Genomic DNA, 56,108 nt, shown 5'->3' on the forward strand with positions numbered 1-56,108 from the left:
GACTGCGGCCCATGCCGCGCGCGGCACCGGTGATCAGCACGCGTTTACCGGCGACCCGGCCGGGTGCACTGGGGTTTTCTGTCATCTCATCCTCACAACAGGGGTGCCGCGGGTGTTCGCGGCGCGGGAATGCCGCGCGTATTCGCGGCGGCGGCCGATCGGGCCGGTGACCGCGACAGGTCAGAGGACGGTGAAGCCCGCGTCCAGCGGCCAGGCGATGCCGGTGATGAATTTCGCCTCGTCGGAGACCAGGAAGGCGACCGCGTTGGCGATGTCCTCCGGTTGCAGGATCGGCAGCGGCAGCGCGTTCTGCATACCGGAGATCGAGTTCTGCCCGCCGGCGGCGGCCTGCTCCATCAGCGCGTTCATGGCCGGGTTCGTGGTCATCCCGCTGGCCACCCCGGTCGGGTGGATGGTGTTCACCCGAATCCATTCCGGCGCAAGATATCCCGCGAGACCCTGCATCAGGCCGACCAGGCCGCGCTTGGCCGAGGTATAGGCGCTGCCGCTGGCGTTCATCGACGGTGTCGCCTTGAGTCCGGCGGTCGAACTGGTGATCACGATCGAGCCGCCACGCCCGCCCGCCCGCAGTTCCGGCAGCGCCGCGCGCACGGTGTGGAAGACGCCGGTGAGGTTGGTGTCGATCACGTCCTGCCATTCGGACAGGAAGTCCACCTCCTCCCCGAGCCGGATGATGCCCGCGTTCGCGATGACGATGTCGACCCGGCCGAACTCCCGGTAGCCGTCCTCGAACGCCGCCCGAAGTCCGTGGTAGTCACGGACATCGGCCTTGCGCGCCACCATCCGCCGGCCCTCCTTCGCGACCAGGCGCTCGGTCTCGGCCAGATCCTCCTCGGTGGCGTTCGGGTAGGTCATCGACGCGATGTCCGCGCAGATGTCCACGCCGATGATGTCCGCGCCTTCGCGTGCCAGCCGTACCGCGTGGGCACGACCCTGGCCCCGTGCGGCGCCGGTGATGAACGCGACGCGTCCTTGCAGTCCCGTCATGACCAGTCCTCTTTCTCGATGCTGCGATCCGGAATCGGGAGATCCTCCGGAGGCCGTTCACCTGGCTTCCGAAAATTAATGTGATCTACCGAACTGTAAGTCACGGGACTTACGGTTGTCCAGAGTGGTTTGATGAGGGCATGACCGCGTCCGTGGCCCCCGCCAACCGCTCGGCCAAGCAGCAGCTGATCCTGACCGCCGAACGACTGTTCGCGGTGCACGGACTCGACGGCGTGCCGCTGCGCCGGATCGGCAGCGAGGCCGGCATGGCCAACAAGTCGGCGGTGCACTACCACTTCGGATCCAAGGAAGGGCTGATCGAGGCCATCCTGACCAGCCGCCTCGACGACCTCACCCGCCGCCGCGCGCTGCTCGTCGCCCGAACCCCGCCCGCCGACCTGCGGCGTGTCGTCGAGGCGCACCAGTTACCGCTCATCGAGCTCGCCGAGGACCGGGACTGCTACTACCTGCCGTTCCTCGAACAGCTGCTGCACGACGTGCGCCTGCTCGGCCGCTTCCCCGAGGCCCACCAGCAGATGGAACGCGACTACTACGCCCGCGCCGGCGCCCTGCTCCCCGATATCCCGCAACCCCTGCGCGACCTGCGCATCCAGCAGGCCTCCTCCGTCTGCGTGTACCTGTCCGCCTCCCGCCACCGCATGCGCACCCTCGACCTGAGCGTCCCCCCGTACGCCTTCCATGTCAGCCAGCTGCTCGACGCCCTCGTCGCCCAGCTCTGCGCCCCACCGTCCTCCGAAACCCTCGACACCCTCGACACCGTCCACCCCTCATCCACCGACCGCCCCACCCTGCGCGCCCTCCCGTGAACCACCCCGGCCGCAGGACGACCGAGGCGCTGCACCGCCTCCTGACCCGCCTCGGTCGGCGGACCCGCACCGCGGCACCGGATTTCGCGGTGGCGACACCCCGGGTGGCCTCCGGCGTACTGATCCTGCGCGGCCGATCCGTCCTGATGGTTCGCCCTTCCTACAAGGACCACTGGGAGATCCCCGGCGGATATGCCGAGCCCGGCGAATCGCCGGGAGCGGCCTGCCGGCGCGAGATCCGGGAGGAGATCGGGCTCGACGCGCATGGGCTGCGATTCGCCGCGGTGGATTGGGCCCCCGACGACAGCGAGGGCGACAAACTGTTGTTCCTGTTCGCCGATCCGGCCCTGCACGGGCTCGACGCCGACGCGCTCCGCTTTCCCGACGGCGAACTGCTGGCGGCCCGCTACGTCGAACTGACGGACCTGGAGAATGTCACGGTCGCACGGTTGGCGCGGCGAGTACGGGAGACCGCCGAGAGCCTCCTCGCCGGCGGCTCCCCGCTCTACCTCGAACACGGGAGTCACCCGTGAAGGCGCGCCGCGCCGACGCCCCCTGGCCGACCTCCTCGGCGATGAGATGCCGAACCGGCTCTCACTCGGGTTCCGGCCAGGTCCATTTCGGGACCTGCCGCAGCGGGTGGAGCCGGTCGTCGGTTTCGGCGTTCGAATTCTGCATGCGGCGCGCGGCCGCTGTGATCGGTACGGCGACAGCGTCTCAGGCCCACTCGAGGCTGCACGACATGCCGTGTGCGGCGAAGAAGGTCTGGAGGTCGGCGGCGCGGGCCGGGTCCAGGACACCGTGGAAGACGGTGTCGTCGCCCGTGCGGAAGAAGTCGAGTTCTGCCCAGGCGCAACGGACTTCGTATTCGGTCCAGGAGGATTTGCGTACCGCCCAGCCGGACCGGGCGAACTCCTGGGCCAATTGCGGGAGGCCGGGGGCGTCGAACACTCTTCCGTAGACGTTCGTGTCCTGAACCGCCAGGGTGGGATCGAGTTCGGGGCCGGGGGTGTAGCCGGTGGTGATCTCGATGTCCACGGTGGCATTGTGGCCCGTCAACCCGCCTGTGGTCCAGGGGATTTCGAGGCCGTGTGCAGGACGCGGCGGGCGCGGTCGATCAGGGCCTCCAGACCGGCTTCGAAGGTGCGGTCCTGGAGGATGCTGAGGGAGTAGCCGTGGCGGGCCAATTCGGCCAGCAGCGGCATGGTTTCGGGGTTGATGGGGTTGGTCTTCGGGAGGGGGTGGGCGGCGGTGTCGAGGCTTTCCTTGCGTTCCAGCATGGCGATGCCGCGGCTGTGGGCGGCCAGGGAGAAATAGGTGTCGAGGGCGGCCTCGGGGGTGAATCCCGCGGTCACCAGGGTTTCGATGACGGCTTCCAGCCGCTCGAAGGCGATGCTGCTGGGGTGGTCGCCGTAGCCGGTGCGCACGATCAGCAGATCGCACAGGACCGGGTTCTTGCGGAACAGGTCGCGCATCTCGCGGAAGTGGCTGCGCAGGCGTTCGTCCCAGGCGCCGTCGCCGGTGAAGGGCAGCGCTATCTCGTACTGTTCCAGCGCGAGGTCGGTCATGGCCTCCAGCAACTGGTCCTTGCTGCGGAAATACCAGTAGAGGCTGGTGATTCCGACGTCGAGGCGTTTGGCGAGGGCGGGCATGCTGAGCTTCTCCACCGAAATCTCCGCGGCCAGTTCGTAAGCGCCGCTGACGATCTGGTCGGCGGAGATCGAGCCGCGCTCGCGGCGCTGCCGCCGGGGCGTGCGGGTGGGACCCGTCGTCTGCTTCACGGTCGTCCTTCCCGTCACCGCTGCCACCGGTCCGCGGCGGAGCTGCCGGACCGATGGCGTGTCCACCTTACGGTAATTTGTTACGGTAAGGATCAACTACGATGATTCCGCAGGTGGGAACCTGTCCTGCGGTGGGTTACGCGGTGGATCGGCCGCGGTCCGGACGGAGTGCCACGAACAGCCCCCGGCCCTCGGCGCAGATCCGGTTGCCGCGCCGGAGAACGCCTGCCACCTCGCGTTTGCGGTCGGCCTCGTGCACGATCTCGGCGTGCAGGGTGACCGGTTCGTCGATGGGGGTCACGCTGCGGTAGTCCAGGTGCAGGTAGGCAGTCCGCGACGGCGGGCGGTCGCCGGCGTCGACCAGGCGGCCGAAGACCTCGTCGAAGAACAGCGCGATCGCACCGCCGTGCGCGGCGGCGTGGCCGGAATGGAAGGGGCCGAAGGTCGTCTCGCAGGTGAGGTGGTGCGCACCGGCGTCGACGATGTACAGCGGCGGCGCGAGAGTCTGTCCGCGCCCGGGGATTTCGAAGAAGCGGCCGAAGAGCTGGTCGGCGCTGTCGACGCGGTGCGCGGACAACAGGGCGCGGGCCTGATCCATCAGGGCGCCGACGGCATCCACCACCGCCGGCGGCGGGCTGGTGGCGGCCACCTCGTCCTGGAGTGCGCGCAGGCCGTCGATCATCTCGGGCCATCCGGCGGCCGCCCGGGTGCGGGCGCGGTCGCTCCAGGACTGCCAGTACGGGCTCAGGGGTGGGCTGGACATGATCACCTCTCTGGGGTCGTCGGTCAGCGGCCGCGGAATTCGGGGGTGCGTTTCTCCCGGAACGCGGCGAACGCCTCGGCCATGTCGGCGGTGCCGACGTTCACCGCGTTGGCCGCGGTCTCGGCGTCGAGTGCGTCGTCGAAACCGGTGGTGAAGGCGGCGTTGAGCAGCTGTTTGGTGAGGGCCAGGGCGATCGGCGGGCCGGCGGCCAGGCGGCGGGCGTAGTCGGCGGCGGTGTCGAGCAGAGTGTCGGCGGGCACGATCTCGGTGACCAGGCCCAGGTCACGGGCCTGCTCGGCGGTGATCAGATCGCCGAGCAGGGCCAGGCGTTTGGCGGTGTGCAGCCCGACCAGCCGGGGCAGCAGCCACGAACTGCCGGTGTCGGGGGACAGGGCGCGCTTGACGAAGATCTGCGCGAAACTCGCGGTGTCGGCGGCGATCACCAGATCACAGCCCAGCGCCAGGCTCATCCCCGCGCCGACGGCGGGCCCGTTGACGGCCGCGATACACGGTTGCGGCAGCCGGTGCAGGGCCCGGACGGCCTCGTTGATCGGGCGCATGATCGCGGCGGTGGCGGCGTCGGGGACGACGTCGCTGAGGTCGGCGCCCGCGCAGAACGCGCGGCCGGAACCGGTGAGGATCACCGCCCGGTCCTCGGCGGAGGCGGCGATCTCGGCCAGCGCGCGGTGCAGATCCGCGAAATCGCCGACACCGAGCGCGTTGCGGCGGTCGGGGCGGGCGAGGGTGATCCGCGCGATCCCGGCCTCGCGTTCGACGAGGACGGCGCTGTCTACGGTGGTCATCGATCAGGTCCTTCTGGGTTCCGGGTCAGGACTGGGGTGCGTACCGTTGGCGCAGTTCGCGTTTGATCAGCTTCCCGGTCTCGGTGCGGGGGAGTTCGTCGACGAAGTGGACCGCGCGCGGCATTTTGAAGCGGGCGATGCGCTCGCGGGCGAAATCGAGGATCTGCTCGGCCAGTTCCGGGCCGGGAGTCACGCCCGCGGCCGGTTGCACGAAGGCGGTGACGGCCTCACCGAGGTCGGCGTGCGGCAGGCCGATCACGGCGATGTCGTGGATGGCCGGATGCAGGGTCAGCGCGTTCTCGATCTCCTGCGGGTAGATGTTCACGCCGCCGGAGATGATGGTGAACGCCTTGCGGTCGGTGAGGTAGAGGAAGCCGTCCTCGTCGAGGTAGCCGACATCGCCCGCGGTGGTCCAGGTGGGATGGTCGGGATGCTGGGCGGCGGCGCTCTTACCGGGATCGTTGTGGTAGACGAAGGGCACGGTGTCGCGCTCGCCGTACAGGGCGCCGACCTGGCCGGGCGGCAGTTCCGCGCCGGTGTCGTCGCAGACGTGCAGGGTGCCGATGATCGAACGGCCCACCGTACCGGGGTGTTTCAGCCAATCGGCGCTGTCCACCATGGTCATGCAGGTGCCCTCGGTGTTCGAGTAGTACTCGGTGAGGATCGGGCCCCACCAGTCGATCATCCGCTGCTTCACCTCGACCGGGCAGGGCGCGGCGGCATGGATGGCGCAGCGCAGCGAGGACACGTCGGCGGCGGCGCGCACCTCGCCGGGCAACTGGAGCAGGCGGACCAGCATGGTCGGCACGAACTGACCGTGCGTGACCCGATACTTCGCGATCGCCGCGAGCACGGCCGCGGCGTCGAACCTGCGCAGCATGACGACCGTGCCGCCGTGGCCCTGCACGCACGCCGACCAGCGCAGCGGTGCGGCGTGGTAGATCGGCGCGGGCGACAGGTACACGGTGTTCTCGTCGATACCGAAGGAGGCGTTCACCATCCGGAGCATGGGCTCGCCGCGCACATCGCCGATCCGGTACGGCGGCAACGGCGGCTGCACCCCCTTCGGGAAGCCGGTGGTCCCGGAGGAATACAGCATCGGCATGCCGTGCGGCTGATCGTCCGGGCGGACCGGCGAGGCCGCCGCGAGGGTGTCCTCGTAGGAGTCGTAGCCGGCGACCGGGCCGTCGAAGGCCAGTCGCAGCCGGACCCCGGGGGTCATGGTGGCGAGGGTCTCGGCGGTGGCGGTGATCTCGGGGGTGGCGCCGGAGACGATCAGCGCGGCGGCGCCGGAATCGTCGACGATGTACGCGGTCTCCGGCGGGGTCAGCGACCGGTTGATCGCGGTGATGTAGAAACCGGAACGCAGTGCCGCCCAATAGACCTCGAACGCGCGCAGATTGTTCTCGGTGAGCAGGGCGACGCAGTCGCCGGGACGCAGGCCCGCGGCGCGCAGTGTGTTCGCCAGCCGGACCGAGCGGTCCTCGAGCTCGCCGTAGGTCAGGGTTTCGCCCGTGTCGGCCAGCACCGCCGCGATCCGTGCGGGGGTGCGGTCGGCATATGTGCCGGGGTAGAGCATCCGGCGTCCTTTCGCCTGGTCGCGATCGGCGCGACGGCCGGTCGACGAGAAGTGACGGTCAGTGCGCCCGTCGGAGCGGTCGGACAGCATCTTACCCAACCACTTGGTCGATTATAAGCATGATCGGGGGTCATTCCCGAGCGCCGCCGGAGCCGATTCGTGGTAGCGCTCGCCGGTGCGGGCTGATACCGTTCTTAACCAACCAAGTGGTGGGCTACCGCGAGGTGGTGTCACCGTGTCGACGAGGACCTGGATGAGGACAACATGCGAACCCGAGCCGCCCTGTTGCGAGATCCGGCTGCGCCCTACAGCCTCGAGGACATCGAACTGGGGGAACCCCGCGACGACGAATTATTGGTCCGGATCGTCGGCGCCGGGATGTGCCACACCGATCTCATCCCCCGGCTGATCCCGATCTTCCCGGTGCCGATGGTGCTCGGCCACGAGGGCGCGGGTGTCGTGGAGGCGGTCGGCCGCGGCATCACCGGGATCGCCCCCGGCGACCATGTCGTCCTCAGCTTCGAATCGTGCGGTCACTGCGCGCGCTGCCATACCGGCGAACCGGCCTACTGTCAGCATTTCGACCAGGCCAACACCTCCGGGCTGCGGCTGGACGGCAGCGCGGGGGCGACCTCGGCCGCCGGGGAATCGGTGGCGAACCGCTGGTTCGGCCAGGGCAGCTTCGCCGGGCACGCGGTGGCCACCGCGCGCAATGTGGTGCCCGTCGACAAGGAGCTGCCGCTGGAGATCCTCGCCCCGCTCGGGTGCGGGATCCAGACCGGCGCGGCCTCGGTGCTGCTGGCGATGAACGTGCGCGCCGGTGACAGCATCGCGGTCTTCGGCGCCGGCGCGGTCGGGCTGTCGGCGGTGATGGCCGCCGCGGTCGCGGGCGCGTCGGAGATCATCGCGGTCGACCTGAACCCCGGACGCCGGGAACTGGCCGCCGAACTCGGTGCGACCGTCACCTACGACGGCGCCGATCCGGAGATCGCCGAGAAGATCAAGGACCGCACCCGCGGCGGAGTGAACTACGCCTTCGACACCACCGGGGTGCCCGGGGTGGCCGTCACCGCGTTGAGCTCGCTGGCCATCCGGGGTTTCCTCGGGTTGGTCGGTATCGGTTTCGAGGAGCTGCGGATCAATCCGCTGCTGCTCGGTGGCGGCCGGTCGCTGTCGTATCTGCTGGAGGGCGGCGCGGTGCCACAGACCTTCGTGCCGCGCCTGATCGACCTGTGGCAGCGCGGGAAGTTCCCCTTCGAGAAGCTGATCAAGACCTATCCGCTGGCCGACATCGATCTCGCCGAGGCCGATGCGCGCAAGGGTGACACCGTGAAACCGGTGCTGCTGCCGCAGCAGAACTGAAGGGCAGGCTGTGACCGCCTCCGCGCACTCCATGTTCACCGAGGCCCTCGCGCCGGAACACGAGTACCGGCATGCTCCGGACGACGATCCGGCCTACAACGAGAGCACCTACTACAACTTCGCGGGCGAGTCGGGTGTGGTCGGTTTCCTGCGGGTGGCGATGCAGCAGAACCAGCCGTCCGGACAGGCCACCGCGCTGATCTTCGTCCCGGACGGGCCGGCACTGTTCTTCTTCGAGCGCACGACGGCGATCTCCGCGGACGAACTCGCCGTCGGCGGCGTGCGGATCGAGGTGCTGGAACCACATCGGCGGCAGCGGCTGAGCTTCGCCGGGCGGATGGCGGCGTTCGAGGATCCGCGGGTGCTCGCCGATCCGGGTACCGCGTTGCGGACCGCACCCCGCGAGGAGGTCGCGGTCGATCTGACGGTGACCGGCCACGGGGTGTCGTTCGGCACCAGCGGGACCGATCCTTCGCACGTGCTGGAGGATTCGCTCGCGGTCGGCCACTACGAGCAGTTCATCCGGCTCGACGGCGACGTGCGGGTGGGGGACCGGACCCTCGCCGTGCGCGGCGGCGGCCTGCGCGACCACTCCTGGGGGCCGCGCGACTGGTCCGGCCCGCTGTTCTACCGCTGGGTGACAGCGACTTTCGAGGACGGCTCGGCGGTGATGGCGCTGGAGGTCGCGCGCCGCGACGGCGTCACCACCCGGCGCGCGGCGGCGGTCACCGGCGGGGCCGCCGCCGAGGCCGAGCTGACCGCGGTCACCGTCGACCGCACCGAGGACGGTTTCGGCCACCGGGTCGCCTGCGAATTCACCACTGCCGCAGGGGGTCTGGTGGTGACCGGGGTGGCCCGGCAGCCCGCGCGGTTCGTACCGCTGCGGCATGTCACGACCGCGCCGGACGGTACCCGCTCGGTCACCCGGATCGGTTATTCCGCATACGAATTCACCGCTTCGGACGGGCGGCGGGGGCTCGGCATCGTCGAGATGCTCGACCAGCTCCCCGCCGGAGCGGCGGAACAGGAAGGCAAGTCATGAGAGACGCAGTGATCGTCGGTGCGGTCCGCACGCCGATCGGCAAGCGCAACGGCGCCTACGCGGCCGTGCACCCGGTGGACCTGTCGGCGCATGTGCTGCGCGCGCTGGCCGAGCGGACCGGGATCGATCCGGCCGTCGTCGACGACGTGATCTGGGGCTGCGTGCAGCCGGTGGGCCCGCAGTCGCTCAACATGGCCCGCAACGCGGTGCTCGCGGCGGGCTGGCCGGAGTCGGTGCCCGGCACCACCCTGGACCGGCAGTGCGGATCCTCGCAGCAGACAGCGCATTTCGCGGCCGCCGTGGTGATGTCCGGCCAGGCCGACGTGGTGGTGGCCGGTGGGGCCGAGGTGATGAGCGTGGTGCCGATGGGTTCGGTGACCGCCGGTGACCTCGGCGAGCCGTACGGCCCGCTGTTCACCGAGCGCTATCCCACCACGCCGCATCAGGGTCTCGGCGCGGAGGCGATCGCCGAAAAGTGGGGCCTGTCCCGGCAGCAACTCGACGAATTCTCGCTGCGCTCACACCAGTTGGCGGCCGCGGCCATCGACGGCGGCGCGTTCGCCGCGCAGTACGTGGAGATTCCGGGCACCGGCCTGACCGCCGATCAGGGCCTGCGCCGCACCACCACGCTGGAGGCGCTGGGCAAGCTGCCGCCGGCCTTCCAGGAGGGCGGCGTCATCCACGCCGGCAACTCCTCGCAGATTTCCGACGGCGCCGGCGCGCTGCTGATCACCACCAGCGAGAAGGCGACGCAGCTGGGCCTGAAACCGCTGGTACGCCTGCACAGTTTCGCCGTCGCCGGCAGCGATCCGGTGCTCATGCTCACCGGCCCGATCCCGGCCACCGCCGCCGCGTTGTCGCGCGCGAACCTGTCGATCGGCGATATCGGCGCCTTCGAGATCAACGAGGCATTCGCCTCGGTGCCCCTGGCCTGGCAGGCCGAAACCGGTGCGGCCGCAGACCGTCTGAACCCGCTCGGCGGCGCGATCGCGGTCGGCCATCCCCTCGGCGGCTCCGGCGCCATCCTGATGACCCGCCTGGTCCACCATATGGTCGACAACGGGATCCGCTACGGCTTGCAGAGCATGTGCGAGGGTGGTGGCATGGCGAATGCCACTGTGCTCGAACTGCTCTGACCTCGAGCCCCGCTGACCGGCTCAGCGCCGAGCCGACCGGCCGCCGATGATCTCACGATCATCGGCGGCCGCCGCATTCCCGGCTCAGCCCAGCTGTGCGCCGAGTTCGAGTACCTGGGCGGCGGAGCGGCGGACCATGGTGGTGAACATCCGGTCGCCGCGTTCGGTACGTTTGACCGCCATCGCGGCCAAGGCGCCGATGAAATAGCCCTGGAAGGCGTATTTGGTGTAGTCCCGCAGGCAGTCCGCGAGGCGGTAGCCGGTGACGCCGCGGCGGCACAGTTCGTCGTGGTAGTGGCGGACCAGGTCGTGTTCGGTGGATCGGCGCTGGTCGGCGGGCAGGGCCGTGCCCAGGAAGTACGATACGTCCAGCAGGCCCGGCCCGCGGGCGACCGTCTGCCAGTCCACCACCGCGACGATGCCGGGCTCGGGGGCGAACAGCAGGTTGTCGGGACGGAAGTCGCCGTGCTGCACGGTGTCCGGGCCCTCTGCCTGGCGGGCGAAGTATTCGGGCAGGTGGTCGAACAGCCGCCGGCCGACGGCGATCGTGTCCGGGTCCAGCAGATCGGCGTAGCGGCGGCAGAAGACCGGGAACGCCGCGCTCATGGCCGCCACCGCCGCGGCCGGGCGGGTGCCGCGGCCGCCGGGCAGCCACGCCAGGTCCCGCAGCGCCGGATCGGCCCAGCGCGGGGCGTGCAGCCCGGCCGCCTCCGACAGCACCACCGCGGCCTCCTCCGGTGTGCAGCCGGTCAGCTGGTCACCGGCGCGGTAGGCCGAGAGGTCCTCCATCAGCAGTGCGAAATCCGTGCCGTCCGAGGAGATCTCGGCGTGCCGGCAGATCGGGACCCGGACCCCGAGCGCCGGTGCGAGCTGCTGGTAGAAACGCACCTCGCGCAGATAGCTCTGCTCCGCCACGCCGGTGCGCAGACTGGTCTCGTCGGCCGAGGTGACCTTGAGGACCACCCGGCGCTCGCCCTCGCCGTCGACGGTGAACTCCACGCGATAGGTGTCGGCCACCTGACCGGTGCCCAGCGGGGCGTGGCGCACGTCGTGCACGGCGCCCGGGTCCAGTCCGAGGGCGCGGGCGAGCCACTTCTCGTCGAGATCGGCTATGCGCACGCCGAACTCCCGGTGACCGCGCGATAGGCCGCGACGACGGGTTCGAGTTCGTCGGGGGAGGCGCCGTGCAGGATCACCCGGTCGGCGCCGAGGTCGAATTCGGTGCGGATACGGTCGGCGCACTGGGCGGCCGTGCCGGTGGCGGCGTGGCGCAGCCATTCGCCGGGGATCAACTCCGCGATGTGCTCCAGTTGCGCGGTGGTGGCCGCGGCGTCGATCGCGCCCCGCACCGACCGGACCACCGGATCCTCCCGGAACCGTTGCAGCACGGCCGGATCCCAGCCGTTGGTGCGCACCAGCAGGTCGCCGTAGCCGGTGAGATAGGTGGCCAGCCGGCCGACGGTCTTCATCAGCCGGACCGGTTCCGGCAGGTGGTCGCCGACGGTGGCCAGGCAGGACCACACCCGGACCTCGTCGGGGTCACGCCCGGCCTGCTCGGCCGCGGTCTTGACGATCGAGACGCTGCGTTGCAGCGTCTCCGGGGTGAAATAGGTGTGCAGGACGACATCGTCGAAGGCGCGCCCGCCCAGGGCGAGGGTGTCGGGACCGAACGCCACCAGTCCGAGCGGGATCCGCTCGTCGAAGCTCGGATCCAGGACGAGGACCGGATACTTCCCCATCGGCCCGTCGTGCCCGAGGATCACCTCCCCGCGCCACAACCGGCGCATCACCCCCGCCCAGTCCTCCATCTGCGCGGTGGTGACCGCGGGAATGCCGTAGGCGGCGTACAGCGCGGCGATGCCGCGGCCGATGCCGAGGGTGAACCGGCCGCCGGACAACCGGTGCAGGGTGGTGGCCCAGGAGGCGGTGATCAGCGGATGGCGGGTGTTGTGGTTGGTGGCCGCGGTGGCGATCTGCGTCCGCTCGGTGACCGCGCAGGCGGCGCCGACCAGGGAGGACGCCTCCTTGACGTTCCAGCGCTCGGACAGGAACGCGGTACCGAAACCGAGCTCCTCGCCGCGGCGGGCCTGCGCGGGCAGTGCGGCGGGACCCTCGCTTCCGGCCCCGGCCAGCAGGTAGTAGCCCAGTTCGGTGAGTGGGCGCAGGGCGCCGGGCGCGGCGGCCCGATCAGCGTCGCCGGCCATGGGTCAGCCTCCAGTGTGTTGAATCATGAAGCCCGTTCCGGGGATTCGCGGCAAATGCCATGGCCAACCAATTGGTTGACTATTATGACGACGACAATAGTACGAGATTCCGGTTGCCCATACCGCAGATTGCACCGAAAAGCTGAACCATCGGTGAAAGTATTGGAGGACAGGATGATTCGAATCGACAGACTGGAGCTGCGGTGATACGAACGGTACCCCCGGACATCGTCTCCCGGTACGAGGCGGCGGGGTGGTGGACTCGCGACTCCCTCGGTGACCTGCTGGCGCGCGGCCTGGCCGCCGCCCCGGACACCACCTTCACGGTGCACTCGGCGGTGCGGCCGTGGGCGGGTACCTGGGCCGAGGTCGAGCTGTCGGCGCGGCGGCTGGCCGCCGGGCTGCGCGCCCGCGGGGTCGAGCCCGGTGACGTGGTCGCCTTCCAGCTGCCCAACTGGGCCGAGGCGGCCGTGGTGTTCTGGGCCTCGGCCTTCCTCGGCGCGGTGGTGGTGCCGATCGTGCACTTCTACCGGCACAGGGAACTCGAATACATCCTGCGGGTGGCCGCGCCGAAGGTGTTCGTCACCGCCGCGGAGTTCGGGCCGCTGCGGTACGAGCCCGAGCTGAGCGCCGGGGTCCCGATCGTCGGCGTCGTCGGCCACGACTTCGACGACCTGTTCGCCGCCGAGCCGATGACCGGTGTCGCCGCGGTGGATCCGGGGCAGCCGGCGGTGATCGCGTTCACCTCCGGCACCACGCGCAATCCCAAGGGCGTGCTGCACTCCCATCGGTCGCTGGGCTGTGAGACGCGGCAGCTGGCGGGCATGCACCCGCACGATCAGCTGCCCTCGGTGACCGCGGCCCCGGTCGGCCACTTCATCGGCATGCTGAGCGCCTTCCTGATCCCGGTGCTGCTCGGCACCCCGGTGACCCTGGTCGACACCTGGAATCCGGAGCAGATGCTGGGGCTGCTCGAACAGGGGCTGACCGTCGGCGGCGGCGTGCCCTACTACTTCACCAGCCTGATGGACCACCCGGACTTCACCGCCGAACACCAGAGCCGGCTGCGGTACGCGCCGATGGGCGGCTCCTCGATCCCGGCGGCGGTCAGCACGCGGCTGGCGGCGGCCGGGGTCACCGTGTACCGCTCGTACGGCAGCACCGAGCACCCCTCCATCACCGGATCGAGATATACCGCGCCGGAGGACAAACGGCTCTACACCGACGGCGTGCCCATGCCGGGGGTGGAGATCCGGCTGGCCGACGACGGCGAGATCCTCAGCCGCGGACCGGATCTGTGCCTGGGCTACGTCGACGACGAGCTGACCGCGACGATGTTCGACGACGAAGGCTGGTACCACACCGGCGATATCGGCATCCTGGACGCCGACGGCTACCTCGGCATCACCGACCGGAAATCGGATGTGATCATCCGCGGCGGCGAGAACATCAGCGCGCTGGAGGTGGAGGAGGCGCTGCTGGCCATGCCCGCCGTCGCCGAGGCCGCGGTGGTGGCCGCCCCGGACGCCCGGCTGGGCGAGCACGCGGCGGCCGTGGTGCGGCTGCGGCCGGGCCACGAGCCGCCGACGATGTCGCAACTGCGCGATCATTTCGCCGAAGCCGGTCTGGCCAAACAGAAATGGCCGGAGGAGCTGCACGCCGTGGACGAGTTCCCGCGCACGCCCAGCGGCAAGGTCCAGAAGTTCCGGTTGCGCGCGCAACTGGCCGCGGGCGAACTCTGATCGGGCCGGTGGCGCCGCGGTCAGGCCGGCTGCGGCGCCGCCGGGCCGCCCGGCGCCACCCAGGCGGCGTGATTGGCGGTGGCCGCGTCGATGATCGGCTGCCAGCGCTGCGGCGTCTGGTCGGCGATCTTCATGTCGAACGACGTCGAGTTGCGGAACTCCAGCACCTCGGCGCCCTCCGGGCCCGCCGAATACGCGTAGACGGCATCGGATTCGATGAAGAAGCCCTCACCGGCCTTCAGCACCCGGTTGCCCATGACGATCTCCCCGGACACCACGTAGTACAGGCAGTCCGCCGAATGACTGTGCCGCGGCAGCAGATAGCCCGGCCCGAACCAGGCGTGCACGAGGCTGAACGCGTCCGGGCCGCCGGAACCCTTGAACAGCACCGTGACCCGGCTGCCGTCGTTGATCGGGCCCAGGTCGTGGGCCTCGAAGACGGACGGGTCGATGGCAGGCGGCGACATCATGCCGTCGTCGTCGAGGCTCACCCGGTCCTCGGTGCGATAGAAGACCATCGCCTTGCCGTGCTGATTCGTCGACATCATTGCTCCTGCGCAATCTCGATGGGGCCGCGAGGTTTTCGCGGTGTTGCCGCTGTGCCCGGTGCCGGTCGGCCGTTGACGCTCTGCCGCACCAGGAAGCGCTGGACCTTCCCCGAGGCGGTCATCGGCAGCGAGTCGACGAAATGCCAGGCGCTCGGGATCTTGAAGTACGCGACCCGCTCCCGCAGATAGTCGGTCAGCTCGTCGCCGCCGACCCGCGATCCCGCGGCCCGGATCACCACGCCCGCAACGCGTTCGCCGAGGCGTTCGTCGTCGACGCCGACCAGTACCACGTCGGCGATGCCGGGGTGGGCGATCAGGACCTCCTCCACCTCGGCGGGGTAGACGTTCTCGCCGCCGCGGATGATCACGTCCCGCTGCCGGCCCCGGAAGGTCAGGTAGCCCGCGGCGTCCATGGAGGCCAGATCGCCGGTGTGCAGGAAGCCGTCCGGGCCGATGGTCTCGGCGGTCTTGTCCGGCATCCGCCAGTAGCCGTCCATCAGATACGGCGAGCGGATCCGCAGTTCGCCGATCTCGCCCAGCGGCACCGGCGCATCGGTGGCCGGATCGACGATCCGGATCTCCGAACCCGCCACCGGACGGCCGATCGTGGTGGAGACGGTGAGATCGTCGGCGTCGGGCGGGGTGTGGGTGGCGGTCGGGCATTCCGACTGCCCGTAGGTGACGGTCACCGCCGCGCCGAACACCTCGCGCACGGTCTCGATGAGATGGCGGGTCACCGTCGCGCCGCCGGAACCCACCGACACCAGCCCGAGGTCGCGGCCGTCGCCGCCGAGCCGGTTCACGATGTCGGTGATCATCGTCGGCACGCCGCCGAGCCGGGTGACCATGCGCCGGCGCAGCAGGGTGACCACCCGATCCGCGTCGAACCGCTCCATCACCACCAGCGCGCAGGGCTTCAGCAGCCCACCCAGCACGATGTGGCAGAAGCCGCCGATATGGTGGTACGGAACGGGATTGAGCCAGATCTCGCCGTCGCGCGGCAGGTCGTACTCCAGCCGGGCGAGCGCGGCGTTGAGCAGGGCACGATGGCTGAGCACCGCGCCCTTGGCCCGCCCGGTGGTGCCGGAGGTGAACTGGATCAGGAACGGGTCGGTGGGTTTCACCCGCGGCAGCTCCGCCTGCGGCGCGTGCTCGGCCCAGCCGCGCACGGTGGCCAGTTCGAGTACCGGTGTGGTCCCGCACAATTCGCTCGCCCGTGCGGCCAGGTCGGCGCCGGTGCGGTCGGTGCCGGTGAAGACCAGTGCGGGCGTGGTCAGTTCCATCGCGTATCGGACCTCGGGGTCGGTCCAGGCGGTGTTGAATCCGGTGACCAGCAATCCGGCCAGTGCGCAACCATATTGCAGCACAACCCAATCCACGCTGTTGCGGGACCACACCGCGATCCGGTCGCCGGGCCGGGTGGCCGCGGCGAGGGCGCCCGCGACCGTGGTCGCCGCCCGGGACAGCTCCGCGAAGGTCAGCTGCTTCACCTCGTCGCCGTCGAACCAGATCAGCGCCGGGCGGTCGGCGGCGGATTCCGCCTGCCGGGCCAGTACCTGCGGGATCGACTCGTCCAGGATGCGATCGAGCCGATCGGCCTGCCATATCGACAGCGCGGCCTGCGCGTCGTCGGTCCCTGCCGGGCTCGTACTCGGGCTGCTCATCGGCGGTCCTCCTTGCCGAGCAGTGCGGGGATGGCTCACCCGCCCAACTGACGCGACACCGTGATGCGGCATCGCACTCGTGCGTGACGGTATCAACCCAACTGTGTGGTGGGCTATAGTTTCGGCATAATCCCAACCAATTGGTGGGTTAAGCCTGGAGGTGCCCTTGACGGATCAACTACGCTTCGACGGCCGGGTCGCCATCGTCACCGGCGCCGGGGGTGGCCTCGGACGGGCCTACACCCGGCTGCTGGCCGAGCGCGGCGCGCACGTGGTGGCCAACGACATCGATCGCAAGGACGAGAACGGGCAGACCCCGGCGGCCCGGGTGGCCGCCGAACTCGCCGAGGCGGGCGGCTCGGTGCTGGCCCACGACGGATCGATCGCCGAACCCGGCGCCGGGGCGGCGGTGGTGCGGACCGCGCTGGACGCGTTCGGCCGGGTCGACATCCTGATCAACAACGCGGGCATCCTGCGGGACCGGTCGTTCGCCAAGATGAGCGACACCGAACTGTCGGAGGTGCACGCGGTGCACCTGTACGGCACCCTCGCCGCGACCAAGGCGGCGTGGCCGGTGATGCGGGAGCAGGGCTACGGCCGGGTGGTACTGACCACCTCGGTGGCCGGGCTGTTCGGCAATCCGGGCCAGGCCAATTACGCGTCGGCGAAGTCCGCGCTGATCGGGCTGGGCCGGACACTGGCGGCCGAGGGCGGCCGCAACGGCATCAGGGTCAACCTGATCTCGCCCGGCGCGGCCACGAACATGACCGCGGCCCTGCTGCCGGAGCACATGCACGCGGCGATGTCGCCGGATCGGGTCGCGCCGATGGTGGCCTATCTGTCCCACGAGACCTGCGAGGTCACCGGGGAGATCTTCTTCGCCTCGGCGGGCCGCTACGCGCGCAACATGATCGTGGAGACGACCGGATACACCAACCACGAGGCCACACTCGAGGACATCGCGGCACAGCTGACGCGGATCATGGACCCCACCGGCTGGACCGTGCCGGGCGAGGCCATCACGCTGCCGGACCTCTGATCGCCCGGACACATTCTCGGCCGCCGCGGACGGAAGGACACCGATGGCCGCGCCCATCGCACTGGACGAATACCCCATCCATCAGACCCCGCTGTCGCTGGGCCGGGTCGGCAGCAGCGACCGGAACTTCTACGACCGCTGCTATTTCAACGCCCACGACCGTGCCGGCGGCACCCTGCTGATCACCGGTCTCGGCGTCTATCCGAATCTGGGTGTCGTCGACGCCTACGCGGCCCTGCGGCGCGGTGACGATCAGCGGGTGGTGCGGTTCTCCGACGCGCTCACCGAGCGCAGCCTGGAACAGCGGGTCGGCGGCTACCACATCGAGGTGCTGGAACCGTTGCGGCGCCTGCGGATCGTCTGTGAGCACGAGGATCTCGGCTTCGACCTCACCTGGACCGGGGCCTTCCCGGCGGTGCAGGAGGAGCCGCATCTGCTGCTGTCGGGCAACCGGGTGGTCATCGACTCCTCGCGGTTCGTGCAGGTCGGCACCTGGTCGGGCACGATCCGCGCCGACGGGATCGAATCGGCGGTGGATCCGGTGGGCTGGACCGGGAACCGGGACCGCTCCTGGGGCATCCGCGGGGTCGGCGAGCCGGAACCGCCGGGGCGCAACGCCTCCGAGCCGCCGGGCGGGCTGTGGTGGCTGTACGTGCCGCTGCGCTTCGACGACTTCTCGATCGTGGTGATCGTGCAGGAGGGCCCCGACGGGCACCGCACCCTGAACAACGCGGTGCGGGTGTGGCCCGACGGTCGCGTCGAGCAGCTCGGCTGGCCCCGGGTGCGCATCGAATACCGTTCCGGCACAAGAGTTCCGGTGGCCGCACGGATGGAGATGACCGACGCCGGCGGTGAGCCGCTGACGGTCGACATCCGGGTGCACACCGGGATCGGGCTGCACATGGGCTGCGGCTACGGCCGTGACCCGGAATGGGTGCACGGCCAGTGGCGCGGCCGGGACTGGTCGCTGTCGAGCCGCTTCGATCTGGCCGACCCGGCGGTGGCCGCGCGGTTCGGCGACGGCGCCGTCGACCATGTGGGACAGGCCCGATGCGGTGACGCCGAGGGCTGGGGGCTGTTCGAGCACGCGCTGCTCGGCCGCCACGCGCCCACCGGATTCACCGAATGGAACACCGTGGCGCCATGACAGTTCCGCCGCACCGGCTCGGTATGACGCTGCCGATGGCCGACGAACCGCTGTCGGCGGTGCCGGGCGTGGTGGACGAACTCGCCGCGGCCGGTTACACCGACCTGTGGACCAGCGAGATCAATGCCCTCGACGCCTTCGCGCCGCTGACCGTGGCCGCACTGCACCGGCCGGAACTGCGGGTGGGCACCTCGATCGCCGGGGTGTTCGCCCGCAGCCCCGCGCTGCTGGCCATGAACGCGCTCGCGCTCGCCGAATCCAGCCCGCAGCCGGTGTATCTGGGGCTCGGGGCGTCCAGCGAGACGATGGTGCGGGACTGGCACGGCGTGCCGTATGTCCGCCCGTACCAACGGGTCCGGGACACGCTGCGCTTCCTGCACCGGGCCTTCGAGGGGGAACGGGTCACCTTCCGGTCGCCCAGCTTCGACGTCGACGGCTTCCGGCTGGGCCGATTACCCGAGCATCGGCCGCGCATTCTGCTGGCCGCGCTGCGCGAACGGATGCTGGGCCTGGCCGGCCGCGAGGCCGACGGCGTGATCCTGAACTGGCTCGGCGCGGACGACGTCGCCCGGGTCGTTCCCCCGGTGCTGGAACACAATCCGGCGGCGGAGGTGGTGGCCCGGCTGTTCGTGGTGGTGGGCGCCGACCGCGCGGCGGCGCGGGAGCTGGCGGTGCTGGCCATCCTCGGGCCGGATGCCGCCACGGTGCGCGCGACGGCACGCGGCCTGGCGGCGCGCCCGGAGCTCGCGGCGGCGCTGCCGGGTGGCACCGTGGCGTGATATCGAACAGGCGGTTGGCTACGACTTCCGCTCGGCGTCGCGGTCGAGTATGGTCGAATCGTTCGTACCCAACCGGATGGTCGACTACGATGGATCGACTGAAGTGCAGTAAGGGGATACACATCATGCGAGATTGGCCATACGAGGTCTTTCCCACCGGCTGGTACCAGATCGGCTACTCGGCGGAGCTGGCCCGCGGTGAGGTGAAGCCGGTCAAGTACTTCGATCAGGAACTGGTGCTGTTCCGGACCGAGACCGGGGAGTTGTCCCTGCTGGACGCGTTCTGCGCGCACCTGGGCGCGCACCTGGGCCACGGCGGCGTGGTCAAGGGCGAGTGCATCGAATGCCCGTTCCACGGCTGGCTGTGGAAGCGCGACGGCGCCCTGGAGACCATCCCGTACGACCCGGAGGCCAACCGCCGGGTCAAGATCGGCGCCTGGCCGACCCGCGAGGTCGCCGGTCTCATGCTGACCTGGTACGACGCCTTCGGCCGGGAGCCGTTCTGGGAGTGGCCGGGTGTCACCGAATTCCTCGACGAGGAGAACTTCTACCCGATCTTCCCGCAGGGCGCCGATCACATCGGGATCCGGAAGATCATCCCGCAGTCGCCGGTGGAGAACACCCCCGACTTCGAGCACTTCCCCTACGTGCACGGCGCGGGCCGCCGCGGCAACTCGATCGTGTGGGAGGAGAAGGAACACTACCTGCACACCCGGATCAGCTTCCTGTTCGGCGCGGGCAAGAAGGCCACCTGGCTGACCCCCGACGGCGAGATGGAGGGCGAGATCGAGACCGAGGCCTGGGGTCTGGGCCTGTCCAATGCCCGGTTCAAGCTCGGTGACTTCATCACCTCGCAGCTGACCGCCACCACCCCGGTCGACGCCGAGCACTCCGAGCTGTTCGACACGATCACCGCGACCCGTGAGCCCGGTGACGACGGCGCGGAGCCCACCGGCCGTTCCGGCCGGATGATCACCTTCCAGAAGGGCCAGATCCGGCAGGATTTCAAGATCTGGGAGAACCAGCGCTACGTCGAGCACCCGCCGTTCGCCGGTCAGGAAGCCGACGCGTACGCCGCCTTCCGGCGCTGGTCGAAGCAGTTCTATTTCGGCCCGAAAGAGACCGGCGCGTAGCAGATTCCGGCCCACGAGGTGGGGCCGGTCCGGAAGGGATCGACGATGACCTCGAGTTCTGCGCGCGCTGCCGCGTCCGGGTTGTCCGCTGGGGACGGTGTGCCCGGCGGCGCAGCACGGTTCGGCGGTGGCGAGACATCGGATCGGGCCGACAGCCCCGGCTGGTCCGATGACGACGATGCTCTGGTGAGCAGCGTCGAGGAGGTGCTGCGCCGGGAATGCCCACCCGGTGCGGACCCGTCCGGGGAACGTCGGCGTGAATTGTGGTCCACGGTGGGCGAACTCGGCTGGCCCGCGCTCGGGGTGCCCGAGCGGGCCGGCGGAATCGGCGCCGCGCCTGTGCTTTCCGCGCGGGTGCTCGAAAAGGCCGGTGCCGCCCTGTTTCCCGCGCCGCTGCTGAGCACCGCGGTGGCTACCGCCGTGCTCGCGCGGCTCGAAACGTCCGGGCCCGAGGGGGACCGGGCACGCGACGACGCCTGTACGCGGATCGTGGCGGGAGCCGCGGCCACCGTGGCGATCGCCGGCCGTGCCGAGTGGGACGGTCACCGGCTCACCGGAACGCTGCGCGACGTCATGGATCTGCCGCACGCCGAGGTGCTGGTGGTGATCGGGCATCCGGCCGGTGGCGGTGCGTCCCTGGCGCTGCTGGTCGATCCCGCCGCGGGGATCGTGCGCACCCCGCCCACGATCGACCCCACCCGGCCCCTGGGCACGGTGGAATTCGCAGGCGCACCGGCGATTCCGCTGGGAACCGGGGTGAACCACGGCCTGGATCTCGCGACCGTGCTGGTCGCCGCCGAACTGGTCGGCATCGCCGCGCGGGCGCTGGAGATCGCCGTCGAGCACGCCGCGACCCGCACGCAGTTCGGCCGGCCGATCGGCGCGTTCCAGGGCGTGAAGCACCGGCTGGCCGATGTCTACGTCGCCGTCGAGCGGGCCCGCGGCCTGGTCTACGCGGCGGCCGAAACGGATTTCGGCCCAGCGGATCTCGATGCGACGCCGATCCCGGTCGCGATGGCGAAGGCCGCGGCGACCGAGGCGGCGCTGTTCGCCACCCGGGCCGCGATCCAGGTCAACGGCGCGCTGGGGGTGACCGCCGAACGCGGCCTGGTGCCGCTGCTGCGCCGGGCCCGGCAGGGCGGACAGTTGTTCGGGGACGCGCGCACCCACTACACGACGGTGGCCCGCGCGCTCGTCGCCGCCGGACAGGAGCCGAGCGCATGACGCCCGTCGACGAATACCACCGCTGGCTCACCGATTTCCTGCCGCCGGACTACGACACCGACCCGCAGCGCTACCGGTTCGACCGCGAGTTGCGCCGCCGTCATCAGCGCGCGTCCTTCGAGGCCGGGTGGATGATGCCGCAGTGGCCGCTCGGCGAGGGCGGTCGCGGGCTGTCGCCGCTGGATGCGGTGGCCGTCCGGATCGCGAGCGCTCGCCGGGCCGCGCCCCGGCTGGTGAACGTGCAGAGCGTCGGCGTGGTCGCCCCCGCGCTGCGTCGGTTCGGCACCCCGGAACAGCGGGAACGCCTGCTGACCCCCACGCTGCGCGGCGACATCGACTGGGCGCTGGGCATGTCCGAGCCCGGCGCGGGGTCGGATCTGGCCGGGCTCACCACCCGGGCCCGCCGCGACGGCGACCGCTACATCGTGACGGGCCAGAAGATCTGGAGCACCCAGGCCCACGACAGCCAGTGGTATCTGCTGTTCTGCCGCACCGGATCCGGCGGCGGCAAGCACGCCGGGATCACCTGCCTGCTGGTGGACCTGTCGTTGCCGGGCACCACCGTGCGGCAGATCCCGATGGGCTGGGACGACGCCGACACCTTCTGCGAGGTGTTCCTCGACGAGGTCGAGGTGCCGGTCTCGTGCGTGCTGGGCGCGGAGGGCGAGGGCTGGCGGGTCGCGATGGCCTCGCTGAACCACGAGCGCGACATGATCTGGGTGATGAACTCGGTCGAGATCGAGCGCGGCCTGCGCCGCATCGCCCGCGATCTGGCCGCCGGTGACGGTGACGACATGCTCGTCGAACTGGGCCGGCTCGCCACCGACAGCGCGGCGTTGCAGGCCACCGGCCGGCGCGCGATGGCACACGAACTGGCCGGGCGGGCGGCCCCGGAGTTCCACATCCTGAAACTGCTGGGTTCGGAGAGCCTGCAACGGACCTGGCAGCTGGCCGCCGACGCCGCCGGTCCGGCCGGGTCGGCCGACCTCGAATTGCACTACGAGGAGTTCGAATCCCTCGGCGCGACCCTCTACGGCGGCACCTCCGAGGTGCAGCGCAACATCATCGGCGAACGCGTCCTGGGCCTGCCCCGGGACTGAGCGCGGCACCGATATCGATACGAGTCCTACTGAGCGGCAAGCAAAGTCGGAGAAGGGAGGTCGGCATGGAACTCTCGCTGGGAGAGCGCGCCGACGCACTGCGCGCCGTACTGCGCGAGCTGCTGCGGCAGACGTCGCCGCAGCGGCGCTGGAGTTCGTTCGCCACCGACCCGGACGCCCGGGCGGCGGTCGCCGAGACCACCCGGCGCCTCGGCGAGCAACGGCTGCTCACGCTGAGCTGGCCGGCCGAATACGGCGGCGCGGACGGCAGCGAATGGGAACAGACCGTGCTGCGCGAGGAGATGTGGGCGCACTTCGAGCCGCGCGGCGCGCAGTACATGGGCCTCAACTGGGTGGGCCCGATCCTCATGAAAGTCGGTACGCCGGAACAGAAACAGCGGCATCTGCCCGCCATCGCGGCGGGCCGGGAATCCTGGTGCCAGGGCTTCAGCGAGCCCGGCTCCGGCAGTGATCTGGCCTCGCTGTCGCTGCCCGCCACCGCCACCGGGACCGGCTGGCGCATCTCCGGCCAGAAGATCTGGACCTCCTACGCCGGACTCGCCGACTACTGCTTCCTGGCCGCGCGCACCGCGCGGACGGACAATCCGCGCGCGGGCATCACCATCTTCCTGATCCCGATGACCCGCCCGGGCGTCACCGTCCGCCCGATCGATTCGATGCTCGGCGAACAACACCTCAACGAGGTCTTCTTCGACGAGGTGCAGGCCGGGCCGGAGGACGTGCTCGGCGAGGTGGACCACGGCTGGACGGTGATGAAACTCGTTCTCCAGCACGAACGGATCGGCATCGCCCGCTACGCCCGCGACGAACGGGTGCTCGCCACCCTGGCCGGGCACGCGGCACTGGACAGCGAACTGGCCCGCGTGCAGTACGCCCGCGCGCTGGTCGGCGCCCGCGTGGCCCGGCTGCTGAACTACCGCGCCGTCGCACTGCGCGAACAGGGCGCGCTCACCGACGAGGTCGCCTCCACCGCCCGCATCGCCAACATCCGCCTCGACCAGCAGGTCGCCGAACTGGCCCTGGACCTGTCCGGCCCCGACGCCCTGGAACCGGGCGAGACCGCCGCGGTCGCCGACCGCATCGAGGACGTCTTCCGCTACGCCCGCTCGGCCACGATCGCGTCGGGAACCATCGAGGTCCAGCGCGGGCTGGTCGCGCGGGCAGCGCAGCGGGGTGAGCGTCATGGATCGTGAATGGCCGAGTGTCGCTGACGAATTCGCTGCCGCGGTGACCGCCGCGCTGACGGCGGGCGGTGGGATCGAGCTGGCCCGGCAGGCCGAGGCGGATCCCGCGGTGCGGGTGACGCGGGTGCGCGAGGCGCTCGCCGAGGTCGGCCTGCTGGGCATGGATGTCGGTGCGGCGGAGGAGGAGTCGGCCGCCACTGTGCGCGGGGTGCAGGCCGCGGGGGCGGTGGTGGCGCCGTGGCCGGTGGCGGCCGCGCTGGCCGCGGTGCGGGTGCCCGGCGGTGTGGCCGACGGGGTGTTCGTCACGCACGGCACGGCCGGGCGGCTCGAGCACGTGGATCTGTTCGAGCAGGCTGTGGCCCTCGACACCCGCGATCCGGCGCGGGCACGGATGCTCACGGCGGCAACCGGACCCGACGGCAGCCGACTGGATCCGTTCGGGTGCCGGGTGACCGGGCAGCAGGTCGCCGTGGACGGTGGGGACGCCGTCCGCTGGCGCTGTGTGCTGGACGCGTTCTGGGTGCTCGGCGCGCTGGACACCGTGGTCCGGCAAGCCGTGGCCTATTCGACGCAGCGGAAGCAATTCGGCTCGCCGATCGGCACTTTCGGTGAGATCCGCTGGCGGCTGGCCGATATGGTCGTCGCCCGCGACGGACTGGACGAACTGGCCCGCTACACCTGGTGGGCGCTGCGCGGCGGGCACGCCGGTCGCGCGGATGTGCTCGCGCTGCGGCTGCACATGCTGGACGCGGCCGCGTGCGTACTCACCAACGGGCATCAGATCTTCGGCGCGATCGGATTGTGCGACGAGCACGACGTGGCGCTGATCGACCGGCACCTGCAACCGGTGCTGAACCGACCCGGCGGGCCGACGGTGACGTCGGTGCTGCTGGCCGACGCGATCGCCGCGGACGGTTTCGCGGGCACCTTCCCGGTGCCGCCGCGGGCGGACGCGGAACGAGAGGTGCGACTGTGAGTTCGACGGAGCGAGGCGGGCCGCTGGCCGGTCTGCGGGTGCTGGAGGTGCAGGGCCTGGGCCCGGGACCGTTCTGTGCCGGGCTGCTCAGCGATTTCGGGGCCGAGGTGATCCGGGTCGACCGGGTACAGAACGTGACCGGCGAGGACGGCCCGCCGCCGCCGGACGTGCTGTCGCGCGGCCGGCGCTCGATCGGGATCGATCTGAAATCCCCGGCCGGGGTCGCACTGCTGCTGCGGCTGGCCGAGCAGGCCGACGTGCTCATCGAGGGTTTCCGGCCCGGGGTGATGGAACGCCTCGGCGTCGGGCCCGACGTGTGCCTGGCCCGCAATCCGCGGCTGATCTACGGCCGCATCACCGGCTGGGGCCGCGAGGGCGCCTACGCCGCCTACGCCGGTCACGACATCAACTATCTGGCGCTGTCGGGCACGCTGTGGTCGATCGGGCGCGACGGTCAGGCGCCGGTACCGCCGCTGACCTACGTCGGCGATTTCGGTGGCGGCGGCATGTTCCTGGCGCTGGGCATCTGCGCGGCACTGGCCGAGCGGGCGGGTTCCGGGCGCGGCCAGGTCGTCGACACGGCCATGGTCGACGGCGCGGCGGTGCTGCACGGCTTCCTGTACGGTATGCGGGCCGGGGGGATGTGGAGCACCGAGCGCGGCACGAACCTGCTGGATTCCGGCGCCCCGTTCTACGACGTGTACGAGACCTCCGACGGCCGCTGGGTCTCGGTCGGCGCGATCGAGCCGCAGTTCTACCGCAACCTGCTGAAGGCGCTGGACCTCACCGACATCGCGGTCGAGGACCAGAACGACGAGACCCGGTGGCCCGCGGTGAAGGCGCGGCTGGCGGCGGTGTTCAAGACCCGCACCCGCGACCGGTGGTGCGAGTTGCTCGAAGGCGCGGAGGCGTGTTTCGCGCCGGTGCTGTCGCCGTGGGAGGCACCGGACCATCCGCACAACCGGCAGCGCGGCACCTACACCGAGGTGGCCGGGCTGGTGCAGCCCGGTCCCGCCCCGCGCTTCGGCCGCACCCCGGGCGCGGTCGCCGGGCCCGCGCCGCATCCCGGCCAGCACACCGACGAGGTGCTGCTGGAATGGGGACTCGGCGCCGGTGAGATCGCCGCGCTCCGGGCCGACGGCGATATCGCCTGATGCGAGAGGAGCGGAATTCGGTGAGTGAAGCAGACTCCGGGACCACCCCGGACGTGGTGGCGCAGCGGCACGGCCCGGTGCTGGTGCTGCGGCTGAACCGCCCGCAGCGGCACAATGCGGTGGGCGGCACCATGTTCCGCGATCTGGCCGAGGCCTTCGACGAGGCCGGTCGCGACGACGCCATCCACGTCGTGGTCACCACCGGCACCGCCGGTGACTACTGCGTGGGCGCGGATGTGGCCGACTTCGACGCCGTCGCCGAACTGCCCGCCCGGGAGCTGCTGGTCAGCGAGTTGATCGGCGGCGACAAGGGGCTGCCCGCGGCCTCCACCCGCACACGCAGCCTGGACGAACTGGGCAATGCCGGTCGCTGGACGCAGCGGATGTGGGGGCTGGAGAAGCCGACCATCGCGGCGATCAACGGCCTGGCCGTCGGCGGTGGCCTGGCGGTCGCACTGCTGCACGACATCCGGCTGGCCGCCCGTTCGGCCCGGCTGGGCACCGGATTCGCACCCGCGGGCCTGGCCCCGGAACTGGGCCTGAGCTATCTGCTGCCGCGCACGGTCAGCCCGCCCGTCGCGGCGGAACTGCTGTTCACCGGCCGGTTGGTCGCGGGCCCCGAGGCCCGCGAACTCGGTCTGGTCGGCGAGACCGTCGACGATGACACGCTGCTGGACCGCGCGCTGGAACTGGCCGGGCAGATCGCCGCGATGCCCTCGCAAGGCGTGCAGTGGAGCAAGCGGCTGCTGCGCCGGGCCCAGGACAGCACCCTGGCCGACCAGCTGCGCGCCGAATACGTGGCCCAGCTGGCGCTGTTCGACGACCCGGAGACCCAGGCGACCCTGCGGCGGCTGACCCGGCGGGTGCTGCGCGATCCGGCGCCGGCCGAAGAAATCAACCAGGCGGTTGACTAAGTTGAACCGCCGGACCTGGCCTCGATCCCGGTGGATCGGCCCGGTGCGGCGCCGGTGGAAGGAACTACTCGTGAAATCTCTTCTGACCCAGGATGAATGGTCCTTCCTGGCCGACCTCCGGGCCTATCTGGACGGATTGGATCCCGCGCTGATCGAGGCGACCCGCCGGGAGAACATCGAGGACCCGATGCAGCCCCGGGAGCACGGGCGGCAGTTCCTGCGCCGCCTCGGCGCCGACGGCTGGCTCGGCGTGTCGTGGCCGCGCGAATACGGCGGCCAGGGTCGCAGCGCCCTCGAGCACTGGCTGTTCGCCGAGGAGCTGTACAACCGCCGGCTGCCCAACGGCCTGCTCACCCTGAACTCGATCGGCCCGGTGCTGGTCCGGCTCGGCAGCGACTTGCAGAAACAGCAGTACCTGCTCCGAATCCTCGCCGGTGAACTGGAGTTCGCGATCGGCTACAGCGAACCGGACGCCGGCAGCGATCTGGCGTCGTTGCGTACCAAGGCGGTTCGTGACGGCGACGAATACGTGGTCAACGGCCAGAAGATCTGGACCACCGGCGCCTCGGTCGCCACCCATCTGTGGCTGGCGGTGCGCACCGGCACACCCGAGTCCCGCCACCGTGGCGTGAGCCTGCTGATCACCCCGATGGACGCCCCCGGAATCACCATCCGCCCCATCATCACCCAGGGTGGTGAGCGCACCAACGCGGTATTCCTCGACGACGTCCGCATCCCCGCCGAACAGCGGGTGGGCGAGGAGAACGCGGGCTGGGCGGCCATCACCGCGGCCCTGAACTTCGAGCGGATGTTCTACCACAACGAACCTCGTTGGGAACTACGGCAATTGGTGCACTGGGCCGACGATGCCGGGCTGTTCGAGGAGGAGACCGCGCAGGCGCACGAACTGCGGACGGTGGTCGGTGAACTCGCGGTGGACGTGGAGATCTGCCGCCTGTTCGCGCAGCGCGGCGCCCGCATCCTGGCCGCGGGCCGGGTTCCGTACGCGGAGGCGTCGGCCAACAAGATCTGGTGGGGCGAACTGCGGCAACGGATCTGCGATACCGGTCTCGACCTGATCGGCGAGGACGGCACCATCGCCTACGGCTCGCCGTACGCCCCCGGGGACGGTCACCTGGAACGCGGCCTGCGCTCCTCCCCGGTCTGGCGATTCGGCGGCGGCACCAACGAGATCCAGCTGGACATCATCGCGACGCGCGGACTGGGGATGGAGAAATGACCGAGACGACTTCGGCGCCCGGTGAGGCCACTTCGGCCGATTCGGAAGATATCGCCCTGCTGGGTAATTCGGCCCGCGACTTCCTGGCCGACTTCGTGGACAATACCTACCTGAACGACCGGGAGTCCTCGGACGAGGGCTACGAACCGGCCCGCTGGCGCCGACTGTGCGACCTCGGCTGGACGGCGGCGAGCCTGCCGGACCGGGTCGGCGGCCTGGGCGGCGGTCTGGCCGCGGCCGCCGCGGTCGCGGTGCAGATCGGCCGCGCGGCCTTCGCCTCGCCCTGGTTGCCGACCGTGCGCGCGGCCACCGTGCTGGACACCCTCGGCGCGGACCGGCGCTTCGACGCCGTCCTCTCCGATATCGCCGGCGGCACGATCCACGCCCTGGTCGCCCCGCCGGATCCGGGTCCGCGCGTGGAGGTTTCCTTCGGCGGCGGCCACCGGCTGACCGGCCCGGCCGTGGTGGTGGAGTGGCTGGACCAGTCCGAGATGGTGGTGCTGCTGCTGCCCCGGGATCCCGGCGGCCCCGACGCCGAGGACCTCTGGGTGTGCGCGGTGATCCCTGCCGACCGCCTGCGCGACCGGTATACGGTGCTGCGCAGCGTCGACAACGAGCACTCGGCCCGCCTGGATCTCGACGGCCTGGTGCTCGACCGGGAGTTCCTGATCGCCGACGCGCTGCCCGGCGCCGACGTGGCCTACGCACTGGGCCGCGCCAACCTGCTGCGCACCGCGGTCATGGTCGGCGGTGGCGAGGCGGTTCTGGAGTTCACCGCTCGCTACGCCCGCGAACGCGTGCAGTTCGGCCGGCCCATCGGCGGCTTCCAGGCGGTGCGACATCTGCTGGCGCGCATGGCGATCGCCGCCGACGCCGCCCGGCTGACCTACGACGAGGCGCTGGCGGCCCTGAGCACCCCGGACGCCGACGCCGTTCGCGACACCACACCGGCGGCGATCGCCTCGTTCGTCGCCGGCCGTTCCTACACGGAGATCGTGCTGACCGCCGCTCAGGTCCACGGCGGAGTCGGGACCACGGTGGAACACATTCTGCACCACCACTTCCGGCGCGCGAAGGCGGCCCAGCTGCGCTCCGGCCGCCGTGCCGACCGGCTGCGCGAACTCACCGATGCCCTGGTGCGCAACCCCGTCGACCGCCTGTGGGTCTCGCGCTGATCGAACCGGGCCGCCACGAGTGGGGATACGGGACCATTGCCAGATGTGTCCCGCGACTTCTCCTTCGGATTCGACGTCGTGGTGCGGGACCTGCGAGACATCTCGGAGGAACTCTCGCGGACGGTCGCCGACCGGATCCGGGAGGCCGGCAGCGGGCTGCGCAGCACGGCGACCGAGGCCGCCCGCGCGGAGGAGCAGGCGGCCGCGCGTATCTCCGGTATCGACGTCGACACCGGACAGCGTGTCTCGGTGGACAGGCGCACGGTGCTGAGCGTGCCCCTGATGGACGACAACGATCGGGTCATCGGTGTCTTCTATCCGAGAGAGCCACGGGAGATCATGCGGATGACCTACTGGGCCTCGAGCACCGACAGGACCACCGACCGGGAGTTCTACCTGCTGCGTCCCACGATGGAGGAGGGCGCGTTCGGGCCGACGACGAAGTTCGACGATCCGCGACCGGCCGCGTGGACCGACCCGATCTTCGTGCAGGCGCACGGCCCGAACCGGGCGGTGGACGGCAATGACAACATGTTCAACGTGCTGGCGGGATCCGGCACGGCAGCGGATCCGGCGTGGCGGATCCTGCGGGTCTCCGATACCGAGTTCGGGCCCACCCTGGGCTCCGACAGCGTCCTGCTCCGGGCCGCCGCGGAAGCGCGGTCGGACGACCTGCTGATCATGTCGTGCAACGCCGCGTCGGGATCCGCGGTGCGGACGATCTCCGGGTATCTGCGCGACTCCGTCGGAAGCACGCTGACCGTTCACGGATTCACCGGGAAGACCGTCGAGCGGATGCACGCGGGCGGCGGCGACGGCGGTAGTACCTCCTGGTTCGGAGTGCACGAGGTGCTCGACGCGTCCGGCACGCCCATCGACCCGGTCAACAGCTATCCACCCGGATAGCCGGTCATCGTGGCGAAACCGTGGGGGTGGCGGATGTCCGTGCCGAGCCCGGTACGAGAATCATCCGACGATGGACACCTCTCGACACGGGCGCCGCGGTTGCGGCGGGACGATATGACCGAGGACGCGCTGGGAGCGTCATCGGCCGCCGCCGATGTCTTCGAGAACTCCAGGGGCCGACTGGAGGCGATCGCCTATCGGCTGCTGGGGTCGGCCGCCGATGCCGAGGACGCGGTGCAGGACACCTACTTGCGGTGGCATGCGGCCGATCGGGGCCGGGTCGAGGTGCCCGAGGCGTGGTTGACGAAGGTGCTCACCAACGTCTGCCTCAATCAGCTCGATTCCGCGCGGGTCCGGCGGGAAAGCTATGTGGGGCAATGGCTTCCGGAGCCGGTGCTGACCGGTGACCGGATGCTCGGCCCGGCCGACACCGTCGAACGGCGGGAGTCGGTCTCGCTGGCGCTGCTCACGCTGCTGGAACGATTGTCGCCCCACGAACGAGCCGTCTACGTGCTGCGTGAAGCCTTCCAGTATTCGCATCGGGAGATCGCCGGGATCCTCGAGCTCAGCGAGGCGAACTGCCAGCAGATCTATCGGCGCGCCAAAGAGCATGTCACTGTCGGGCACACCCGGGCCGCGGTCGATGCGGCGGCGGCCCGGAGGATCGCCGCGGAGTTCCTGGCCGCCGTGCTCAGCGGTGACACCGGGGCATTGGTCCGGTTGCTGACCGGCGATGTGGTCAGCGTGGCGGACGGCGGCGGTCACGTGCCGGTGCGGACGCGGGTGGAAGGCGCGCTCGCGATCGCCCGCTACCTGTGCGGCCTGGCCCGTCCCACCGCCGTCAAGACGGCGATCATCGGTGGCCGGCCGCTGTTCCACATCGCCGAGGTCAACGACGCCCCCGCCGTCCTGCTCGAGGTCGGCGGGCGGATCGTCGGCGCCTACTGCCTGGATATCACCGCCGCCGGAATCGCCGAACTCCGAATCCAGGCCAACCCCGGGAAGCTCGAACGGCTCTCGCGCCGATGGGCTGCGACAGGCCCGCATCGGCCCGCTGCGCAGTGGTGACCCACCTCACGTCCGCCGACTGTCAGAATTCGCCCGCCTGTCCGGTTCAGGAGGTGTCTGTCATCGGATAGGAGCAACTCATGACGCACCGCATCGTCGTCCTGGGCGCCGGGTATGCCGGAGCCAGTGCCGCCGGTCGCCTGGCCAGGCGGCTGCACCGCGACGACGTCGAGATCACTCTCGTCAACGCCGACCCCGAATTCGTCGAACGGGTGCGCCTGCACCAGCTCGCCGGCGGCCAGGATCTACGCTCGCGCCCGCTGCGCGACATCTGTGCGGGCACCGGCGTGGTGTCGCGGCAGGCGTGGGTCACCGCGATCGACGCCGACCGCGGGACGGTCGAACTCGCCGATGCCGAGGCGCTCGGCTACGACACCCTCGTCTACGCGCTGGGCAGCGTCGCCGTCGACCATGTCCCGGGGGATCATGACGTCGCCGGTAAGGCGTCCGCACTGCGATTGCGGGAGCGGCTGCGCGAATCATTGCCGGGCACAACGGTATTGATCGTGGGCGGCGGGCTCACCGGCATCGAGACCGCCACCGAGATCGCCGAGGCGCGCCCGGACCTGCGGGTCGTCCTCACCGCCCGTGGCCGCGTCGGCGACCGGCTCAGCGACAAGGCGCGGCGTCACCTCGGTGCGGCGCTGGATCGCCTCGGCGTCGCCGTCCACGAGTACACCGAGATCACCGGTACGAACCGGTCGATACCGGCCGACATCACGGTGTGGACAACCGGTTTCACGGTTCATCCGTTCGCGGCCGCCGGCACCGTGACGGTCTCGGACACCGGGCGGATCGTCGTCGACGGCACGATGCGCTCGATCTCGCACCCCGACGTCTACGCCGTCGGTGACGCCGCGCTCGCGGAAGGTGCGGGCGGCGCGCCGCTGCGAATGTCCTGTGCCTCGGGCATTCCCATGGCGTGGCTGGCCGCGGACGCCATCGCCGCGCGCCTCACCGGCCGCCCGGTCCCCAGCACCACGATCGGCTATACCGTCCAATGCATCAGCCTGGGCCGCCGCGATGCGATCATCCAGCGTGTCACCGCCGCCGACGAGGTCACCGAGACCACCGTCACCGGGCGGACCGCCGCCCACATCAAGGAATTCATCTGCGCCGGCGCGGCGTGGAGCGTCGCGCATCCGACGCTGATGCTGCCGACTCGCCGCCGTCGGGTCGTGGTCGACCGGAACCACGCCACCGTCGGGTGATTCGGAGTGGTCCGGGCGAAACATCGGCCGGTATGCGATGTTTCGTCCGGGCCTGCCGGGCCTGCCGGGCCTGCCGGGCCTGCCGGGCCTGCCGGGCACTCGGCTGCGGTGCAGTGGATCCTGGCCGCGTGGCCGGTAATGCACTGTCCCGCAGCCGATTCGAACGGTGCGGGCTGGGACCGTGGCTCCGGAACATCAAAAAATCTCGGGCACAGTTGAATTCTGCCACTATAGAGCGATGGCCCCGGCTTCGGGCCGACCCGAACGTCAGGACCTGTGACGGGTGGTACCTCGATGACCATTCCCTCCGGCGACCGCATCCGAGTGCTGGTCACCCTCAACCCGATCGAATCGCACCTGCGCGGGCTGGTGACGCTCGTCGATACGCTGAGCGCCCTCGGGCATGATGTGCGGATCGCGGTGCCCGGCAAGTGGTCCGGGTGGTTGCACGATCACTACGGTGCACGGACGGTCGATATCGGGCCGTCCTGGCTGGACCCCGAGTTCGACAGCGTCGTCTTCGGCGCGCTGCTCGACGGGGGTGCGGCGGCCTTCGACCGGGCCATGATGGTGGAGTTCCTCTCCGCTCGGGTCGCCGGATACGTCGCGGGCCGAGTGCTCGAGCTGGCCGAGCAGTGGCGGCCGGATGTGGTGCTGCACGAATGTACCGAATTCGGCGGGTATCTGGCCGCCGAGCGGCTCGGGATACCGCATGTCGTGGTGGATATCGGCCCGCTGGAGGCGGTCGTGCAGCGGCTGCATCGGGAGGTGATCGCCGCCGCACTGACCGCGCGGCGAGCGGAGCTAGGGCTGCCGCCGGAGCCGGGCACACCGGGCGTGCTGCGTCACCTGACCGTGTCGCTGACGCCGGAAGAGTTCAACCACAGGGACTTCGGCACGCCCCTGGTCCGGTACCGGCACGAGTTGCCGAATCGCCGGGACGAGCGCATGCCGAGCGAATTCACCCGGCTGCCCAGCGACCGGCCGATCGTCTACCTCTCGATGGGGTCGATCGGACCCCGGTCGAGCCGATTCATGCCGCGCTCGACCGAAATCTACCGGGAGATCTTCACAGCCCTGGGCGAACTCGACTGTTCGGTCATCGCCGCACTGCCGACGCAGTATCAGGACGCGTTCCGCTCGTTGCCGCCGCATGTGCACACCATGGCCCGGGTTCCGCAGTCGCTGGTGCTGCCGCGGGTGGATCTGTTCCTCACCCACGGTGGCCTGAATTCGATCCGGGACGTCCTCACCTGTGGGGTGCCGCAGGTGCTGTTGCCCTTCTTCGCCGACCATCCCGGAAATGCCCGGCGCTGCGAAGAACTCGGTACCGGCGTCCGGATCGATCCGGCCACGGTCACCGCGGCGGACGTCCTGAGCGCCTGTGAGCGCGTACTGACCGATCCCTCGTATCGGCAGGCGACATGCGAACTCCGGGACCACATGCGCGCACTGCCCCCGCAGACCGCCTTCGCCGGCGATCTGCGACGTCTGGTCGAGAGCCGGCAGGAGGCGATGTCGAATGATTGACCGGGAAGATCTGATCCGGAGCATCCGGGAGTACCACGAGCAGCAGGCCGCGCCGCCCTTCGTGCCGGGCGTCACCGAGATCCAATCCTCCGGCGCCTGCCTCGACGCCGACGACAAGACCGCGCTCGCCGAGGCCGCCCTGGACATGCGGATCGCCGGGGGAGCGCTGGCACACCGATTCGAGACGTCGTTCGCGAGGAAGCTCGGCATGCGCAAAGCGCGGCTGACCAATTCCGGCTCCTCGGCGAACCTGCTGGCGATCACCGCCCTCACCGCCCCGGAACTGGGCGAGGCCCGGCTGCGTCCCGGCGACGAGGTGATCACTTGTGCCGCAGGCTTTCCCACCACCGTGAACCCGATCCTCCAGAACGGCCTGGTCCCGGTGTTCGTGGACATCGACGAGCACACCTACAACGCCACACCGGAATCGATCGCCGCCGCCATCGGCCCGCGGACCCGCGCGGTGGCGCTGGCCCACACCCTCGGTAATCCCTTCCCCGTCGCGGAGGTGGCCGAACTGTGCGGTGCCCACGAGATGTTCCTGGTCGAGGACAACTGCGACGCCGTCGGATCGAGCTACCGGGACCGGCCGACCGGCACCTTCGGCGACCTGTCGACGGTGAGTTTCTATCCGGCACACCACGTCACGACCGGCGAGGGCGGATGCGTCCTCACCGACAGCCTGGCCCTGGCCCGGATCGTGAAGTCCCTGCGCGACTGGGGCCGCGACTGCTGGTGCGAACCCGGCGAAAGCAACAGGTGCGGAAGAAGATTCGGCTACCAACTGGGGGGCCTGCCGTACGGCTACGACCACAAGTACATCTACTCGCACATCGGCTACAACCTGAAGGCAACGGATCTGCAAGCCGCCCTGGGCCTTTCGCAGCTGGCGAAGCTGGACGACTTCGTCATCGCCCGCCGCCGCAACTGGACCAGATTGCGCGAGGGCCTGGACGGCGCAGCCCACCTGCGCCTCCCGGAACCGACTCCCGGAGCCGACCCGAGCTGGTTCGGCTTCGCCCTGACCGTCGCCCCCGACGCCCCCTTCGACCGCTACGCCATGGTCACGTTCCTGGAGAGCCGTCGCATCGCCACCCGCAGCCTGTTCGCCGGAAACCTGCTGCGACACCCCGCCTATGCAGCTGTCCCACACCGCATTTCCGGCGACCTGACCGTCAGCGACCACGTGGCCGACCACACCTTCTGGATCGGCGTCTACCCCGGCATCACCGACGAGATGACCGACTACATGATCAGCTCGATCCGGGAATTCGTCGCGACCCACACCCGATCCCCGTCCCCGACCTCCTCCGCCGAGGACAGCCGGTGAGCCGACTGCTGGTCACCGGCGCGGGCGGCCTGCTCGGCACGCGAATCACGAGCCCCGCGAGCCCTTTCCGAGACGGGAGGAGAACCCTGCTGGGCCTCACCTCGACAGCACTCGACATCACCGACGCCACCGCCCTGGACCAGGCCATCCGCCCCGGTGACGTGGTGATCAACTGCGCCGCCTACAGCGCCGTCGACGCCGCCGAATCAGACACCGACCGCGCCTTCGCGATCAACGCCACCGGCGCCGCCCTCCTGGCCCGCGTCTGCGCCCGCAGACACGCCCGCCTGCTCCACCTCTCCACCGGCTACGTCTTCGACGGCAAGGCCGCCGCCCCCTACGAAGTCGACGCCCCCACGGCGCCGATCAACGCCTACGGCCGCTCGAAACTGGCCGGCGAACAGGCCGTCCGCGCGGAACTCCCCGAAGCCCTGATCGTCCGCACGATGTGGTTGTATTCCGGTGCCATCACCGGCTTCCCCGCCGCGCTCCTGCGGAAATACCGGCAGGACAATCCCATCGCGGTCGTCGCCGACCAATTCGCCTCACCCACCTACACCGGCGACCTCGTCACCGCCCTGCACGCCCTGCTCGCCCATCCCGACCCACCCCTGCTCACCCACGCCACCTCCGGCGGCACCGCCTCGAAATTCGAATTCGCCCGCGCCGTCGCGGAAACGGCCGGCCTGGACCCCGACCGCCTCAGCCCCTGCCGGACCACGGACTTCCCCGCCGCCGCGGACCGCCCCCGCAACGCCGTGCTGTCGGACGCCTCGTGGACCGGCAACGGCCTGCGGCCACTGCCACACTGGCGTGACGCTCTGCACCGGGCCATGACGCGGTCCGCCCGCGCCGGAATCCGGTAGCACGGTCGCGGTCGTCGGGACAGTTGCGCGCCTCCGGTGCGGATCCGGTTTCGGCGCCGAGCCGGGCGATGTACAGGAGGATTTCGCTCCGGCTCAGGCCGGGATGTGGGCGGGGAGGTGTTTCACGCCGTGGACGAACACGTTGCCCTGGACCCATTCCGGTTCGCCGATCTCGATGTTCGGGAGGCGGAGGAGGAGTTCCTTGAACAGGGAGCGGAGTTGGGTTTTGGCTACGTGGCTGCCGAGGCAGAAGTGGACGCCGCCGCCGCCGAATCCGATGTGGGGGTTGGGGTTTCGGGTGATGTCGAAAGTGTGGGGGTTGGTGAAGACGGATTCGTCGCGGTTGCCGGAGCAGTAGAACATGGCGACCTTCTCGCCGGCGCGGATCTTCGAGCCGCGGATCTCGGTGTCCACCAGGGCGGTTCGGGTGAAGTCCATGACGGGGGTGCCCCAGCGGACGAATTCGTCGACGGCGGAGCCGATGCGGGCGTCCCAGTCGTCGAGCAGCCAGCGCAGTTGGTCGGGGTGGCGGGACAAGGCGTACATGGCGTGGGAGGTGGTCTGTTTGGTGGTGTCGTTACCCGCGGTCGACAGCAGCAGCATGAAGGAGCCGATCTGATCGTTGGTCAGGCGGTGGCCGTCGACCTCCGCCTGCACGATCGCGGTCATCAGATCTTCCTGCGGGGTCGCGCGGCGCTCGTCGGCGATCTCGATGGCGGCCTCGCGGAGCAGGGCCAGTTGGCTGAGCAGGTGTGTGACGGTGTCCTCGTCGATGACCGGCTTCTTGTCGCCGGTGCCGAAGACGTCCTCGGCCGCCCGGCGGATGTCCTCGCGCTTGCCGGGGGCGATGCCGATCATGTCGGAGACGGTGTACATCGGCAGCAGGCTGGAACAGGCGGAGACGAAGTCGACGTCGCCGGCGCCGACCAGGTTGTCGACGATCTCGCGGGCGTTCTGCTCGATCAGGTGCTGGATGCGCTGCACCTGGCGGGGGGTGAAGGCCGCGCTGATCAGTTTCCGGTACAGGGTGTGCTCGGGCGGGTCCATGGTCAGGAAGAACGAGACCGCGGCCTGGGCCTCCTTGGGCAGCGGGCTCAGGCTCACGCCCTCGGCGGTGGAGAACAGGTCGGCGTGCTTGCTGATGTGGACGATGTCCTCGTGGGTGGTCGCCGCCCAGAAACCCTGCTCGGTGTGCGGGAAGTCGGCCTGCAACGGTGGATGCCAGGTCGGGCCGGGTTCGCGGCGCAGCTGTGCGAAGCTGCGCTCCCGCTCGTCGAAGGTCCGCAGCCAGAATTCCGGGCTGGAGATGTCGACGTCGTGGTAGGGGCGTGCTTCCACAGGGGATACATCGGTCATGACTGGTCCTTCGCGCTGGTGTTCGCCGCCTCGATCCATGCCGCGCACGCGGTGGTGAACCGGGTCAGATCGCTGTTGTCCTTCATGGCCCCGGACGCGTAGCGTGCGTGCGCGCGCAGGGCGGTGCACGCCAGGCGCCAGGCCGCGAAGGTGTGGTAAACCCACAGGTTGCCCAGGTCCGCACCGGTTTCCGCACCGTAGCGGCGGACCACCTCGTCGGTGCCGATGGCGCCGGGGGCGAGGGTGGGCATCCGGTCGCCGAGCATCGCGGCGGCCGGAGGGTTCCAGAACGCGACCAGTCCGGCCAGGTCGGCCAGCGGGTCGCCGAGGGAGGCCAGCTCCCAGTCCAGGACGGCGCGGACCCGCCCGTCGTCACCGACGATCGCGTTGCCCAGCCGATAGTCGCCGTGCACGACGCGGACGGCGCTGTCGGGGCGGATGTTCCGCTCGATCAGGTCCGCGAGGCCGGCCAGCGCGGCGGCGAGGTCGGCGGTGTCGCCACCGGCGGCTGCGTCGATCACCGCGCGCCACCGATGCAACTGGCGCTCGAGGTATCCGGTGCGCGGGCCGAAATCGCCGAGCCCGGCCGCGTCCGGATCGATGGAGTGCAGGGTGGCCAGCGCCGTCACGATGTCGGTGGTGGCGGTGCGCAGGGCGTCCGGGCCCAGCCGGCGGGCGGCGTCCTCGTCGGAGACCACCTGTCCGGCAACGAATTCCGTGATGTGGCAGGGGGCGCCGAGCGGATCGGTGGCCGCGCCGACGGCCACCACCGCGGGGACCGGCACCGCGGTACCGGCGAGCGCGGTCATCACCCGGGCCTCGCGGTCGGTGTCGTGGGCGCGCCCGGCGTGGTGACCGGCGGGCGGGTGCCGCAGCACCCAGTGGTGCCCGGTGGCGTCGTCCAGGTGGTAGGTCAGCATGCTGTAGCCGCCGCTGATCCGGCGGCAGGTGAACGGCGGTTCGGCCGCCGGCAGCGCGGACCGCAGCCAGGCGGTGAGTTCGGCGGGCACACCGGTGTCGAGGTCGATCATGACGCCTCGGTGGTCAGTTCGGCGGTGAGCGCGGCCGCGCCGTCCCGGTCGTCGACGGTCGCGGTGACGATCACGCTGGCGCCGGTGTGCCAGGTCGAGACGGTCAGCGTCTCCCCGGGGAACACCACGCCGGTGAATATGGCGTCGTAGCCGCGGATCCGATCGACGTCGCCACCGAGACCGCCGGTCACCGCGGTCTTGAGGACGATGCCGTAGGTGCACAGGCCGTGCAGGATCGGCCGCGGGAAGCCTGCGGCCGCCGCGGCGGCGGGATCGCTGTGCAGCGGGTTGCGATCGCCGAGCAGCCGGTACCACAGCGCCTGCTGCGGCAGGGTCGCGACGCTGCGCACGCTGTCCGGGGCCCGGTCGGGGACGGCGGCGTCGGTCGTCGCGCCGCGCTCCCCGCCGAAACCGCCCTCGCCGCGGGCGAACAGGCGCTGGGTCTCCGTCCACAGCGGGGCGCCGTCGGTGGTCCGCACCACCGTCTCCAGCACGATGACCGCCGCCTTGCCCTTGTCGTGCAGCGCCGCGATCCGGGTGGCGGCGACCGCCTCGGCGGCGACCGGCAGCGGGCCCTGCACGTCGATGCGCTGGCTGCCGTGCAGCAGCCGGGACAGTTCGATGTCCAGGCCCGGCCAGTCCAGGCCCGGAATCGCGGTCGTCCGTAGCGACGGCGCGACCACGGCGAACGAGGGCAGCACCCGCAGACCGGTTTCGGTGGCATAGGCGAGTTCGGCCGGATCGGTCGGCGGCGCACCGGCCCCGAGGGCCAGGTGGTACAGCAGGACGTCGTCGGGTCGCCAGGTCAGTTTCGCCTCGCGGGGCGGGTTCGACAGGGCGCGGGCTGCATCGATGGGCACGCGGATCATCCTCGCTCGTTGTCAACTACATGGTTGATAATAATCCGGAATCGCCCAGTGGCAAACCATCTCGCCGAGATTCCGCCGAGCCACCCGGCGCCCGGGTTATCGCCCGATCTGCTCCTTCATCTGATCGAACCGGGCCAGCACCGGAAATCCGCTGATGCTCAAGGCATTTCCATGTCCGGTGTGGTGGATGTCGAAGACCGATTGGATGGCCGCGTAGAATCCCTGCACATCCAGGGTTTGATTGACCGCTCGTTTGGCCTGCCGCAGCCCGAAGGGTGGCATCTTCGCGATCTGTTCGGCCCAGGCCCGGGTCTCGGTGTCCAGCTGGTCGCGGGGGACCACCTTGTTGACCATGCCGACCTGTTCGGCCTCGTGGGCGGTGACCGGCCGGCCGGTGAACAGGATCTCCTTGGCCTTGCGGGGGCCGAGTTCCCAGGTGTGGCCGTGGTACTCGACGCCGCCGATGCCCATGAGGACGACGGGGTCGGAGAACAGGGCGTCCTCGGCGGCGATGATGAGGTCACACGGCCAGCACAGCAGCAGTCCGCCGGAGATGCAGCGGCCCTGGACCGCCGCGATCGAGGGCTTGGGGATGTTGCGCCAGCGCAGCGAGTACTCCAGATACCGGCGGGACTCGTAGTCGTAGAGCCGTTCCAGGGTCAGCTTCGCCGCCGCGGAATCGGGTGCCGACGATCCCTTGATGTCGTGCCCGGCGGAGAAGTGCTTGCCCTCGGCCCGCAGCACGATCACCGCGACCTCCGGATCGTCGGCGGCGCGCACCCAGGCGGCATCCAATTCGTCCAGCAGCGCGGCATTCTGGGCATTGGCGGCCTCGGGCCGGTTCAGCGTGATGGTCGCGACCTTGCCGGCGACCTCGTAGCGGATGAACATGTTCTCCTCGTCTCGTGAAGACACCGACGGCACCGGTCCCGTCCGGAACCGGTGCCGTTGCGGCGCTGTCTCGGGCCGTCGCTCAGCCCGCGTCGGCGGCGGTGATGGGTGCGGCGAGGCGCTGCTCGTCGACCATCTGCTGCAAGTGTTTCAGGGTTTCGTCCAGCCCCGCCCCGACGCGCGGGCCCGGAGTGAAGGTGGCGGGCAGCTTGCGCATGCCCTGGATGACGCCGATGGTGTCGTAGTGCACGGCCCCCTCGGGGTCACAGACGAAGTCCGGCATCCGGTCCAGCACCGCGGTGAGCATCCGCTTGAACACCGTGCGCGCCACGTTGGATCCGATGCAGCGATGGATACCGAGCCCGAAACTGTAGTGGCGGTTGCCCTTCCGATCCATGACCACGGTGTCCGGATCGTCGAACACCTGCGGGTCGCGGTTGGCCATCGCCCACGACAGCCACAGCCGCTCGCCCTCCTTGAACTGCTTGCCACCGACCTCGCAATCCTCGGAGATGGTGCGCCCGTCCCCGGGGGCCGGGGTGAAGAAGCGCAGGAACTCCTCGGTCGCCGAGTTCAGCAGCAGATCCCGTTCCCGGCTGAGGGTTTCGCGCTCCTCGGGATGCTGGGACAGCCATTCCAGCGAATGCGCGGTGAGCGCGGTGGTGGTGTCGAAGCCGCCGCCGATCAGCAGCGCCAGCTGGCCCAGCAGATCGAGTTCCTCGGGCTTCTCGCCGTCGTCGAGGGTCATCTCGACCAGCGCGTTGATCAGGCCGGGCCGGGGCGCTTCGCGGATCTCGGCCAGATTCGCGAGCAGGTCCATGCCCATCGCCATCTGCAACTGCTGTACCCGCGGCATGTCCGGGGAGTCCGGCGGGGTGTACACCGCGGCGTGCGCGGGCTCGTTGTAGATCACCCACTTCTCCAGCGGGATTCCGAGCATGGCCAGGGTGAGCACCGCGGGCACCACGTTGGCCAGTTCCTCGACGAAGTCGATGCGACCGCTCTCGATCTTCTCGTCGAGGCAGGCGCGGATCACCTCGTCGATGAACGGCACCCAGCGGCCCACCGCGGCGGGGGAGAGGAACGGATTGAGCACTGCCCGGTACAGCCGGTGCTCGGGATCGTCCATCTCCAGGATGCCGTTGCGGATCGGGATGGCGGCCTCGCCGGAGGGGATGGTGATGCCCTGGTAGTTGCGGCGTTCACCCTTGACGTCGCGGTCGTTGGACACGTACGGGCAGCGGGCGAGTTCGAAGACCTCGCGGTTGCCCGCGGCCACCCAGTGGCCGTTGTAGGTCTCGGTCCAGGCGACCGGGCACTGCTCCTGCATCTCCTGGGTGATCGTCTCGAAGCGGTGGCGATACTCCGGGGTGTGCCGGTCGAAATGGAATACGGGGCTGCGGTGCGGGGCGTCCGGTGTGTTCGCGGGCATGCGTCTCTCGTCTCGTACTGCGGATGCGGACCGGGTCAGGCCCGATCGACGAATTCCAGGATGGTGGGGGCGGCCAGCACCCACGGGTCGAAGATGCCGACGTCCTCGCCGCGGCCCTGCGCCTTGAGGTTCGCCTCCCAGGCGTCCTCGCGCCACGGCGGGTCGACCACCTCGGCGCCGGGGATGAGGCAGCTCACCTCGAGCGAGGTGCGCTTGGGGTGGTCGGGATCGGCGGCGCCGCCGCGGATGATCCGGGTGGGGACGTGGATGTCGGCGAGCCGGTCGTCGGGCAGGCCCGCGATCGTCTGACCCGCCTGCGGCACATAGGCATTCAGCCACCGGTACATCAGGCGGGTGAACTCCGCCTCGTCCAGTGCCAGCAGCCGCTCCCGGTTCTTCGGATTGGCCTCGATGCGCTGCTTCCACTCGGGCACCTTCAGGACGCCCTCGATGCCCTTGGCGCGCAACGCCGAAATGGTCGGCATGATGTACACCCAGCTGAGGGTGAACAGCCCCGGGATGCCGCCGACGATGTTCCAGAGCACCAGTTTGGTGACCAGGTCCGGATATTCGATCGCGGTGATCATCGAATCACGCGCGCCGCCGGAGCCGCCGGCCAGCACGACCGGCCCGGTGCCCAAGGCGCGCAACAGGTTCGCCAATGTCTCTGCCCGCATGTGTGATTCGCTGGGGCCGAAGAACTGGACGTCGGAGGCGCCGCAGTTGGGCCGGTCCCACAGCAGCACCCGGTGGCCGCCGGCGACGAGCGCCTCGGCCAGCGGGCGCACCCCGCGGAAGTCCATCCCGAACCGGCCACCCGGTGTCAGGACGATCAATTGCCCGGAGTCACCCAGGATTTCGTAGACGACATTGCCGCCGTTGATTTCGATGACGGGCACTGGTCACCACGCTTTCGTCCGACCGGGTACGGCTGGGACCGATCCGGGCAGATGGTAGGTTTGAATTCCGTTGCGGTACATGACCGCATCCCGCGCGTGCGCCGGCAAGTGCTTCACCAGCCAGCGCGGGTCGTCGAAGGTCCAATGCGGGTAGTCCGACGAGAACAAGAGGATCTTCTCGCACTCCATCATCTCCAGTGCCCGGACCAGTTCGGTCTTGTCGTCGGGGTAGTCCAGGGGCTGGGTGGTGAACTTGATGTGTTCCTTGACGTATTCCGAGGGCTTGCGCTTGATGTCCAGCCACGCCTTGCGCTTCTCGTAGATGGCGTCCATGCGCCACATCAGCGGCAGGATCCAGGTGAAGGCGTGCTCCACCAGCACGATGCGCAGTTCCGGGAAGCGGTCGAAGACGCCGTCGAAGATCAGGCTCATCACCTGGTTGTTCGCCAGCAGCGAGTAGCTGACCATGAAATCGTGGTTGTACGAAGGCAATCCGACCGGCGGCATGGGGAGCAGCTCGTGGTGGCCGCGCGAGAGGTGGCAGCTGACCGGCAGATCGTGGCGCACCGCGGCGGCCCAGATCGGGTCGTACTTCGGGTCGCCCCAGGCCGGCCGGTTCTCGGCCTTGATCAGGATCTGCGCCATGTGGTCGTGCCCGGCCCACCACTCGATCTCGCGGACCGCACCGGCGGGATCCTCGACCGCGGCGCAGATCGAGCCGCGCCAGCGCTCGTGCCAGTTGTTCTCGCTGTCGAGCCAGTGGTTGTTGAGCCACCGGTTGTGGGCGGTGCACTGGGCCTGGGTCCACTCCGGCAGCCGCTCGGCCGGGAAGGTGGGCTCCAGGATGCCGATGTCGGAACCGGCCTCCACGATCAGCTGCCGGAACGCCAGTTCCGGGTCGCTGCCGGGGAATCCGCCGCCTTCGGGGAACGCGTCGGCGCGCATCGCGTAGGCGTGCGCGTAGTCGGGCGCGTCGTAGTAGATCGTCTGCCGCACCTTGTGCGACAGTATTTTGCTGCGGAACGGCTCCGGGATGTATTCGAGCAGCTGACCCGGTTGCGGGACAGGGTGCACATCGGAATCGACCACGCGCACCGGGACCATGTCGGTCTCGGGCACGCGCGGGCGGGTCATCGCGTGTGTCATGGCCTACCTTCTCTTCCCGCGGAGGTGTCACCGGGCCGGCGGTTCCGCGCGGTCCGCGCTCGGGTGCGGGCTCCGCAGTGACGGCGCTCACTTATACCGAATACCGTATCGTAAGAGCTTTCTGCAAGGGATTCGGCAAACGGATTTCGGTCGGCGCGGATCGTGGCTCGGGTGACCGTCCTGACCAGGCAATTCTGGAATAGACCTTGTTACCGTAAGTGGTTTCTGTATAGTCGTGACCAGCCCCGCCGCCGGGTGTGCGAGCCGGGTACATCCGCTCTCCGAAAGGCCCCCTGCCATGACATCCGCAGCTCTGCGGCCGGGCGCGCAGCTCGCCAGCACCGTGTGCACCACCAAGGTGGTCGTGGTCCGTGCTCCCGCGTCGGCCGAGGTGGCCATCGCCTGCGGCGGCAGCCCGATGGTGTCGGCCGCCGGTGGGTCCGCCGGGGCGCCCGCGGCGGGCGCCGCTACCGCGACACTGGTCGGCAAGCGCTATGTCGATGCCGACGACACCGTCGAATTGCTGTGTGTCAGTTCCGGATCCGGCGAACTGAGCTGTAACGGGACACCCATGACGCCGAAGGCGGCCAAAGCGCTGCCGGCGTCCGACTGAGCAGTAGAGCTTCACCGAGGAGATTCCGATGCCTGTACTCGCACTCGACACTCAGGATCGGGGCGTGCTGCCGCTCGATCGCTCGATCGCCCGCTCGCGCCAGCACATTCTGCGCTATCGCCTGGCGGTGGTGGCGCAGGACGCCACCGAGATCGCCGCGCTGGCCGGTGGCTGGCTGTTCGATCGCGGCATGGCCGGATGGGATGTGACCGCGCTGGTCGCGGACACCTCGAACTCGGTGCCGCTGCGGATCCTCGGCGCCACCGTGGTCGACCTGGCGAGCGCGATGGCCGTGCGCGAACCCGAGGTGGTGCCGCACGCGTTCGCGGTGTCGGCGGCGGTGTACGCCGCCGACGAGCGGGTGCGGCGCTGGGTGCTCGCCTGTCTGGACGGCGGCAGGCACGAGGTCACGCTGTGGGGACCGGAGTGTCCCGCCGAGCTGGACTCCCGCACCGAGCCGGTCGCGCACACGCTGAGCCTGGCGGCGCGGGCGTTCAAGGCGCGCGCGCTGGCCGCGGTGGATCCGGCCCGGCCCGTGACCGATGTCGAGTACTGCCGCAGCGCCGGTCGCCCGCACCTCGAATGACCGCGCGGCAGTGATCGGCATCTCCGCGCAGGGCGAAGTGATCGTGGATTCCGCCTGCTACCCTGCGGGAATACGGAACCCGTCACGGGAAGGGAGATTGTGTCGCGAGAGGCGAGTGCGACCCGGAAACCGCGGCGGCAGCGGCGGGAACGCGGTTCGATCACCCCGGAGGAGATCGTCAACGGGGCCTACGCGCTGGCCGCGGAGGTCTCGGTCGAGAAGCTGAGCATGCCCGAGCTCGCCCGGCGGTTGGACGTCGGCGTGACCAGCATCTACTGGTACTTCCGGAGCAAGGATCAATTGCTGGACGCGATGCGGGACCGCGCGCTGGAGCAGTACGAGATCGCGCTGCCGTTCACCGGCGCCGGCTCCTGGCACGAACGCCTGCGCGACCACTTCGTCGCGATGCGCGTGCTGTTCCGCGACAATCCCGTGCTGTGCGATCTGCTGGTGATGAATGCCGCCGACTATGGTGAGCATCCCGGCCGCATCGCCTTCGAGCGGCTCGAGAACATCGTCCAGGCGTTGATCGAGGCCGGTTTCACCGCGGAGGACGCGCTGGACACCTACTCCACGCTGTCCATGCACAGCCGTGGTTTCGCGATGCTGGAACGCAAGGAGAAGCTGGACGCGGCCCAGGGCCGGCACCCGGCGGCCCCGCTCGACGCCGAGACCATGCCGACGCTGGCCCGGCTCGTGCGGGAGGGCCATTCGCTCGGCGGCGTGCAGGATCGGGTCTTCGACGCCGGTCTGGACGCGCTGATCGAGCGGGCGAAGCGAGTCCTGAAGTCGGGCAAGAGAACCGGGGCCCAGCTCGGCGCTTCGTAAGGCGGCCGAGCGCGGGCGGCATCAGGGTGTGCCGGTGCCGGAGGTGATCGGCTGCCTGCCGTCATGTCGGATGTCCGTCGTGCCGTGCCGGAGCCTCGGGCGTGCCGGATCTCCGACTCGGCTCGGCGCCCGGGCGGACCTTCCTCGCCATATACCCCATGGGGGTATATTCTGGCGAGCGGCCGCAGTGGCCGGTGCGGCGAGCGGAAGGGAGTCGGGATGCGGGCGATCGGGCATGCGTTGTCCCTGGCGGGGACGATGACCTGGGAGATTCTCTGGGCGCTGATCCTCGGGTTCCTGTTGTCGGCCGTGGTGCAGGCGGTGGTGCGGAAATCGACGGTGGTGCGGCTGCTGGGTGATGATCGGCCGCGGACGCTGGCCGTGGCGGCCGGGCTCGGGGCGGCCTCGTCGTCGTGCTCGTATGCCGCTGTGGCGCTGGCGCGTTCACTGTTCCGCAAGGGGGCGAACTTCACCGCGGCGATGGCCTTCGAGATCGGCTCGACCAACCTCGTCGTCGAATTGGGCATCATCCTGGCGCTGCTGCTGGGCTGGCAGTTCACCGCCGCGGAATTCGTCGGCGGGCCTATCATGATCGTGCTGGTGGCGCTGCTGTTCCGGATCTTCGTGCGGTCGCGGCTGGTGGCGGCGGCTCGTGTGCAGGCCGAGCGCGGGGTGGCCGGATCCATGGAGGGGCACGCGGCCATGGACATGGCGGTCGCGCAGGAGGGTTCGTTGCGGCGGCGGCTGCTGTCGGGGCCGGGTTTCACCGCGGTCGCGCACGTGTTCGTGATGGAGTGGGCGGCGATCCTGCGCGATCTCGTGCTGGGGCTGCTCATCGCCGGGGCGATCGGGGCGTGGGTGCCGGACGCGTTCTGGCAGTCGTTGTTTCTCGACGGGCATCCGATGCTGTCGGCGGTGTGGGGGCCGTTGGTCGGACCGCTGGTGGCCATCGCGGCCTTCGTCTGCTCGATCGGGAACGTGCCGCTGGCGGCGGTGCTGTGGAACGGGGGCATCAGCTTCGGCGGAGTGGTCTCGTTCGTCTTTGCCGACCTGCTGATCCTGCCGATCCTCGGGATCTACCGGAAGTACTACGGCACCCGGATGACGCTGGTCATCCTCGGCACCTTCTACGCGGCCATGGCCGGAGCCGGATATCTGGTCGAAATCCTGTTCGGGGCAGTGGGACTCACGCCCACCGAGCGCGACGCCACCGTGATGACCGACGGGATCCGGTGGAACTACACCACCTGGCTGAACATCGTATTCCTGGTGCTCGCAGCGGTTCTCGTGCTGCGGTTCACGCGGACCGGGGGAATCCCCATGCTGCGCATGATGGGTGGGTCGCCGGACGACGAGCACGACCACGGCGGGCACGAGCATTCGGGCCACGACCACGGTGGGTATTCCGGCCACATGGACGCCGATGTCCACGGGCACGGCGATGCGCACGGCCACGTGCCGCCGGAGAGCTAGTGGTTCAGGCGGCTCCGCGCAGGGGCTGGGCGCCTGCGGCGGCCGGGATCGTGCCCGGGGTGCCGGTGGGATAGTCGATCGAAGTGGTGGTGCCGTCGAAGAAGTCGGCGGTCCAGTCCGTGGCGAGGTGTTGCAGGATCGACACGTTCGCCGATTGCGGAGTGCCGCAGATCAATTCGCCGAGGGCGTCGCTGCTGGCGCCCTCGGCGTCGGTGTGCACGCCGGTGGGTAGGCGGACGCCGACGAAGTCGCGGTGCAGCAGGGTCTGGACGGCCGTGGTTCCGGTGCCGAAGTTGTTGCAGGGTGAGGGTGGACCGGCGACGGTCAGGATCGGCAGCGGGGTGCGGTCCAGATCGGTCAGGGCGACATCGGTGTTGTTGCCCAGGAACGACTTCACCGGATCCAGCAGGATCAGGCCGGCCAGGTCCGGCCAGCGGGCGGGGTAGTCGGTGTGCAGGTGGTGGGCCACGTATTCGGCCGCCTCGGCTCCGGCCGAATGGCCGATGAACACCATCCGCTGTGGCAGTGCGGGGGCGGGGCGACCGGCCTGGGCCGCCGCGGCCGCGAGCGCGGTGGCCAGCGGGCCGTACGGGTCGTCGGCGGTGCCGAACAGCCGGGCCACCTGATCCAGGAACGGGGTGTTGTCGCCGAGGTTCTGGAGCGTGCAGCCGGCCGGGTCGAAGAACGGCAGGCTGGGGGTGAAGACGAGATAGCCCGCGCTCGCAAGGGTTTCGGCGAGGGCGGCGACGTTGCCGTCGGCGCGGGCGAAGCCGTGCTGCACCCAGACCAGCCCGCGCGGGACGCCGTCGGGCAGGTACCAGTCGGCGTTCTGGTGGCGGGTCGCGCCGGCGCACGGCAGGTCGATCGCGCCGGGCAGGGCCGTGGGTGCGGCGGTGGCGGGTAGCGCGGCGAGGGGACCGGCGAGGCAGGCGGCGGCCACGGCGATCAGGCAGGAACGTCGGAGGGGCATCGCGACTCCAGTGGGGGGACAGGCTGTTTCCGTGAACGGAACGGCGTGGTGGGGTATGCGCCGACGATATGTGCTGAGCCGGGCGGGTTGGTTGCCTATGTGTTTCGTATGTCGAAACAGAGTTTCCATAATCTCGCAGGCCGGTGTGTGTGCTGCGCAGTGCCGGTGTGCGGTGGGAAGTGCCCGGCGTCGGTGTGCGGTGGCGCAACCGGGGGCAGTGGTGGTGAGGTGGTCAGTGGTCGCGCAGCAGGGTGCCCGCGTCCTGGACGCGGTCGTCCAATCCGTGTTCGCGCAGGGCGTGCCAGAGGGTGGCGGCGTTGATCGCGATCACCGGTTTGCCGAGTTCGCGTTCCAGTTCGTCGGCCAGGGCGACGAAGGACAGGTTGGTGCCGACCTGCACGATCGCCTCCACGTCCGGGCCGTCGATCGAGGCGACCATCGCTCGCAGGCGGTCGTTCTCGACGCGGGCGATATCCATCGCGGTCGGGCAGCGCAGGCCCGTGATGGCGGCCACGTCGAAGCCGGCCTCGGTGAAGAATCGGCCCACCTCCACGTCGGCGACCGGCTGATACGGGGAGAACACGGCGATGCGGTGGCAGCCCAGTTCGTGCAGGGCGGCGCGGCAGGAACTCGCGCCGGTGGTGACCGGCAGGCCGGTGCGGTCGCGCAGGCGCTGTTCGAAGGCCGCGTTGCCCTCGATGCCGCCCCAGAACGTCTCGGCCGACATGCCCATGACCATGCGGTCCGGTTCGGCGGTGAGGGCGTCGCGCACGGCGGTGTCGATGGCGGCGCGGATCTGGCCGAGCAGGGCGCGGAAGGCGTCGTCGTCGCCCATCACCGGATCCGGGATGTACATCGAACCCGCGCGATAGGCGACGCCGGGAATTCCCGATCGCCAATAGTCGTGTTCGACAACGGTATTGGTACTCGGCACGATCACGCCGAAGACGGCTCGGGTGCCCACGGCATTGGTCATCGGATCCTCACTGGTGGTGCGGGGGTGGGTTCAGGACGGGGGAATGGTGGCGTGGGCCAGCGCATCCGCGACCGCGCGGTGAGCGCGTGCGGGATCCACGGGCAGGTCCAGCAGCAGGGTGTCGACCAGCAGCGGGGCGACGATGGACTTGGCGGTCTCCGCGGCGCGGAGTTCGTCCTCCACGCCGAGGGCGCGCACGCCGCGATGGAAGGGCGCCAGCAGGTCCTCGACGTAGCGGCGGCGCAGATCGGCACAGGCCGGGTCGGTGACCGATGCGGTGATCAGCGCGCGCAGGAAGGCGGCAACGGGCTTGTCGCGCAAGCGATCACAGAGCATATCGACCTCGGCGTGCAGATCGGTGACCGGATCGCCGGTGGGTGCGGCGGCCGGATGCGGCGCGACCTCGATGAGGGCGGCGAGGAAGTCCCGCGGCATGGGCCAGTGCCGGTAGATCGTGGTGCGGGCCACGCCCGTGATGGCATGCAGCCGTTGCGGAGTCAGCGCCGCCGCGCCCTCGGTCAGGATCAGCTCGAGCGCGGCGGTGAGCACGATCTCGGCGGTGTCGGCGGCGGGGCCCGCGGGACGTCCGGGTCTGTTCACGGAGTAAACAGTACAGGTTGCAGCGCTTATTGGTAAGCGATACATTTCGTAGCGTAAATCAACACTCCTCCAGGAGGATCCATGCGTCCGCATGTCGAATTGATCGATGAAAAAGACCTGATCTGGCATCTGGCCGAGTTCGAGCAGGCCACCGGCACCGCGCGCCAGCGCAATCTCAGCTACGACGAGGAGGACGGCTCCGCCTCGCTCAAGGTGCTGTTCACCAGCGACTGGTCCCGTCCCGCCGGGGTGCACGCGGCCGAGACGGAGTGGTACGTGCTGTCGGGCCGGGTCACCATCGGTGACACCGAACTCGGGCCCGGCGGCTACTGGACCGCGCCGATCGGGGTGTGGACCCCGGCGCTGACGGTGACCGAGGGCGCCGAGATCCTGCTGTTCCGCGAGGGCGCGGACTGGGCCTTCGAACTCGCCGACGCCGATCGCGAAACCGTGCGCCCCGACCAGGTTCTGGTGATCCTCGACTCCAGCGAGATGCCGTGGATCGACGTGAAGGACGGCAGTCCCATGCGTTTCGATCTCGGCGGCACCCCGGTGCCGGGGCTCTACATCAAGCTGCTGCACCGCGACGAGAAGACCGGCTTCTACACCCGGCTGATCAAGGCCAAGCCGGGCTGGCGGGAAGTGCCACTGGCACACCACCCGTGCAGCGAGGAGGCCTACTGCCTGGACGGCGGCTTCGAGTACAACTTCGGCACGATGTGGCCGGGCACCTACTTCTGGCGGCCGCCGTTCATCCGGCACGGCGACTTCACCGCCGACGCCGAACAGGGCTGCACCTGGCTGCTGCGCTCCGACGCCGATCTGGTGGACTGGTACACCGACAACGCCAAGGTCGTGATGACCGGCGATGCCACCAACTGGGGGCCGGAGTTCCCGCAGACGCTGGCGCCGCGGCTGATCGAGCCGGTGCGCTCGGCCTCCATCGGCCGCTGGCTCGACCCGACCCACCAGTAGTGCGACGCGAAAGCGCCCGTCCGGCACGGCCGGACGGGCGCCGAGCGGGGGCTCAGTGGTCGCGCAACAGCCCACCCGCGCCCTCGATCCGGTCGGTGAATCCGTTGTCGCGCAGAGCCATCCACCAGGTGGCGGCATTGATGGCGATCACCGGCTTGCCGAGCCAGCGCTCGGCCTCGTCGGCCAGCCGCAGCATGGACAGGTTGGTGCCGCACTGCACGAGGGCGTCGATGTCGTCACCGTCCACCTCGAGCAGCGACCTGCGCAACTCGTCCTCGGTCACGTGCGCGATGGAAACCGCGGTGGGGCACCGCAATCCCTTGATCGCGCCGACCTTCACGCCGAGTTCGCCGAAGAACCGCACCACGTTCTCGTCGCCCACCGGCTGATACGGCGTGACCACGCCGATGCGGGTGGCCCCGTACAGTTCCAGCGCGCGCCGGCACGCCTCCGCGCCGGTGGCCACCTCCAGCCCGGTCACGTCGTTGATCTGCTTCACGAAGGCGCGGTTGCCTTCCACACCGCCCCAGAAGGTTTCGGCGGACATGCCCATGACCATGTAGTCCGGTTCGCAGGTCAGCACCCGCTCGCACGCCGCGACGATCTCCGCGCGGATCTGGTCCAGCAGCCGGCCCATGCCGGCGTCGTCACCCATGTTCTGGTCTCGGATGTGGATGCGGCCGAAGTGGGTGGTGACACCGGGCACGCCCAGGCGGGCGAAATCCGGCTCCACGACGGTGTTGGTGGACGGTGCCAGCACGCCGAACTTGGCGCGCCAGCCGAGCACATCGGGCATGACGGTTCCTCGGGGAGTTCAGGATTCGGGAATCTCCGCGAACAGGTCGCGGCGGCGGAACGGGGCGGTGGCGAAGCGGCCGATCACCTTGCCGGTGGTCAGCCAGGCCACGTGCTCGCCGTTGCGGGTGCGGGTGACCGCGCGCTCGGCCAGCCACGGGGTGACGGTCTCCACCCGGTCGGCGAGGATGTTGAACACCTTGCGCGCCTTGGCCTGTTCCTCGGGGTCGGCGTAGCCGCCGGTGAGCAGATCGGTGACGACCATGCCGGGGCTGAGCAGCCCGACCGTCACCCCGGCGGGCACCTCGCGGGCCAGGCCCTTGGTCAGATAGGTGACGGCGCGCTTGGTGGCGCCGTAGACGGTCAGTCCGGGCACGGTGCGGCCGTCGCTGCCGAGGCCCTCCATGTTCCAGACGTGCCCGCCGCCGGTCGCGGCCAGTCCCGCGATCGCCACCGCGCAGCCGTTGAGGACGCCGATCAGGTTGGTGGACACCACCGTTCGCGTCTCGGACTCGGACAGCTCCCAGACCGGGGCCCGGGTGTGCGAGACCCCGGCATTGTTGATCCACACGTCCACGCCGCCGAAGCGGTCCACGGTGGCGTCCCAGAACCGTTGCAGGCTGTCGCGATCGGTGACGTCGGCGGTGGTGACCAGGGCGTGCGGGAGTTCGGCGGCCATCTTCGCCACCCGTTGGGAATCGGTGCCGCACACCGCGACCCGATGCCCGGTCGCGAGCAGCGCCTGCGCCAGACCCAGGCCGATGCCGCGGGTGCCGCCGGTGACGGCGACGATCCGGCCCGCCGGCGTCGTCATTCGCGCTCCAGCACGCCGTGCACGATCGTCGCCAGGCGATTGTGCTCGAAGATCTGGTAGACCACCGCGAGCGTGCTGCCCGCGCCCATGCCCGGCTCGGCGTCGATCATGAACTCCCGGCCCACCAGCCGGGTGCCGTCGGTGCGATGCATGCGCACGAAATGCGCACGGCCGTAGGCGGTTCCGTTTCCCCAGACATCGGGGCCCTCGTGGAACCAGCGGGTGCCGTCGCGGCGGACGACCGCGCGGGTGCCGGCGTCCAGCGCGCCGGACATGGTCACGTGGTGTTCCGCGGTGATCAGGCTGTGCGGCGTGACGGCCAGCACCATCCGGGTCTTGCCGATCGGCGTCTGATCGACGCCCCACACCTCCAGATCACCGGCGAATCGGGTGGGTTCCTTGGAGGGAAGGGTGAACGGTACGGCGCCGCAGCGGGTTTCGGTGGCGATCCGCTCGTCGACCAGGTCCGGGTCGCGGGTGTAGACGCCGTCGAAGACGCCCACCACCGCCGGTCCCTGCGACAGCACCGACGAGTACACCTGGGTGTCGCCGACGGTCTGGTTCCAGGTGTTCAGCGACACCTGCCAGCCGGGGCCGTAGTAGTGCGCGTCCACGAATCCGCCGTAGGGCTGGCCGGATCCGAAGAAGTCCGGCCCGGTGTAGATGCGGTCGCCGTCGGAGTCGACGACGCCGAACGCGAACGACGCGCCGAGGGCATAGCGCCCGGCCAGTCTCCCGCCGCCGGTGAGGCCGCCGTCCATGTAGTACATGGTCCGCCCGTCCTCGAACACCGACGACCGGCGGATGTCCTCGAACCCGTGCCAGACCCCCTCGGCGTCGAACAGCGAAGGGCGGCCGACCCATTCCCCGGTGATGCGTTGCTGCCAGTGGCTCGGCTCGGCACCGGTGTCCGGGCCGGTCGCCGCGTCGCTGCCCGCACCGGGCACTGCCGCCGCGACGGCGCTCGGTGCTACATCCGTGCCGGAACTCGGCGCTGCCTCGGTGCTCACTGGGCCAGCTCCTGTCGCACCCGCTCGGACTGTTCGGCCCCGAGCAGCCGGGTGACCTGGGCCCACACCGGATCCACCTGTGGGCTGAACAGATTCGCGCGGTTGGCGCGATCGCGGGCCGGCAGGTCCGCGCCGACGGCGGGAACGCCCTTGTCCACCAGCGTGAGCCAGTGCCGCAGGTAGGCGTCGACGGTGGTGGCGAGTTCGGTGAAGGCCGGTTCGGTGGCGCGGCACACCAGCATCCACGGCGACATCATCGCGCGCTGCCGGGGGCCGACGGCCGCCGCGGAGATGCCCTCGACCTGCCAGGCGCCGTCCAGCAGCGGGGTCAGCGGGAGGAACACCGCGTCCAGGTATTCCAGCTCGACCGCGAGGTCGGCCCGGGGGATCAGGTCCAGGTGCATGGCGTAGTACTCCCCGCCGTACACCGAGTCGAGGGTGAAATGCGGTACGGCCGAATCGCTGTCGGTGAAGGCGAAGATCATGTGGCTGTCCAGCCCGATCGGCGGCACCACCAGGTCGACGGTCACCAGCTTGTCGATCGGGCCGCCGCGCAGCACGCGCAGCCGGCCCACCGGGTCCGGGGACATCGCGCTGGTCAGCGGCTCGTCGGTGACGACGGCCGAACCCAGTGCGCCGGAGAGTGTTTCGAGGGTGCGCTCACTGAGCGCGGCGGGCAGGCTCATTGCGGGGTTCCTCCGTTGCGGGCCTTGTGCACCCAGGCGCTGGCCAGTTCGGGGTTGTCGCGCCGCACCGGCGACGCGATGACGGTGGCGCTGCGATGCGGCCCGTCGCCGGTGACGACCTCGGAATCGCCGACCCACCAGCCCTGTTCGATCAGCTGGGCCCGGCGGCGGCGGTAGGCGATCTGCAAGGCGTCGCTGCGGACGTGCAGCTCGTCGGCCAGATCGAACGGCAGCAGTTCCGGCCGTTGCGATTCCACCACCGGGCGGTCCTGGAGCAGGATCTTCTCGATGCGCTTCTTGGTGTTGCCGTCGGCCCAGGCGCCGGTGAAGAAGCTGCGGAAACCGAGGATCTTCACCAGCGTCCGGTCCTGGGACAGCGGGATGTTGAAGTCGTACAGGATCAGATCGCCGATCGGCAGCCGCACGTGCAGTTTCACGACGTTGGGCAGGTACCAGCCGTTGGTGACGGTGACGTACTCCGCGCGCGGCCGGCGCTTGGCCAGCAGGCCCCACAGTCCCTTCGGCGGCGGCGGACTCATCTGGATGTCCGCCTCCGCCGACCACTCGGTCTGGCGCACTTCGTAATCCGGGATCTGTGGCCGGTCCGGATTGCCGAACGCGGTGCCGTGCACGAACGGGGTGTGCGAGGCGTCGGCGACGTTCTCGAAGGTGCGTTCGTAGTTGGCGTCCACCACCATCTCGTATTCGACGGCCTTGAAGGCGGGATCCTCCCACTGCGGGATCTCCGGGATGGGCGGGCGTTGCTCCTCGGGCAGATCCCCGAGGAAGGCCCACACCATGCCGTGGCGTTCCACGGTGGGATACGCGTCCACCCGGGCCTTGCGCGGGATGGTGCGCTCCGGGGCGTTGGCCGGGATGCGCACACACACCCCGCCGCTGTCGTATTGCCAGCCGTGATACGGGCAGGTGATCACGTCACCGGAGACGGTGCCCATCGACAGCGCGCCGCCGCGATGCACGCACAGGTCCGAAAGACAGGTCACCACACCGGCTTCGGTGCGATACAGCACGAAGTTCTGGCCCAGACAGGTGACTCGGCGTGGCTCGCGGCCGACCCGGCTCGCGAATTCGACGGCGTACCAGAAGTTCTTCAGCACAGCGATCCTCCTCAGTGCCGCTTCAGCAGTACGCCGTCGTCGAAGCCGGCCAGCTCCGCGCGCGCCGATGCCGAATCCAGCAGGTGGGTGCGCAGGAACAGCGTCGTCAGCCGCGCGAACGGGGGCAGGGCCGCGGCCTCCGCGGGGCCGTCCAGGAAGGCGCGGGCCGCGGTGGGGTCGGCGTCGGCGATGCCGAAGTGGTTGGCGCCCGGCACGACCGCGAGCAGGTGATCGCCGTCGGGGAGCGCCTCGGTGAAGGTGCGGGCCACCGGATCGGGCCGGGCCTCGTCGCCGGTCTCGCCGTAGCGGTCGGCGCTGCCCTGGATGACGCCGTCGTTGCTGCCGACGCCGAGCAGCACCGGACAGGTGACCTGCGCGGGCAGCACGGTACCCGGATCCCAGCCCAGCATGGTGGCGACCATCGTGTGTGCGCCCCAGGCGAACACGGCCCGCACCCCGGGGAAGAACCGTGCCGATTGCAGCACCACGGTCCCGCCCGCGGAATGCCCGCCGAGGGCGATGCGGTCCAGATCCAGTGCGCCGAGCAGGGGTTCGGCCTCGTTGAGTTCCGCGACGGCGGCGAG

At 70.1% G+C, this 56,108-nt stretch carries 55 protein-coding genes and 1 pseudogene (2 of these 56 cut by a window edge); 29 read left to right on the forward strand and 27 right to left on the reverse strand.

The features are described 5' to 3' along the window. Both LBW94_RS31070 and LBW94_RS31075 read right to left on the reverse strand, forming a co-directional pair. On the reverse strand, positions 1–85 hold the 5' end (the start) of the coding sequence (locus LBW94_RS31070; protein WP_225061916.1) for a mycofactocin-coupled SDR family oxidoreductase. The gene continues 737 nt to the left of window position 1, outside the view; 85 of the gene's 822 nt are visible here — the first part of the coding sequence; it begins with the start codon at positions 83–85; its stop codon lies off the left edge, out of view. A gap of 95 nt (positions 86–180) precedes the next feature. After that, positions 181–1,008, reverse strand: coding sequence for a mycofactocin-coupled SDR family oxidoreductase (locus tag LBW94_RS31075; protein ID WP_225061915.1), 828 nt, complete (start codon positions 1,006–1,008; stop codon positions 181–183). Between the two features lie 140 nt (positions 1,009–1,148). Here LBW94_RS31075 and LBW94_RS31080 point away from each other — a divergent pair, with 140 nt between their 5' ends. After that, positions 1,149–1,835, forward strand: coding sequence for a TetR/AcrR family transcriptional regulator (locus LBW94_RS31080; protein ID WP_225061914.1), 687 nt, complete (start codon positions 1,149–1,151; stop codon positions 1,833–1,835). Positions 1,836–1,924: 89 nt separating this feature from the next. Next, a complete protein-coding gene (locus LBW94_RS31085; RefSeq protein WP_225061913.1) occupies positions 1,925–2,368 on the forward strand; it encodes an NUDIX domain-containing protein in 444 nt (147 codons plus the stop codon). Between the two features lie 184 nt (positions 2,369–2,552). Here LBW94_RS31085 and LBW94_RS31090 read toward each other — a convergent pair whose 3' ends face one another. The 5 genes from LBW94_RS31090 to LBW94_RS31110 all read right to left on the reverse strand — a co-directional run bounded on the left by LBW94_RS31090 (position 2,553) and on the right by LBW94_RS31110 (position 6,761). Further along, positions 2,553–2,873, reverse strand: a complete 321-nt coding sequence (locus LBW94_RS31090) for a hypothetical protein (protein ID WP_225061912.1) — start codon at positions 2,871–2,873, stop codon at positions 2,553–2,555. A gap of 17 nt (positions 2,874–2,890) precedes the next feature. After that, positions 2,891–3,616 carry a TetR/AcrR family transcriptional regulator gene (locus tag LBW94_RS31095; protein WP_225061911.1) on the reverse strand — a complete coding sequence of 242 codons (726 nt, stop codon included), beginning with the start codon at positions 3,614–3,616 and terminating at the stop codon, positions 2,891–2,893. A gap of 136 nt (positions 3,617–3,752) precedes the next feature. Further along, positions 3,753–4,379 (reverse strand): hotdog domain-containing protein, encoded by a 627-nt coding sequence (locus LBW94_RS31100; protein WP_225061910.1) that lies wholly within the window; start codon positions 4,377–4,379, stop codon positions 3,753–3,755. Positions 4,380–4,402: 23 nt separating this feature from the next. Continuing rightward, a complete protein-coding gene (locus LBW94_RS31105) occupies positions 4,403–5,182 on the reverse strand; it encodes an enoyl-CoA hydratase/isomerase family protein (protein ID WP_225061909.1) in 780 nt (259 codons plus the stop codon). Positions 5,183–5,207: 25 nt separating this feature from the next. Further along, complete coding sequence (locus LBW94_RS31110; RefSeq protein ID WP_225061908.1) at positions 5,208–6,761, reverse strand: acyl-CoA synthetase; 1,554 nt, start codon at positions 6,759–6,761, stop codon at positions 5,208–5,210. A gap of 264 nt (positions 6,762–7,025) precedes the next feature. Between LBW94_RS31110 and LBW94_RS31115 the strand changes: the two genes are divergently transcribed. The 3 genes from LBW94_RS31115 to LBW94_RS31125 are packed head-to-tail and all read left to right on the forward strand — an operon-like array spanning position 7,026 to position 10,301. Next, a complete protein-coding gene (locus LBW94_RS31115; protein ID WP_225061907.1) occupies positions 7,026–8,123 on the forward strand; it encodes an NAD(P)-dependent alcohol dehydrogenase in 1,098 nt (365 codons plus the stop codon). A gap of 10 nt (positions 8,124–8,133) precedes the next feature. Further along, the gene (locus LBW94_RS31120; RefSeq protein ID WP_225061906.1) at positions 8,134–9,165 is read left to right on the forward strand and encodes a hypothetical protein; all 1,032 of its coding nucleotides are present in this window, start codon (positions 8,134–8,136) and stop codon (positions 9,163–9,165) included. Continuing rightward, positions 9,162–10,301 (forward strand): thiolase family protein, encoded by a 1,140-nt coding sequence (locus LBW94_RS31125; RefSeq protein ID WP_225061905.1) that lies wholly within the window; start codon positions 9,162–9,164, stop codon positions 10,299–10,301. The genes LBW94_RS31120 and LBW94_RS31125 overlap by 4 nt, the downstream gene beginning before the upstream one ends. Before the next feature lie 84 nt (positions 10,302–10,385). On the opposite strand, the gene LBW94_RS31130 is transcribed toward LBW94_RS31125, so the two are convergent. Both LBW94_RS31130 and LBW94_RS31135 read right to left on the reverse strand, forming a co-directional pair. Beyond that, positions 10,386–11,420: a phosphotransferase family protein gene (locus LBW94_RS31130; RefSeq protein ID WP_225061904.1), complete on the reverse strand. Its 1,035-nt coding sequence runs from the start codon at positions 11,418–11,420 to the stop codon at positions 10,386–10,388. Next, positions 11,411–12,505 carry a TIGR03857 family LLM class F420-dependent oxidoreductase gene (locus LBW94_RS31135; protein ID WP_225061903.1) on the reverse strand — a complete coding sequence of 365 codons (1,095 nt, stop codon included), beginning with the start codon at positions 12,503–12,505 and terminating at the stop codon, positions 11,411–11,413. The genes LBW94_RS31130 and LBW94_RS31135 overlap by 10 nt, the downstream gene beginning before the upstream one ends. Before the next feature lie 206 nt (positions 12,506–12,711). Here LBW94_RS31135 and LBW94_RS31140 point away from each other — a divergent pair, with 206 nt between their 5' ends. After that, positions 12,712–14,247 (forward strand): AMP-binding protein, encoded by a 1,536-nt coding sequence (locus LBW94_RS31140; RefSeq protein WP_225061922.1) that lies wholly within the window; start codon positions 12,712–12,714, stop codon positions 14,245–14,247. 20 nt (positions 14,248–14,267) lie between these two features. Here the strand turns inward: LBW94_RS31140 and LBW94_RS31145 are convergent, their stop codons facing one another. Together LBW94_RS31145 and LBW94_RS31150 are read right to left on the reverse strand one after the other, a co-directional pair. Next, a complete protein-coding gene (locus LBW94_RS31145; RefSeq protein ID WP_225061902.1) occupies positions 14,268–14,792 on the reverse strand; it encodes a cupin domain-containing protein in 525 nt (174 codons plus the stop codon). Beyond that, entirely contained in the window at positions 14,792–16,459 is a 1,668-nt protein-coding gene (locus LBW94_RS31150; protein WP_225061901.1) for a class I adenylate-forming enzyme family protein, read from the reverse strand. Before LBW94_RS31150 ends, LBW94_RS31145 begins: the two co-directional genes overlap by 1 nt. 166 nt (positions 16,460–16,625) lie before the next feature. Here LBW94_RS31150 and LBW94_RS31155 point away from each other — a divergent pair, with 166 nt between their 5' ends. The 18 genes from LBW94_RS31155 to rfbD all read left to right on the forward strand — a co-directional run bounded on the left by LBW94_RS31155 (position 16,626) and on the right by rfbD (position 36,456). Further along, positions 16,626–17,498, forward strand: coding sequence for an SDR family NAD(P)-dependent oxidoreductase (locus LBW94_RS31155; RefSeq protein WP_225061900.1), 873 nt, complete (start codon positions 16,626–16,628; stop codon positions 17,496–17,498). 43 nt (positions 17,499–17,541) lie between these two features. Further along, positions 17,542–18,645 carry a hypothetical protein gene (locus tag LBW94_RS31160; protein WP_225061899.1) on the forward strand — a complete coding sequence of 368 codons (1,104 nt, stop codon included), beginning with the start codon at positions 17,542–17,544 and terminating at the stop codon, positions 18,643–18,645. Then, positions 18,642–19,424: an LLM class flavin-dependent oxidoreductase gene (locus LBW94_RS31165; protein WP_225061898.1), complete on the forward strand. Its 783-nt coding sequence runs from the start codon at positions 18,642–18,644 to the stop codon at positions 19,422–19,424. Before LBW94_RS31160 ends, LBW94_RS31165 begins: the two co-directional genes overlap by 4 nt. Positions 19,425–19,549: 125 nt before the next feature. Beyond that, entirely contained in the window at positions 19,550–20,557 is a 1,008-nt protein-coding gene (locus tag LBW94_RS31170; RefSeq protein ID WP_225061897.1) for a Rieske 2Fe-2S domain-containing protein, read from the forward strand. Between the two features lie 45 nt (positions 20,558–20,602). Next, positions 20,603–21,781 carry an acyl-CoA dehydrogenase family protein gene (locus tag LBW94_RS31175; protein WP_225061896.1) on the forward strand — a complete coding sequence of 393 codons (1,179 nt, stop codon included), beginning with the start codon at positions 20,603–20,605 and terminating at the stop codon, positions 21,779–21,781. Further along, positions 21,778–22,881 carry an acyl-CoA dehydrogenase family protein gene (locus LBW94_RS31180; RefSeq protein ID WP_225061895.1) on the forward strand — a complete coding sequence of 368 codons (1,104 nt, stop codon included), beginning with the start codon at positions 21,778–21,780 and terminating at the stop codon, positions 22,879–22,881. Before LBW94_RS31175 ends, LBW94_RS31180 begins: the two co-directional genes overlap by 4 nt. 65 nt (positions 22,882–22,946) lie before the next feature. After that, positions 22,947–24,095, forward strand: coding sequence for an acyl-CoA dehydrogenase family protein (locus LBW94_RS31185; protein WP_225061894.1), 1,149 nt, complete (start codon positions 22,947–22,949; stop codon positions 24,093–24,095). Next, entirely contained in the window at positions 24,085–25,062 is a 978-nt protein-coding gene (locus tag LBW94_RS31190) for an acyl-CoA dehydrogenase family protein (RefSeq protein ID WP_225061893.1), read from the forward strand. The genes LBW94_RS31185 and LBW94_RS31190 overlap by 11 nt, the downstream gene beginning before the upstream one ends. Further along, complete coding sequence (locus LBW94_RS31195; RefSeq protein WP_225061892.1) at positions 25,059–26,216, forward strand: CaiB/BaiF CoA transferase family protein; 1,158 nt, start codon at positions 25,059–25,061, stop codon at positions 26,214–26,216. Before LBW94_RS31190 ends, LBW94_RS31195 begins: the two co-directional genes overlap by 4 nt. Positions 26,217–26,236: 20 nt before the next feature. Next, a complete protein-coding gene (locus LBW94_RS31200) occupies positions 26,237–27,130 on the forward strand; it encodes an enoyl-CoA hydratase/isomerase family protein (RefSeq protein ID WP_225061891.1) in 894 nt (297 codons plus the stop codon). Positions 27,131–27,200: 70 nt separating this feature from the next. After that, entirely contained in the window at positions 27,201–28,370 is a 1,170-nt protein-coding gene (locus tag LBW94_RS31205; RefSeq protein ID WP_225061890.1) for an acyl-CoA dehydrogenase family protein, read from the forward strand. Next, on the forward strand, positions 28,367–29,545 hold the full coding sequence (locus LBW94_RS31210) for an acyl-CoA dehydrogenase family protein (protein ID WP_225061889.1): 1,179 nt from the start codon (positions 28,367–28,369) through the stop codon (positions 29,543–29,545). Before LBW94_RS31205 ends, LBW94_RS31210 begins: the two co-directional genes overlap by 4 nt. A gap of 45 nt (positions 29,546–29,590) precedes the next feature. Then, complete coding sequence (locus tag LBW94_RS31215; RefSeq protein ID WP_225061888.1) at positions 29,591–30,451, forward strand: hypothetical protein; 861 nt, start codon at positions 29,591–29,593, stop codon at positions 30,449–30,451. Between the two features lie 114 nt (positions 30,452–30,565). Beyond that, the gene (gene sigJ / locus LBW94_RS31220) at positions 30,566–31,519 is read left to right on the forward strand and encodes an RNA polymerase sigma factor SigJ (RefSeq protein ID WP_225061887.1); all 954 of its coding nucleotides are present in this window, start codon (positions 30,566–30,568) and stop codon (positions 31,517–31,519) included. Positions 31,520–31,599: 80 nt separating this feature from the next. Then, positions 31,600–32,730, forward strand: coding sequence for an NAD(P)/FAD-dependent oxidoreductase (locus tag LBW94_RS31225; RefSeq protein WP_225061886.1), 1,131 nt, complete (start codon positions 31,600–31,602; stop codon positions 32,728–32,730). A gap of 294 nt (positions 32,731–33,024) precedes the next feature. Then, positions 33,025–34,260 (forward strand): glycosyltransferase, encoded by a 1,236-nt coding sequence (locus tag LBW94_RS31230; protein WP_225061885.1) that lies wholly within the window; start codon positions 33,025–33,027, stop codon positions 34,258–34,260. Continuing rightward, a complete protein-coding gene (gene rfbH / locus LBW94_RS31235) occupies positions 34,253–35,590 on the forward strand; it encodes a lipopolysaccharide biosynthesis protein RfbH (RefSeq protein ID WP_225061884.1) in 1,338 nt (445 codons plus the stop codon). The genes LBW94_RS31230 and rfbH overlap by 8 nt, the downstream gene beginning before the upstream one ends. Then, positions 35,587–36,456 (forward strand): dTDP-4-dehydrorhamnose reductase, encoded by an 870-nt coding sequence (gene rfbD / locus LBW94_RS31240; RefSeq protein ID WP_225061883.1) that lies wholly within the window; start codon positions 35,587–35,589, stop codon positions 36,454–36,456. The genes rfbH and rfbD overlap by 4 nt, the downstream gene beginning before the upstream one ends. Before the next feature lie 93 nt (positions 36,457–36,549). Here rfbD and LBW94_RS31245 read toward each other — a convergent pair whose 3' ends face one another. The 7 genes from LBW94_RS31245 to LBW94_RS31275 all read right to left on the reverse strand — a co-directional run bounded on the left by LBW94_RS31245 (position 36,550) and on the right by LBW94_RS31275 (position 44,080). Next, a complete protein-coding gene (locus tag LBW94_RS31245; RefSeq protein ID WP_225061882.1) occupies positions 36,550–37,812 on the reverse strand; it encodes a cytochrome P450 in 1,263 nt (420 codons plus the stop codon). After that, entirely contained in the window at positions 37,809–38,843 is a 1,035-nt protein-coding gene (locus LBW94_RS31250) for a phosphotransferase family protein (RefSeq protein WP_225061881.1), read from the reverse strand. Before LBW94_RS31250 ends, LBW94_RS31245 begins: the two co-directional genes overlap by 4 nt. Then, positions 38,840–39,703, reverse strand: a complete 864-nt coding sequence (locus LBW94_RS31255) for a MaoC/PaaZ C-terminal domain-containing protein (RefSeq protein WP_225061880.1) — start codon at positions 39,701–39,703, stop codon at positions 38,840–38,842. The genes LBW94_RS31250 and LBW94_RS31255 overlap by 4 nt, the downstream gene beginning before the upstream one ends. Before the next feature lie 105 nt (positions 39,704–39,808). Continuing rightward, positions 39,809–40,603 carry an enoyl-CoA hydratase gene (locus LBW94_RS31260; protein ID WP_266272675.1) on the reverse strand — a complete coding sequence of 265 codons (795 nt, stop codon included), beginning with the start codon at positions 40,601–40,603 and terminating at the stop codon, positions 39,809–39,811. An 82-nt stretch (positions 40,604–40,685) separates the two neighbouring features. Next, positions 40,686–42,035, reverse strand: a complete 1,350-nt coding sequence (locus tag LBW94_RS31265) for a cytochrome P450 (RefSeq protein ID WP_225062008.1) — start codon at positions 42,033–42,035, stop codon at positions 40,686–40,688. A gap of 35 nt (positions 42,036–42,070) precedes the next feature. Then, positions 42,071–42,934: an alpha/beta fold hydrolase gene (locus tag LBW94_RS31270; RefSeq protein WP_225062007.1), complete on the reverse strand. Its 864-nt coding sequence runs from the start codon at positions 42,932–42,934 to the stop codon at positions 42,071–42,073. 3 nt (positions 42,935–42,937) lie between these two features. Continuing rightward, positions 42,938–44,080, reverse strand: a complete 1,143-nt coding sequence (locus LBW94_RS31275; protein ID WP_225062006.1) for an amidohydrolase family protein — start codon at positions 44,078–44,080, stop codon at positions 42,938–42,940. 298 nt (positions 44,081–44,378) lie between these two features. Between LBW94_RS31275 and LBW94_RS31280 the strand changes: the two genes are divergently transcribed. The 4 genes and pseudogenes from LBW94_RS31280 to LBW94_RS31295 all read left to right on the forward strand — a co-directional run. Next, on the forward strand, positions 44,379–44,693 hold the full coding sequence (locus LBW94_RS31280; RefSeq protein WP_225062005.1) for a hypothetical protein: 315 nt from the start codon (positions 44,379–44,381) through the stop codon (positions 44,691–44,693). A 28-nt stretch (positions 44,694–44,721) separates the two neighbouring features. Next, positions 44,722–45,279, forward strand: coding sequence for a hypothetical protein (locus LBW94_RS31285; RefSeq protein ID WP_225062004.1), 558 nt, complete (start codon positions 44,722–44,724; stop codon positions 45,277–45,279). 99 nt (positions 45,280–45,378) lie between these two features. Next, a complete protein-coding gene (locus tag LBW94_RS31290; RefSeq protein ID WP_225062003.1) occupies positions 45,379–46,107 on the forward strand; it encodes a TetR family transcriptional regulator in 729 nt (242 codons plus the stop codon). Positions 46,108–46,326: 219 nt separating this feature from the next. Further along, positions 46,327–47,496: pseudogene (locus LBW94_RS31295) on the forward strand (permease); the annotation flags it as partial. 88 nt (positions 47,497–47,584) lie between these two features. Here LBW94_RS31295 and LBW94_RS31300 read toward each other — a convergent pair. From LBW94_RS31300 to LBW94_RS31310, 3 genes are all read right to left on the reverse strand, one after another. Continuing rightward, positions 47,585–48,550, reverse strand: coding sequence for an alpha/beta hydrolase (locus tag LBW94_RS31300; RefSeq protein ID WP_225062002.1), 966 nt, complete (start codon positions 48,548–48,550; stop codon positions 47,585–47,587). Between the two features lie 232 nt (positions 48,551–48,782). Beyond that, the gene (locus tag LBW94_RS31305) at positions 48,783–49,526 is read right to left on the reverse strand and encodes an arylmalonate decarboxylase (protein WP_225062001.1); all 744 of its coding nucleotides are present in this window, start codon (positions 49,524–49,526) and stop codon (positions 48,783–48,785) included. Positions 49,527–49,556: 30 nt separating this feature from the next. Continuing rightward, positions 49,557–50,126, reverse strand: coding sequence for a TetR/AcrR family transcriptional regulator (locus LBW94_RS31310; RefSeq protein WP_225062000.1), 570 nt, complete (start codon positions 50,124–50,126; stop codon positions 49,557–49,559). Positions 50,127–50,207: 81 nt separating this feature from the next. Here LBW94_RS31310 and LBW94_RS31315 point away from each other — a divergent pair, with 81 nt between their 5' ends. Continuing rightward, complete coding sequence (locus LBW94_RS31315; RefSeq protein WP_225061999.1) at positions 50,208–51,101, forward strand: DUF4437 domain-containing protein; 894 nt, start codon at positions 50,208–50,210, stop codon at positions 51,099–51,101. A gap of 52 nt (positions 51,102–51,153) precedes the next feature. Here the strand turns inward: LBW94_RS31315 and LBW94_RS31320 are convergent, their stop codons facing one another. The 6 genes in view from LBW94_RS31320 to LBW94_RS31345 are tightly spaced (at most 18 nt apart) and all read right to left on the reverse strand, a layout consistent with a single transcriptional unit that may run on beyond the window. Further along, a complete protein-coding gene (locus tag LBW94_RS31320) occupies positions 51,154–51,897 on the reverse strand; it encodes an arylmalonate decarboxylase (protein WP_225061998.1) in 744 nt (247 codons plus the stop codon). A gap of 18 nt (positions 51,898–51,915) precedes the next feature. Further along, positions 51,916–52,710 carry an SDR family oxidoreductase gene (locus tag LBW94_RS31325; RefSeq protein ID WP_225061997.1) on the reverse strand — a complete coding sequence of 265 codons (795 nt, stop codon included), beginning with the start codon at positions 52,708–52,710 and terminating at the stop codon, positions 51,916–51,918. After that, positions 52,707–53,720, reverse strand: coding sequence for a hypothetical protein (locus LBW94_RS31330; RefSeq protein ID WP_225061996.1), 1,014 nt, complete (start codon positions 53,718–53,720; stop codon positions 52,707–52,709). The genes LBW94_RS31325 and LBW94_RS31330 overlap by 4 nt, the downstream gene beginning before the upstream one ends. Beyond that, positions 53,717–54,406, reverse strand: a complete 690-nt coding sequence (locus tag LBW94_RS31335) for a hypothetical protein (RefSeq protein WP_225061995.1) — start codon at positions 54,404–54,406, stop codon at positions 53,717–53,719. The genes LBW94_RS31330 and LBW94_RS31335 overlap by 4 nt, the downstream gene beginning before the upstream one ends. Continuing rightward, on the reverse strand, positions 54,403–55,524 hold the full coding sequence (locus tag LBW94_RS31340) for an aromatic ring-hydroxylating oxygenase subunit alpha (RefSeq protein WP_225061994.1): 1,122 nt from the start codon (positions 55,522–55,524) through the stop codon (positions 54,403–54,405). Before LBW94_RS31340 ends, LBW94_RS31335 begins: the two co-directional genes overlap by 4 nt. 11 nt (positions 55,525–55,535) lie before the next feature. Next, positions 55,536–56,108, reverse strand: the 3' portion of a protein-coding gene (locus LBW94_RS31345) for an alpha/beta hydrolase family protein (protein ID WP_225061993.1). 375 nt of this gene lie beyond the right edge of the window; 573 of the gene's 948 nt are visible here — the last part of the coding sequence; its start codon lies beyond the right edge, outside the window; it ends in the stop codon at positions 55,536–55,538.

This window comes from Nocardia sp. alder85J (assembly GCF_020176955.2).
GTDB lineage: Bacteria > Actinomycetota > Actinomycetes > Mycobacteriales > Mycobacteriaceae > Nocardia.

What these genes read in the sequence shown, in the direction of transcription:
- LBW94_RS31075 (WP_225061915.1), bottom strand. Translation starts at nt 1,008, where the DNA reads ATGACGGGACTGCAAGGACGCGTCGCGTTCATCACCGGCGCCGCACGG.
- LBW94_RS31080 (WP_225061914.1), top strand. Translation starts at nt 1,149, where the DNA reads ATGACCGCGTCCGTGGCCCCCGCCAACCGCTCGGCCAAGCAGCAGCTG.
- LBW94_RS31100 (WP_225061910.1), bottom strand. Translation starts at nt 4,379, where the DNA reads ATGTCCAGCCCACCCCTGAGCCCGTACTGGCAGTCCTGGAGCGACCGC.
- LBW94_RS31105 (WP_225061909.1), bottom strand. Translation starts at nt 5,182, where the DNA reads ATGACCACCGTAGACAGCGCCGTCCTCGTCGAACGCGAGGCCGGGATC.
- LBW94_RS31110 (WP_225061908.1), bottom strand. Translation starts at nt 6,761, where the DNA reads ATGCTCTACCCCGGCACATATGCCGACCGCACCCCCGCACGGATCGCG.
- LBW94_RS31115 (WP_225061907.1), top strand. Translation starts at nt 7,026, where the DNA reads ATGCGAACCCGAGCCGCCCTGTTGCGAGATCCGGCTGCGCCCTACAGC.
- LBW94_RS31125 (WP_225061905.1), top strand. Translation starts at nt 9,162, where the DNA reads ATGAGAGACGCAGTGATCGTCGGTGCGGTCCGCACGCCGATCGGCAAG.
- LBW94_RS31135 (WP_225061903.1), bottom strand. Translation starts at nt 12,505, where the DNA reads ATGGCCGGCGACGCTGATCGGGCCGCCGCGCCCGGCGCCCTGCGCCCA.
- LBW94_RS31145 (WP_225061902.1), bottom strand. Translation starts at nt 14,792, where the DNA reads ATGTCGACGAATCAGCACGGCAAGGCGATGGTCTTCTATCGCACCGAG.
- LBW94_RS31150 (WP_225061901.1), bottom strand. Translation starts at nt 16,459, where the DNA reads ATGAGCAGCCCGAGTACGAGCCCGGCAGGGACCGACGACGCGCAGGCC.
- LBW94_RS31160 (WP_225061899.1), top strand. Translation starts at nt 17,542, where the DNA reads ATGGCCGCGCCCATCGCACTGGACGAATACCCCATCCATCAGACCCCG.
- LBW94_RS31165 (WP_225061898.1), top strand. Translation starts at nt 18,642, where the DNA reads ATGACAGTTCCGCCGCACCGGCTCGGTATGACGCTGCCGATGGCCGAC.
- LBW94_RS31170 (WP_225061897.1), top strand. Translation starts at nt 19,550, where the DNA reads ATGCGAGATTGGCCATACGAGGTCTTTCCCACCGGCTGGTACCAGATC.
- LBW94_RS31175 (WP_225061896.1), top strand. Translation starts at nt 20,603, where the DNA reads ATGACCTCGAGTTCTGCGCGCGCTGCCGCGTCCGGGTTGTCCGCTGGG.
- LBW94_RS31180 (WP_225061895.1), top strand. Translation starts at nt 21,778, where the DNA reads ATGACGCCCGTCGACGAATACCACCGCTGGCTCACCGATTTCCTGCCG.
- LBW94_RS31185 (WP_225061894.1), top strand. Translation starts at nt 22,947, where the DNA reads ATGGAACTCTCGCTGGGAGAGCGCGCCGACGCACTGCGCGCCGTACTG.
- LBW94_RS31190 (WP_225061893.1), top strand. Translation starts at nt 24,085, where the DNA reads ATGGATCGTGAATGGCCGAGTGTCGCTGACGAATTCGCTGCCGCGGTG.
- LBW94_RS31210 (WP_225061889.1), top strand. Translation starts at nt 28,367, where the DNA reads ATGACCGAGACGACTTCGGCGCCCGGTGAGGCCACTTCGGCCGATTCG.
- sigJ (WP_225061887.1), top strand. Translation starts at nt 30,566, where the DNA reads ATGACCGAGGACGCGCTGGGAGCGTCATCGGCCGCCGCCGATGTCTTC.
- LBW94_RS31225 (WP_225061886.1), top strand. Translation starts at nt 31,600, where the DNA reads ATGACGCACCGCATCGTCGTCCTGGGCGCCGGGTATGCCGGAGCCAGT.
- LBW94_RS31230 (WP_225061885.1), top strand. Translation starts at nt 33,025, where the DNA reads ATGACCATTCCCTCCGGCGACCGCATCCGAGTGCTGGTCACCCTCAAC.
- rfbH (WP_225061884.1), top strand. Translation starts at nt 34,253, where the DNA reads ATGATTGACCGGGAAGATCTGATCCGGAGCATCCGGGAGTACCACGAG.
- LBW94_RS31245 (WP_225061882.1), bottom strand. Translation starts at nt 37,812, where the DNA reads ATGACCGATGTATCCCCTGTGGAAGCACGCCCCTACCACGACGTCGAC.
- LBW94_RS31250 (WP_225061881.1), bottom strand. Translation starts at nt 38,843, where the DNA reads ATGATCGACCTCGACACCGGTGTGCCCGCCGAACTCACCGCCTGGCTG.
- LBW94_RS31260 (WP_266272675.1), bottom strand. Translation starts at nt 40,603, where the DNA reads ATGTTCATCCGCTACGAGGTCGCCGGCAAGGTCGCGACCATCACGCTG.
- LBW94_RS31265 (WP_225062008.1), bottom strand. Translation starts at nt 42,035, where the DNA reads ATGCCCGCGAACACACCGGACGCCCCGCACCGCAGCCCCGTATTCCAT.
- LBW94_RS31275 (WP_225062006.1), bottom strand. Translation starts at nt 44,080, where the DNA reads ATGACACACGCGATGACCCGCCCGCGCGTGCCCGAGACCGACATGGTC.
- LBW94_RS31280 (WP_225062005.1), top strand. Translation starts at nt 44,379, where the DNA reads ATGACATCCGCAGCTCTGCGGCCGGGCGCGCAGCTCGCCAGCACCGTG.
- LBW94_RS31285 (WP_225062004.1), top strand. Translation starts at nt 44,722, where the DNA reads ATGCCTGTACTCGCACTCGACACTCAGGATCGGGGCGTGCTGCCGCTC.
- LBW94_RS31300 (WP_225062002.1), bottom strand. Translation starts at nt 48,550, where the DNA reads ATGCCCCTCCGACGTTCCTGCCTGATCGCCGTGGCCGCCGCCTGCCTC.
- LBW94_RS31305 (WP_225062001.1), bottom strand. Translation starts at nt 49,526, where the DNA reads ATGACCAATGCCGTGGGCACCCGAGCCGTCTTCGGCGTGATCGTGCCG.
- LBW94_RS31315 (WP_225061999.1), top strand. Translation starts at nt 50,208, where the DNA reads ATGCGTCCGCATGTCGAATTGATCGATGAAAAAGACCTGATCTGGCAT.
- LBW94_RS31320 (WP_225061998.1), bottom strand. Translation starts at nt 51,897, where the DNA reads ATGCCCGATGTGCTCGGCTGGCGCGCCAAGTTCGGCGTGCTGGCACCG.
- LBW94_RS31325 (WP_225061997.1), bottom strand. Translation starts at nt 52,710, where the DNA reads ATGACGACGCCGGCGGGCCGGATCGTCGCCGTCACCGGCGGCACCCGC.
- LBW94_RS31335 (WP_225061995.1), bottom strand. Translation starts at nt 54,406, where the DNA reads ATGAGCCTGCCCGCCGCGCTCAGTGAGCGCACCCTCGAAACACTCTCC.